Raw genomic sequence first — 57671 nt, 5'->3', positions numbered from 1 at the left:
CAGCTGCTGGGGGCCGAAGACGCCCGTGGCCGTGCCGTACACCACTCCGGCCGTGACGCTGACGCCGGCGAAGATGGGTTGGAAGTAGCGCCCGCCCGTGGTGTCAATCGGGGTTTGGGCGGCGGCGCGTTGGCCCAGGCCCAGCACCATCAGCACCAGCAATAGTAAAGAAGCCTTCATAAGAAACCGGGTTGGAAAGATGAAAAAGATTGAGCCAATGGGCTGACGTAGAATTGGGAGGCAGGGTTGGGTGGCCGGCCGGCCTATCGTTCCCAAGGTACAACCTGCGTTATTTGCAGCCGCGCCGCCCAAACAACGCAGGGGTGGGGCTTGCCCATGTCCATTCTCTTTCCTCCCGCCCTGCAGGCCGGCCAGCGCGTGGCCATTGTCAGCCCCGCCCGCAAAATCTCGGCCGCCGAGCTGGCCCCTGCCATTGCCACCCTCGAAAGCTGGGGGCTGGAAGTGGTGCTGGGCGACAGCATTGCCGCCGACTTCCACCAGTTTGCCGGCCCCGACGACCTGCGCCGTGCCGACTTCCAGCGCCAGCTCGACGACCCCGCCATCCGCGCCATTCTGTGTGCGCGGGGCGGCTACGGCACGGCCCGCATCGTGGACGGGCTGGACTTCACCGCCTTCCGGGCCGCGCCCAAGTGGGTGGCCGGCTTCTCCGACATCACGGTGCTCAACGCCCACCTGCTGGCCCTGGGCTGCGCCAGCATTCACGGCGTGATGCCGGTCCTGTTTCACCAGCCCGGCGGCGAGCTGGCCCTCGAAACCCTGCGCCGGGCCTTGTTCGGCGAGGCGTTTCAGCCCATCGCGGCCCCGGCCCACGCCCTCAACCGGCCGGGCACGGCCACCGGGGCGCTGGTGGGCGGCAACCTGAGCCTGCTCCAGACCATTACGGGCACGGCCTCGCAGGCCGGCTTCGCGGGCCGCATCCTGTTCCTGGAAGACCTCGACGAGTACCTCTACCACATCGATAGAATGATGCTGCACCTGCACCGCAGCGGGCAGCTGGCCGGCCTGGCCGGGCTGGTGGTGGGCCACTTCTCGCAGCTGCGCGACAACGCCATTCCCTTCGGCGTCACGGCCTACGAAATCATTGACCGCTACGCGCGGCTGTATGGCTTCCCGGTGGGCTACGGCTTCCCGGTGGGGCACGAGGCCGACAACCTGGCCCTGGTGGTGGGCCAGCCCGTGACGCTGGCCGTGGACGCGGCCGGCAGCCGGCTCACGGCCTTATAGCCCCGGCAACGGCTACCCTACACGGCTTCTGCCGCCCGGCTCCGGCAGGCGCGGCGGCGGCGGAATCATGCCCCGCCATGCCGGCCACATCAGCTGCTTCAGGTTGCAGCGGGCTTGCTCCTTGCCGGGTACGCCGGCCGGGCGTAGCTTTAAAAGCTTTTTTACCCTGTCTGTGCCCACTGTCCCGCTTTCGCCCATTTTCGCCACAGCTGCCGGCGAGCTTTTCACTCATCCCGACGCCTACGCCGTGCTGCGCTACCGGGCAGGCAAGTGGGGCGTGCCCGACCTGGAGCCGCTGGTGGCCCGCCTCAGTGCGCTGCTACTGGCCAATGGCTGGCACCGTGCACTGGTGGATGCGCGCCTGCTGCCGCTGTTCTCGCCCGAAACCAAGGCCTGGATAGCGACTCACTGGATGGGCGGCGGCCTGCCGCGGCCCAGCTACCTCTACCTGGCCCTGCTACAGCCGCCCGAGGTGTTTGCCCGGCTGGCGGTGGCCGAGCTGCAGTACATGGCCCCAAACAACACTACCTATACCTACTTCGACTACGAAGCCGCTGCCCACGCCTACCTCAAGACGCTGGCCCGGTAGCCTGGCATGAGACTGCCGCCCAAACAGTAGCCGGCGAGCGTCGGGCTACCGGAAAAGGCTGCTGGGCAAGGAGCGCCGGCGCTACCCCGCACCGGGGGTACCCGGGGCAGGTCCCAGCTCGTGAACGGGCCTGCGCCCGGCACCGTGTGCGCCAGATTCAAGCGCCTGCCTCGTGCCGTGGCCCTGCCGCATTACGAAATGCTCCCCTTTAAATAGCCGGACCTGGAGTAAGCAACCCGTACGGGTGGCGGTGGGTGCGCGACAGCGACGCGCTACTCACGGCCTGCAGGACCAGCAGCCGCGTGTATTGCAGAGCCGCCGCCGTGAGCGGCGACGCCGACCACCCACGCTACCCCAACGTGTTGGGCCTTATTGTGCAGTAGCCGACAGGCCCGTTGCGCCCGAGCCCAGTAGTGGGGGCCGGCACAATCATTGATAGCGAAAAGCTATTCATTAAATAGTGCAAAAAAATAGCACTTGCTCGAAGTATTTTTTGGGAATAGCCAGCTAGTATTCGGCTGGTTTTTGGTCGATTCTGTCGAGCGTCAGAGCATATTCACCAAGTTTACCGCTATGTTAGCAAGTTATTTTTTAGCAGAAATAACCTCTATTAATTATTATAAAACCCTGAGTGCGCGGTACCTTTGCGGTGCTATGCTGTGATACCCTATTTCATTTATGATGCCCCTTTATGCCGGGCTACCCCGGTGGGCAAAGCCCGGCCCAAGCGTGCGCTGCTGCCGGCCCTGATGCCTGGGCCGGAGCTGGCGGGCAGGCCTTCCTTTCCACGTTACGTTTTACCAATCCTTCATTTTTTTTCATGCAAATACCCTTACCCAAGTGGCTGCGTACCGCAGCTGCCGGTGGCGCTGCAGCCCTGCTGCTGGCCACCACCGCCATGGCCCAGACTACCGCCGGCCCCCAACTCATCGACCCGGCTGCGACCGACCCCACCTACGCCACCCGCAAGGCGGCCCGGGTGATGGCCGCAGCTCAGCGCCAGGTAGTGCTGGCCCCGGCGACCGGAGCACCCACCGAGCTGGTGGCCCTGCCCGGCTGCTTCGAGCCCGCCGACACCGTGAGCAGCCCCGCCAGCGGCGGCTTCACCATGATGGCGGCCGGCGACGACACCTCGGTGGGCCCGGTGGCCCTGGGGTTCAACTTCTCGCTGTTTGGCACGACGTATAACTCGTGCTACATCAACATGAACGGCAACATTACCTTCGGGCAGGCCGTGAGCGTGTACAGCCCCACGGGCTTTCCCTACGCCACGCCCATGATTGCGCCCTTCTGGGCCGACGTGGACACGCGCGCCACCAACAGCGGCCACGTGTGGTACAAGGTGTACCCCGACCGCCTGGTGGTGCTGTGGAACAAGGTGGGCTTCTATAACACGAGCCCCACCCCGCGCAAGAATACGTTTGAGCTCATCATCCGGTCCAACACGGGCTCGCCCACGGTATCGCCCGACGTGACCTTTGCCTATGGCGACATGCAGTGGACCACGGGCACGGCTTCGAGCGGCACCAATGGCTTCGGCGGTACTCCTGCCACGGTGGGCGTGAGCCTGAGTGCCAACGGCAACTCCTTTGTGCAGACCGGCCGCTTCAACGTGGACGCCAACACGGCCCCCACCGCCACCTACCCCGCCAACGCCACCACCTACAGCGGCGTGGACTGGCTGGACGGCCAGTGCCTGAACTACACCGTGGCTCCGCCCGATAACCTGCCCCCCACGGCCTCGAACTTCCCGGCCAACAATACGCTGACCCTGTATGTGGGCCAGACGGCCACCGTCACGCCCCAGTTTATGGCCCCCGAGGGCGGTCAGACTACCACCGTGACCACCAACCTCAACGGCCTGTGCAACGCCACGGCCAGCAACAACGGCGCTACCAGCCCCATTGTGACGCTCACCGTGACCGGCGCGGCCTGCAACCTGGGCACCCACACCGTGACCTTCACGGCCACCGACAACGGCACGCCCGTGGCCAGCAGCACCTTTACCATGAACGTGGAAGTGGTGCCCTCGCCCGTGAATGCCCTGGCCTTTGACGGCACGGACGACTACGTGACCATTCCGCACAACAACGCCTTCAACCTCACCACGGCCATCAGCCTGGAGGCCTGGGTGCGCACCACCTCCACCGCCGAGCAGTACATCACCACCAAGACCGAAAACTCCTGGTACCTGGCCGTGAACGGCGCGGGCACGCAGGCCGGCAAGGCGTCGTTCTACCTCAACGGCCCCTCCAGCGTGGGCGGCTGGCTGTACGGCACCACCAACATTGCCGACGGGCACTGGCACCACGTGGCCGGCACCTACGACGGCACTACGCTGAAGATTTTTGTGGACGGCGTGCTGCAGAACAGCCGCACCGCCGCCGGCCTGGTGCAAACCGGCACCAGCCCCGTGCTGATTGGCGCCCGCCCCGCGAGCAAGTGGAACGGCACCATCGACGAGGTACGCATTTGGAGCACCGACCGCAGCGCCCAGATTGCGGCCGACATGCGCGCCCAGGCCACCGTGCCCACCACCGGCCTGGTGGCCTACTACGCCTTCGACCAGGGCACGGCCAAAGGCGCCAACACCGCCGTGACCAGCCTGACCGATGCCGTGGCCGGCCGCAATGGCACGCTCACCAACTTCAACCTCACCAACGGCAACGCTACCTCCAACTGGATTGAGAGCTACGCCATGGTAGTGCCCACGGCCACGGCCGCCACCAACGCCGGCGCGTCGGGCTTCACGGCCAACTGGACGGCCCCCGCCGTGGGCGTGGTGGAGAACTACCTGCTCGACCTGGCCACCAACGCGACCTTCTCGCCGGTGCTCAACGGCTCGCCCATCTCGGTGGCCGGCACGTCGTATGATGTGACCAGCCTCACCCCCGGCCTCACCTACTACTACCGTGTGCGGGCCGCCAAAGCCAGCGTGGGCGACGTGGGCGCGTACTCGGCCACCATCACGGTGCCTACCTGCCCGGCCCCGGCGGCCATTGCCAAAAACGTGACCGTGGCCCTCGGGGCCAACGGCACCGTGACCGTGCCCGGCGCTACCGTGAACAACAACAGCACGCCCACCGCCTGCGGTACCCTGAGCTACAGCCTGCAGCGCACGGGCACCGTGAGCGGCATGGTGACCGAAAACGGCACCCTGACCCTGACCGCCCCGGCCGGGGCCGTGTTTACGGCGGTGAACTTTGCCAGCTACGGCAACCCCACCAGCAACGGCAACGGCACCTACACGCTGGGCAGCTGCAACGCCACCAACAGCACTGCCATTGTGACCAGCGCCTTGGTGGGCTATAATTCGGCCAGCATCGTGGCCAGCAACGGCGTGTTTGGCGACCCCTGCGGCGGCACCACCAAGTCGCTGGCCGTGCAGGCCACCTACACTGCCTCGCTCATCACGCCGGCCGTGTTCACCTGCGCCGACCTGGGCACGGCCCAGCCCGTGCGCCTCACCGTGACCGATGCCTCCGGCAACACCAGCTCCGCTACCGCCACGGTGACGGTGATTGACAACCTGGCCCCCGTGGGCGTGACGCAGAACGCCACCGTGCCCCTCACGGCCGCCGGCACCGCGACGCCAGCGGTTGCCGACATCGACAACGGCAGCACCGACAACTGCACGCTGCAAACCCGGGAGCTGCTGGGCGCCGAGGAATTTACCAACGGCACCTTCGACACCGACGCCACCGGCTGGACGGCCAACAACCGCGTGGACGCCAACGGCGGCTACCGCAGCACCGGCGGCAACCCCGGCGGCATGTTCATCATCAACGGCAACGGGGCCAACAACAGCGACCCCACCCTGACCCAGACCCTGAGCGGCCTGGTGGTGGGCGCCACCTATGTGCTGCGCGGCAGCTACGAGAACTTCTACAGCTCGGGCACGGTGGGCACGCAGGCCTTTGCCGTGGATGTGGCCGGCACGCAGGTCGCCACTTTCCCCAACCCCGGCGTGGTCTGGACGCCGTTTACCCTGCGCTTCACGGCCACCACCGCCAACCCCGCGCTGGCCTTCCGGGCCGAGATTAACGGCACCGACATCGACATCGCCGTCGACAACCTGAGCCTGCGCCGGCTGAACCCCTCCTACACCTGCACCGACCTGGGCGCTCAGTCGGTGGCCCTGCTCCTGACCGACGCCCTGGGCAACCAGAGCACCGCCGAAGCCACCGTGACCGTGACCGTGCCCGCCACCCCCACCACCACCTGGACCGGCACTACCACCAACCCGCTGGACTGCAGCAACTGGAGCTACGGCAAAGTGCCCGACGCTACCACCAACGTGGTGATTCCGGCCGGCCTGTCCACCTATCCCACCGTGGCCTCGGGCACGCTCAGCGTGGCCAGCATCAGCATTGCCGGCACCAACGGCCTCACCGTGAGCGCCGGCGCCACGCTGCAGGTAAACGGTAATTTCTCGAATACGGGCACCGTGTCGCTGCCCGGCACCGTGGCCTTCGTGGGCGGCGCCACCCAAACCGTGACCAACGGCGTGGCCACCACCTTCGCTACCGTCACCGTGAACAAGACGGGCGGCACCGTGCAGCTCGCCAACGACCTGGCCGTAAGCGGGGCGCTTACCCTCACGGCCGGCACCCTCACCACCGGCAGCAGCAATAAGGTAGCGCTGGGCGCCACGGCCACCATTGCCGAGTCGAACACGAGCTACGTCATCGGGGCCGTGGAAGCCACCCGCACCCTGAGCACTCCGGCCGCTAACAACTTCGGCGGGCTGGGCCTCACCCTCACGCCCACGGGTGCCACGCGCCCCGGCGTCACCCTGGTGCGCCGCGTAACCGGCAGCCCCGTGACCGGCGCGGCCGGCCGCCAGGGCATCGAGCGCTACTTCACCATCACGCCTGCCACCAACGCGGGCCTGAACATGGCCATGGCCTTCAGCTACTTCGACCACGAGCTCAACGGCATCGCGGCTACCAACCTCACCATGTACCGCGGGGCCAGCGCCGCCACCACTACCTGGGCCCGCCAGACCACCAGCACCCGCGCCGGCAACGTCATGAACCTGACGGGCCTCACCACGCTGGCCGGCACCTTCACGCTGGGCAGCCTCACGGCCCCGCTGCCCGTCGAGCTCACGGCCTTCACCGCCAAAGCCCAGGATGCCCACACCGTAGCCCTGGCCTGGACCACCGCCTCGGAGAAGAACAGCGACCGGTTTGAAGTAGAGCGCAGCCTGACCGGCAGCGAGTTTGCCCGCATTGCCACGGTGGCTGCCCAGGGCACCACTACTGCCGCCACCAGCTACGCCCTGCTCGACGCGAAGCTGCCCGCCGGCGCGGCCACCCTCTACTACCGCCTGCGCCAGGTCGATGCTGACGGCACGGCTGCCTACTCGGCCATCCAGGCCGTAACGCTGCCCGCCGCCACCGCCACGCTGGCCCTCTACCCCAACCCGGCCCACACCGCCGCCACCCTGCTGGGCGCCACGCCCGGCACCAAAGTGCAGGTGTTCGACGCGCTGGGCCGCGTCATCACCGCTGCCACTGCCGATGCCTCCGGCACGGCTACCCTCACCCTGCCGGCCGGCTTGGCCGGCGGCGTGTACGTGGTGCGCTCCGGCACCGCCTCCCTGCGCCTCACGGTGGAATAAGTCACGGCCAGGACAACAACGCAAAAGGGCGAGCCAATTGGCTCGCCCTTTTTGTTTGGTAGTTAGCCAGCTGCCTACGGCGACGGCAAAAACGCCAGCCCCGCCGCGCTGAACACGGCCGGGTTTTCCTGCGGCAGGCGGCGGCCAAGGAGCCGCCTGTGGACGTCCTGAATCAGGTCGTGCCAGCCGGCCAGCGTGGGGGCGGCCATGCCCGTGGGGGCCTGCACATCGACGCGCTGCCGGAAGCCAGCCGCACGAGCAGGACGAAGAAACGCTTGACAGCCAGCGGAAGAAAGTGGAGTAGATTTTATGGATACCAAAAACGGCCAGCAGGCTGCCCCGCTGGCCGTTTTCACTTGCTCACTTTGGGTAAGCCCCTGGTTTAGTCCACGTACAGCGCCTGCGTCATGGTCTGGCCCACGGCCTTGAGCGTCTTGCGGTCGATGATGCTCATGTTGTCGGTGGTGGCGTGGTGGTAGGCCGGGAAGTAGTCCTGGCCGTACATGGGGTGGTCGTAGATGTCGAGGGTCGGAATGCCGGCCTTGTTGGTGTACACGTGGTCGTCGGTGATGCCGCCCGTGTCCTGGAAGCGGAAGAAATCGGAGTAGCCCAGCTGGGCGGCCACGTTCCAGATTTTGTCGAGCGGGCCGCGGGCGTAGGTGCGCGAGGTTTCTTCGCGGGTGAAGGTGCCGCCCTTGGCGCCCACCATGTCGAGCAGCACGCCGTACTCGGCCTTGTAGTTGGCGGGCAGCAGGTTCTTGGTCCAGTACTGCGAGCCCAGGCACCAGGAATCGGTTTCGCTGCCCTCAAGCTGGTTTTTGAGGTCCTGCTGGGTGGTGTCGTCGTGGCCCCAGTCCTCGGCATCGAAGAAGATGAAATCGACGCCCACGTTGGGGGCCAGCGAGTCGGGCTGCTGCGAGAGCACGCGGGCCATTTCGAGGGCCACGGCCACGGCGCTGGCGCCATCGGAAGCGCCGTCCATGGGGGCGTTTTTCTTCGCCTTGTCGTTGTCGGCAAAGGGCCGGGTGTCCCAGTGGCCGAAGATGGCCACGCGCCGCGCCGCCGTGGGCTGGTACTGGGCAATGATGTTGCGGGCGTGGATGTTGGTGCCGTCAAACGTCATGGCCTCGAAGGGCTGCTGCATCACCTTCAGGCCGTAGCCCTTGAGCTTGGCCACCAGCCAGTCGCCGCAGGCCACGTGCGCCTTGGAATTAGGCACGCGCGGCCCAAACGCCACCTGCTTCGCCGTGAAGGCGTAGGCCGAGTCGGCGTTGAAGACCGGGGCTTTCGGCAGCTTGGGCGCGGCGTCGGGCGTACTGGTATCGACGGTTTCGGCAGTCTTGGGCTTGTCCGGGCAGCCGGTGAGGACGAGCAGGCCGGCCAGCGCGGCGAGGGGAAGACGAAGAGAACGAATAGTCATGCTGTAGGGGCGGGGCTTGCCCCCGCCCGGACGTTTAAACGATGAAGTCGAACGAACCTGGGCCGTCGTTCTGCTAGCCGGGCGGGGACAAGCCCCGCCCCTACTGCTTCAAAAAACCAATTACTCCTCGCTGTAGGCCCACTCCACGCCGGCCTTGGTGTCTTTTATCACGATGCCCTGGGTTTTGAGGGCCGCCCGGATGGTGTCCACCTTGTCGTAAGCTTTCTCGGCCTTGGCTTCGGTGTAGAACTCCAGCGTGAGCTTGAGCAGTTCCTCGGCATTGGCCCGGGGCTCGTCCTGCAGGCCCAGAATGTCGCTCACCACGGCGCGGTAAGCGTCCACGGCTTCGGTGAGGGCCGTCGAGGAAACGGTGGCCATGGCAGCCGTGGTGGCGGCCAGCGTATTGAACTTGCGCAGCAGGTTGAACAGGCTGGCAATGGCGCGGGCCGTGTTCAAATCGTCGTTCAGGCCCACGAAGACGTCGGCCACCAGCTTGCGCAGCTCCGCGTCGCCGGCGGCGGTGTCGGGCTGCTTGCCCTCGGCCAGCGGGGCCACCGTGCGGTCGCGGATGACGTCCGACGAAAGGCTGTCGGCCGTGAGGCGGTCGAGCAGGCGCAGGCCGTTCATCAGCTTGCGGTAGCCCTTGCGGGCGGCCTGCAGGGCGTCGTCGCTCACGTCCACGGGCGAGCGGTAGTGGGCTTGCAGCAGGAAGAAGCGCACCACCATGGGCGAGTAGCCGAAGGCCAGCGGCCCGGTCGGCCCCTTGAACATATCGCCCAGCAGCACGAAGTTGCCCAGGCTCTTGCTCATCTTGGTGCCGTTCACGGTTATCATGTTGTTGTGCACCCAGAAGCGTGCCTCGTCGGTGTGCGAGTGGCTGCCCTGGCTCTGCGCAATCTCGCACTCGTGGTGCGGAAACATCAGGTCGAGCCCGCCGCCGTGGATGTCGCTCAGCTCGCCCAGGTACTTGCGGCTCATGGCCGAGCACTCCAGGTGCCAGCCGGGGAAGCCTTCGCCCCAGGGCGAGGGCCAGCGCATGATGTGCTCGGGCGACGCCTTTTTCCAGAGAGCAAAGTCGAGCGGGCTGCGCTTTTCGTTCTGGCCCTCCAGGCCGACGCGGGTACCGGCCAGCTGGTCCTCGATGCTGCGGTTGGAGAGCTTGCCGTAGCGCTTGCCTTCCTCGTTGTATTTGGGCACGTCGAAATAGACGGAGCCGTTGACCTCATAGGCCAGGCCGTTGCTGATGATTTCCTCAATCACCCGAATCTGCTCGATGATGTGGCCGCTGGCCTGGGGCTCGATGTCGGGCGGCAGGCAGCCGAGGCTCAGCATGTGCTGGCGGTAGCGGTTGGTGAAGTGCTGGGCCACCTGCATGGGCTCGATGCGGGCGGCGCGGGCGGCCTTTTCCATCTTGTCCTCGCCGGTGTCGGCGTCGCTTTCGAGGTGGCCCACGTCGGTGATGTTGCGCACGTAGCGCACCTGGTACTGCAGGTGGCGCAGGTAGCGCGTGAGCACATCAAACACCACCGGACCGCGCGCGTTGCCGAGGTGGGCTTCGCTATACACCGTGGGGCCGCATAGGTACACGCCCACCTGGGGCGCGTGCACGGGCTGGAATTCTTCTTTCTTGCGGGTAAGCGTGTTGTACAGAGTAAGCGACATGGTGCAAAGGTAGCGGGCCGAACGGCGTGCGGCGGCGTGGAAGCCACTAACAAATCATCGGGTCCTTTTGCTCAATTCGGCGGGACCTTTTGTGCAACCCGACCCGTCGGGTTGGGCAGCTCCCCGGCGGGCGCTGCGTGAAACCTGCCGGGGATTCGGGCCAACCCCCTGCGGGATTCAAATCGATGAATGCAGGGGCGGGGGCAGGCCCCGCCCCTACTTCAGCCGGTACAGCCCTTCCACCGGGAAATGGTCGCTCCATTTAATCTCCTTGTGCACCTTACACGCCACCACCTGCCACTGCTTGCCGGCAAACTGCTGGTCGATGCGCATGAACGGCAGGCGGCCGTTGTAGGTAGCGCCGATGCCCAGCCCGGCGGTGGCCCAGGCGTTCTGGAGGTGGTCGGCCAGCTGGTCGTAGGTGTAGGAGTAGGGCAGGTCGTTGAGGTCGCCGGCCAGCAGCACGGGGTAGGGCGAGCGGGCCACGCGGGCCGCCACGGTGTCCATCTGGTTGCCACGGGCCTCGGCCCCGTAGCGGAAGCGGCGGAGCAGGTTGGGGGCTTTGGCCCGCAGGCCGGCGCGGCTGCCGGTGGCGGCGGCAATGTCGCTTTCGGCCATGGCCATGCTTTGCAGGTGCACGTTGAAGACGCGAATGGTATCGGGCCGGCCGCCGGTGTGGGCAGCCGGGCGGGCAAGGTCGGCCCACATGGCGTGGTTTTGCGAGAGGTGGCCGAAGACAATGGTGCCGCGCCGCACCATGGGAAAGCGCGAGAAAATGGCCATCCCGAACTCGGCCCCGATGGCGTTGGTGAGGCTGGTGGACACGAAGGCGTGGCGCCCGCTCTCTTTGCCTAACTGCTGCTCCGATTGGAATACGCCGCCGGTTTCCTTCGAGCGCCGGGGCTCGTTGTAGAACTCCTGGAGGCAGAGCACATCGGCCGGGCTCACGGCCAGCCACCTGATGAAGCCTTTGGAAGAGGCAAAGTCCGGGTCGCGAAACTGGGCGTACACGTTGAAAATGCGCACGTTGGCCGAGAGCAGACTCACTTCGTTCGAATGCGGAATGCGGAATGAGGAATGAGGAATTTTCTTTTCCCAGCCCTCGGCTCTCCTTCCCGGTTCCGCTCCCAATTCCTCATTCTTCATTCCTGAGTACTCATTAAGCGAAGCCGCAGGCATAACGTGCAGGGCCAGGCCGCGCTCTACGTGCGGCCACGTCAGGGCCAGGGCCACGATGGGCAGCACGGCCACGCGCCAGTTGCGCCGCAGCCAGTAGAGCGCCGCCAGGGCCGTGCACACCAGCGCCACCGGCGTGGTGAGCGAGCCGAAAATAACGGGCCAGAATACGCGGGGCGGCACCTGCTGGCAGCCAATGGCCAGCACGAGCCAGGCCAGAACCAGCAGGGTAATTTTGAAGGCGAAAGAGCGGCGCACGATACAGGAAACAGGGCCCGCAAAGGTAGCGCCCCCGGGTTGGCGGGCCGGGCCGGGGCCCGGGTAAAAGTTTGCGCCGGAAGCTCGCACGAAATTTGTGCCAGCGCCGTTCCCGCAAAAGCGCCGCTTAGTACGGCGGCGTTGCTTCTTTTGTTGCTTCACTTTCCACTTTTCTGCCTTCCGGCACCTCTATGCCCCAACTTTTCCGCTTGCTTCGCCGCGCTTTGCTGGCGGGGCCGCTGCTGCTGTCGCTGAGCAGTGCTTACGCTGCGTCTCCGGCCGAGCCATCCCATCAGTCGCTGGAGTTCATCCAGAACAAAGGGCAGTGGGACGGCCGCGTGCGCTACGAAGCCGCCCTGCCCGCCGGCCGGCTGTTCGTGCTGCCCACCGGCCTCACCTATAACTTCCTCGACCCCGCCGCGCTCACCCACCACCACGGCGGCCCGGCCCGGCCCGCGGCCCAGGACGACATTGCCGGCCACGCCTACACCGTGCATTTCGAGAAGGCCAGCGCCCGGGCCACGCTCACGGCCGGCACGCCCACGGCCGGCGAGCGCAACTACTTCATCGGCAACGATGAGCGGCGCTGGGCCAGCCACGTCGGGGCCTTCCGCCAGCTGCGCTACGGCAGCCTCTGGCCCGGCATCGACCTGACCCTCTACGAAAACGCCGGCCAGCGCCTGGAATACGACGTGCTGCTGGCCCCCGGGGCCAACCCCGCCCGCGTGGCCCTGCGCTACGAGGGCGCTTCGGCCCTGCGCCTGGACGAGGCCGGCAACCTGGTCATCAAAACCACGGTGGGCACCACCACGGAGCTGGCCCCGCAGGCCTTCCAGACCACGGCCACGGGCCAGCGCCAGCCCGTGGCCTGCCGCTACGTGCTCGCGGGCACCACCCTGACCTTTGCGCTGGGCCCGTACGACAAAGCCCGGGCCCTGACCATCGACCCGACCTTGCAGTTTTCGACCCTGACCGGCTCGACGGCCGACAACTGGGGCTTTACGGCCACTTACGACGACCTGGGCAACCTCTACTCCGGCGGCATTGTGTGCGACAACCTGGGCGGCAGCTACCCGGCCACGCCCGGGGCCTACCGCACCACCTTCGCCAGCACCGAGGACATGGCCATTATGAAGTTCAACACCAGCGCGAGCGGCAACGCGGCGCGGGTGTGGGCTACCTACCTGGGCGGCGGCAGCTCCGAGTTTCCGCACAGCCTGGTGGTGAATGCCAACCGGGAGCTGGTGCTGCTGGGCAGCACGTCGAGCAGCAACTACCCCACCACCACGGGGGCGGCGCAGCGCACGTTTGCGGGCGGCTCGCGGCTCGACCCCTTCGGCGATGGCCCGCCCTACGACATGCCCAACGGCTCCGATTTGGTCGTAACCCGCTTCAACGCCAGCGGCAGTGCCCTGCTGGCCAGCACCTACCTGGGCGGCACCAGCAACGACGGCGTGGTGCCGCCCTCGGGCATCACGGCCAACTACGGCGATGCCTTTCGCAGCGACGTGCAGCTCGACGGCTCGGGCAACGTGTACATTGCTTCGGCCACCAGCTCCAGCAACTTTCCGGGGCTGAGCCGGGGCTTCCGGAGCAGCTACGGCGGCGGCTCTTCCGATGCCGTGGTGTGCCGGCTCCCCGCCGACCTGAGCGCCGTGAGCTGGGCCGGCCTGCTGGGCGGCTTCAGCGCCGACATGGCCTACTGCCTGCAGCGCGACGCGCAGGGCCGGATATTCGTGTGCGGCAGCTCGGTGCAAACCAGCAGCCTTTCCAACAACTTCCCCACCACGGCCGGAGCCTACCACACCAGCTTTCAGGGCGGCGGCATCGATGGCTTCGCGGCCCGCATCAGCGCCGACGGCCAGACGCTGGAACGCAGCACCTTCATCGGCACCTCCGGCTACGACCAGGCCCAGCTGCTGCAGCTCGATGCCCTGGGCAATGCGTACCTGTTCGGGCAAACCCTGGGCGCGTTTCCCGTCACCACCGGCAAGTACACCACCGCCAACGGCTCGCTCTTCATTCAGAAGCTGAACCCCGACCTGACCACCAGCTTCTACAGCACCGTGTTTGGCAACGGGGCCAGCACCGGCGCGGGCCCCAACCTGGTGCCCACCGCGTTTCTGGTCGATGACTGCGAGCGCATCTACATCAGCGGCTGGGGCGGCTCGGTGAACAGCCGGGGCACGGGCTGGCTGGGCGGCAGCACCGTCGGCCTGCCCATCACTTCGGGGGCGCTGAAAACCACCACCGACGGCTCCGACTTCTACCTGGCCGAGTTTGCGCCCGGCATGACGGCCCTGGACTACGCCACCTTTTTCGGCCAGACGGGCGTGCCCGAGCACGTGGACGGCGGCACCTCCCGCTTCGACAAGCGCGGCATTGTGTACCAGGCGGTGTGCGCCAGCTGCGGCGGGTCGCAGGGCTTTCCGGAGCCTACCAGCGGCGGCACCTACACCATTCGCAACGGCAGCTCCAACTGCAACAACGGCGCGTTTAAAATGACCTTCGACGTGGTGACGGCCGACCCCGGCCCGCGCCGCTTCGTGTGCGCCGACGGCAGCCCGGTGCCGCTGGGCGGCACGCCGGCGGGCGGCGTGTGGTCCGGGCCGGGCGTGCAGGCCCTGGCCGGTGGCGGCTACCGCTTTATGCCCACCGCCGTGGGGCCGGGCCAGTACATCATTACCTACACGGTGGCCACCACCGGCGTGTGCCAGAGCACCCGCTCGGTGCGCTACGTGGTGGCCCCGCCGGTGGTGCCCACCATGGCCGCCCTGCCGCCGCAGTGCGTGACGATGCCGGGCGTGGCCATGACGGCCACGCCGGCGGGCGGCACGTTCAGCGGGCCGGGGGTGTCGGGCGGCAGCTTCAACCCGGCCACGGCGGGCGCGGGCACCCACACGCTCACCTACACGCTGGTCGATTCGCTGGGCTGCGGCGTGACGACCCAGCAGGTGACGGTGGTGAACCCCAGCACCATCAATGCCGGCCCGGACTCCACCTTGTGCGCCGACCTGCGGCAGCCGTTTCAGCTGCGGGGCTTCTCGCCGGCCGGCGGCACCTGGAGCGGCACGGGCGTCACGCCCGCCGGCTTCTTCACCCCGCCCAACACCAACAACCGCGGCGGCATCTTCCCCCTCACCTACACCCTGCGCCAGGGGCCCTGCGAGGCCGTGGCCACCCGCACCATCGTGCTGGCCCCCACCTCCAGCCAGAACGTGGACCTGAACCTGCCCGTGTGCGCCGCCACCCCGCGCTACGCCGGCCTGGCCCCCTTCGACTGCCCGCTCACGCCGGTGCTGCTGGCCCCGCGCGCCACCTACAGCTGGGACTTCGGCGACGGCAGCCCGCTCAGCACCGAGGCCACGCCCACCCACCGCTACGCCACGCCCGGCTCCTACCGCGTGAGGCTCACGGCCCGCTACGGCAACTGCGAGGTGCTCACCGGCTTTGCGCCCATGGAAGTGGGCGAGGTGAAGGTACCCAACATCATCACCCCCAACGGCGACCAGCTCAACGACACCTTTCAGCCCATCTTCAGCTGCCTGCCGGCTTCGTTTGAGGTGTACACCCGCTGGGGCCAGCGCGTGTACCGCGCCGACGAGTACCGCTACGACTGGAACGGCGGCGACCTGCCCAGCGGCGTGTACTACTACCTGCTGCGCGACACCGCCGACCGCAAAGCCAAAGGCTGGGTCGAAATCCGACGGTAACCGCTTCTTGATTAGCCGCAATGCCCGGGTCAGCCAGCGTCCCTTCCGCGTGAGGGCCGGGCTGGTTCGGGCATTACCTTTGCGCATTCATCTCCTTTCATTTCCATTATTTTTTTGATGAATCTACCCTTACTTGCCAAGAGCACGCTGCTCTTTCTGGGCCTGGCTGCGCCCGCGCTGGCCCAGCCCGGCACCCACCCGGCCCCGGCGGCGTCGCTGGAGTTTATTGAGAACAAGGGCCAGTGGAACCCGCAGGTGCGCTACGCGGCCCCGCTGCCCGGCGGCCGGCTGTTTGCCCAGGCCGACGGCCTCACCTTTGCGCTGCTTGACGCGCCCTTTCTGGCCCACCACGACCACCCGACCAGCCGCGAAGCCCTCCGGCAAGACGCGGCCGACTCCCTGCTACACGGCCACGCCGTGAAGCTGCGCTTTGTGGGCGCCGCGCCCACGGCCCGGCTCCGGGCCGAAACGGCCACGGCCGAGCAGCGCAACTATTTTGTGGGCAGCGATGCCAGCCACTGGGCCCGCGACGTGCGCGGCTACCGCGAGCTGCGCTACGCCGGCCTGTGGCCCGGCGTGGACGCCCACCTCTACGAAAGCCCCGGCCAGGAGCTGGAATACGACTTTGAGCTGGCCCCCGGTGCCGACCCCACGGCCATTGCCCTGCACCACGACGGGGCCACCCGCGTGAGCCTGAACGCCGCCACCGGCGACCTGCAGCTGCTCACCAGCGTGGGCAGCATCACGGAGCGCGCCCCGCAGGCGTTTCAGACCACGGCCGGCGGCCGGCGCCAGCCCGTGGCCTGCCGCTACCAGCTGGCCGCCGATGGCACCATCCGCTTCGCGCTGGGCGCTTACGACAAGACGCGGGCCCTGACCATCGACCCGGTGGTGGTGTTTGCGACGTACTCCGGCGCTTTTTCCGACAACTGGGGCTTCACCTCGACCTACGATGCGCAGGGCAACCTGTACTCGGGCGGCATTTCCTTCGGCGTGGGGTTTCCCACCACCACGGGGGCCTTTCTCACCTCGGCCTCGGGCATCATCGACATTGCCATCATCAAGTACAACACGGCGGTGAACGGCTCGGGGGCCCGCGTGTGGGCCTCGTACTTGGGCGGAAGCGACATTGAGTTTCCGTCGAGCATGGTGGTGAACAGCCAGGGCGAGCTGCTGGTGCTGGGCGTGACGGCCAGCGCCAACTACCCCACCACCAGCGGCGCGGTGCAGCGCACCTTCGGGGGCGGCACCTACGCCGACCCGTACAGCTACCAGCCCCTGGCCCTGGCCGGCGGCTCCGACCTGGTGATTACGCGCTTCAATGCGGGCGGCACCGCGCTGGTGGGCTCTACCTACCTGGGCGGCAGCGCCAACGATGGCCTGCTGCCCGTGAACACCGCCACCACCAACCAGCTGACGCACAACTACGGCGACGTGTTTCGGGGGGATATTCTGGTGGATGGGACCGACAACGTGTACGTGGCCTCGCACACCGCCTCGGCCAACTTTCCGGTGGGCCAGGGGCTGGGCGGCTCCTACCACGGCGGCGCAACCGATGCCCTGGTGCTCAAGCTGAACCCCGGCCTGACGGCCCTCACCTGGGGCAGCTTTCTGGGCGGGGCGGCGTCGGACGGGGCCTACTCCATTCAGGTGGCCCCGGCCAGCGGCGACGTGTACGTGGCCGGCGGCACGCTCAGCGCCGACTTTCCGGCCACCGCCGGGGCCTACCGCACCACGCGGGCCGGCGACGTGGACGGCTTCGTGGCCCGGATTTCGGCCAACGGCCAGACGCTGAGCCGGGCCACCTACCTGGGCACCAGCGCCTACGACCAGGCGTATTTTCTGCAGCTGGGCAGCGACGGCGGGGTGTATGCCATGGGCCAGACGGCCGGGGCCTACCCCACCACGGCGGGCCTCTACGGCACGGTGGGCGGCCGGCAGTTCATTCATAAGCTGAACCCGGATTTGACCACCACGCAGCTGGCCACCGTGTTTGGCAGCGGCCGCACCAGCATCGACCTCTGCCCCACGGCGTTTCTGGTGGACCGCTGCGACCGGGTGTACGTGTGCGGCTGGGGCGGCACGACCAATGCCAACGGCCCCACCTACCTGAGCCTGAACGGCACCACCACCGGCCTGCCCGTGACGGCCAATGCCGTGCAGGCCACCACCGACGGCGGCGACTTCTACCTGGCCCAGTTCACGGCCGGCCTCACCAGCCTGGAGTACGGCACGTTTTATGGCCAGAACGGCAACGGCGACCACGTGGACGGCGGCACGGCCCGCTTTGACCCGCGCGGCGTGGTGTACCAGGCGGTGTGCGCCTGCAGCCGGCTCAGCACGGGCTTCCCCATTCCGGCCGGTGTCAATACCTATTCGACCACCAACAACAGCGGCAACTGCAACAACGCGGCCTTTGTGCTCAACTTCCAGCCCAACATGGCCAGCGCGGGCTCCAGCCAGACGGTGTGCGCCACGGCGGGGCCCATTGCGCTGGTGGGCACGCCGGCCGGCGGCGTGTGGACCGGCACGGGCGTGAGCGGCAGCGTGGCCTCGGGCTTCGTGTTCACGCCCTCGCTGGCGCTGGTGGGCGTGCAAACCCTGACCTACACCGTGGCCAGCACGGGCCTGTGCTCCAGCACCGATACCCGCCGCATGACGGTGGGCGTGCCGCCCACGGCCACGTTTGCGCCGGTGGGCACGGGCGTATTTTGCCGGGCGGCCACGGGGCCGGCGCTGCCGGCCGTGGCCATGACGGCCACGCCGGCGGGCGGCACGTTCAGCGGGCCGGGGGTGAGCAACAACACCTTCAACCCCATGCTGGCGGGCGCGGGCACCCACACGCTCACCTACACGTACTTCAACGGCTGCACCGTGACGGCCACCCAGCAGGTGCGCGTGGTGTATGTAGCGGCCGGCAACCCGGTGACGCTGTGCACCCCGGCCCCGCCGCTGACGCTGGGCGGCAGCCCGGCCGGCGGCACCTGGAGCGGGCCCGGCGTGAGCGGCAGCCCGGCCACGGGCTTCGTGTTTACGCCCACGGCGGGCATGGCCCGCGTCAACACCCTCACGTATTCCGTCACGACCTCCGACCCGGCTTCGGGCGCGCAGTGCACGGCCACGGCCACGGTGCCCTTCACCGTGGTGCCCGACCCCGGCATCCGCCTTACGCCCATTGCGCCGCTGTGCGTGAGCAGCCTCGTGCGCCAGCCGCTGGCGGCCACCCCCACCGGCGGCGTGTGGAGCGGGCCGGGCGTGAGTGGGAGCGGCCAGGCCTACAGCTTCCTGCCCACGGGCGGGGTGGGCACCTACCAGCTCACCTACACCATTACCGATGGCCCCTGCGCCTATTCGGCCAGCCTGCCCGTGGTGGTTTCCAACACCGCTACCGCCCTTGTGCCGGCCGATACGGTGCTGTGCCCCGGCACCACGCAGGCTTTCCGGCTGCGGGGCACGCCGGCCGGCGGCACCTGGGCCGGGCCGGGCGTGACGGGCAGCGTGGCCACGGGCTACCAGTTTGCGCCGGCCGGGCTCACGGGCAGCGCCAGCCTCACCTACTCGGTGGTGAATGGCGGCTGCGCGGCCACGGCCACGCGGCGGGTTTCCATTGCGCCGGTGCCCGATGGCGCACCGGCCTGGCTGCCCGTCCTTTGCCCCGAAACCCGGCTGACTCCGCTGACCGTGCGCTTCCAGGTGCCGCTGAACCCGGCGGCCCCCTACACGTCGCTGGAATGGGATTTCGGCGACGGCACGACCTCTGCCGAAGCCAGCCCGGTGCATACCTACGCCACGGTGGGCACCTTCCAGCCGCGCCTGCGGCAGCGCTACAACCAGGGCCGCTGCGAGGTGCAGACGGCCCTGCCGCCGGTGGTGACGAAGGAGCGCAAGGTGCCCAACATCATCACCCCCAACGGCGACGACCAGAACGAAACCTTCCGGCTGGGCCCCGACTGCGTGCCGCGCTTCCAGGTGTTTTCGCGCTGGGGCCAGCAGGTGTTTGAGTCTGCCGCCTACCACGACGAATGGAACGCCGCCGGCCTGCCCGATGGCGTGTACTACTACCTCCTCACCTACCCCGACGGCCACCGCGTGAAGGGCTGGGTGGAAGTGCTGCGATAGCCGCCGCTTCGGTGGGCAGTGAAGCCCCGCCAGGCAGAACCTAAACGAACGGAATTCCGTCCGCATAGGGTCTGCCTGTCGGGGCTTTATCTTTAGGAGCCCCCACCGCCCTTTTCATTACCACGGATGAAGCCACTGCTACTGCTCGGAGCCGGTTTATTGCTGAATTTCAATGCGACGGCGCAGGCCGGCCCGCCCGGCATTCAGGCCGAACGCTCGCTCGAATTCATTGAGAACAAGGGCCAGTGGGATGCCCGCGCCCGCTACGCCGCCCCGCTGCCCGGCGGCCGGCTGTTTGCCGAAGCCACCGGCCTCACCTTCGCCCTGCTGGCCGACGGCGGCCCGGCCCAGCTCGGCCACCAGGGCCGCCCGAAAGCAGCTGCGCCCGCGCCCGAAAAAGCCCTTCGCGGCCACGCCTTCACGCTGCGCTTCGCGGGGGCCGCGCCGGCCGCCATCACCGCCGAAATGCCCACGGCCGAGCACCGCAGCTACTTCCTCGGCAACGACCCGAAGCACTGGGCCCGCGACGTGCGCGGCTACCGCGAGCTGCGCTACGCCGGCCTGTGGCCCGGCGTGAGCGCCCACGTGTACGAGAGCGCCGACCAGCACCTGGAGTACGATTTCGAGCTGGCCCCCGGGGCCGACCCCACGGCCATTGCCCTGCGCCACGACGGCGCCGAGGGCGTGGCCCTGGACGCCGCCACCGGCAGCCTGCTGGTGAAAACCAGCGTGGGCACCGTGACGGAGCGCGCCCCGCAGGCCTGGCAAACCGATGCCGCCGGCCGCCGCCGCGCCGTGCCCTGCCGATACGTGCTGGCCGGCCCGGTGGTGCGCTTCGCGCTGGGCGCTTACGATGCGGCGCGCCCGCTGACCATCGACCCGGTGGTGGTGTTTTCGAGCTACTCGGGCTCGACGGCCGACAACTGGGGCTTCACCGCCACCTACGACAATTCGGGCAACCTGTACTCGGGCGGCATTGCCTTCGGGCCGGGCTACCCCACCAGTCCGGGCGCGTTCCAGACCACTTTCGCGGCCCTCGTCGACATTGCCATCATCAAGTACAACACCAGCCTGAACGGGCCGGCGGCGCGGGCCTGGGCCACCTACATCGGCGGCAGCAATGCCGAGTTTCCGCACAGCCTGGTGGTGAACAGCCTGGGCGAGCTGCTGGTGCTGGGGTCTTCGGGCTCCGCCAATTACCCCACCACCGCGGGCGCTCTGCAGCGCACATACGGCGGCGGCACTACCACGTCGCCGCTGGGCTACGGTGCGCCCTACGACTCGCCCAACGGCTCCGACTTGGTGATTACCCGGCTCAACGCGACGGGCACGGGGCTGGTGGGCTCCACGTTTCTGGGCGGCTCGGGCAACGACGGCCTGCTGCCGCTGAACGTGAACGTGTCGCCCTTCAACGCCTCGCCCCAGCTGCCGCACAACTACGGCGACCCGTTTCGGGGCGACATCATCACCGACGCGGCCAACAACGTGTACATCGCCTCGCACACCACGTCGAGCAATTTCCCGGCAGCGCGGGGCTTCGGCAGCACCTACCGGGGCGGCACTTCCGACGGCGTGGTGTGCAAGCTCAGCCCCGACCTCACGGCCCTGACGTGGAGCAGCTTCCTGGGCGGCTCCGGGGCCGATGCGGCCTATTCCATTCAGCTGGAGCCGACCAGCGGCGACGTGTACGTGGCCGGCGGCACGCTCAGCCCCAATTTCCCCACCACCACCGGCGCGTACCTCGCCGCCCGGCCCGGCAACGTGGACGGCTTCGTGGCGCGCATTTCGGCCAGCGGCACGGGGCTGCTGCGGGCCACCTACGTGGGCACGCCGCTCTACGACCAGGCCTATTTCCTGCAGCTGGGCACCGATGGCGGGGTGTACCTGCTGGGCCAGACGCTGGGCCCGTTTCCGGTTTCATCGGGCGTGTTTCGTACCAGCAACGGCACGCAGTTTATTCAGAAGCTCGACGCCAACCTGGGCCAGAGCCTGCTCTCGACCTCGTTCGGCAGCTCCGACCCCGATAACTTCGACCTCATCAGCCTCGACCCCACGGCCTTTCTGGTGGACCGCTGCGACCGGGTGTACGTGTGCGGCTGGGGCGGCATGGTGAACGGCCGCGTGCTGCCCAACTTCCCCACCACCTACCTCTACCAGTCGGCCAACGGCACCACCACCGGCCTGCCCACCACGCCCGACGCCGTGCAGGCGGCCACCGACGGCAACGACTTCTACCTGGCCCAGTTTTCGGCCGGCCTCACCAGCTTGGCCTACGCCACCTACTACGGCAATGTGGATGCCACCGCCGAGGGCGAGCACGTGGACGGCGGCACCTCGCGCTTCGACCCGCGCGGCATTGTGTACCAGGCGGTTTGCTCGTGCTTTTCGCCCACGGGCTTTCCCATTCCGGCCGGGGCCCACACGTATTCAACCACCAACAACAGCAGCACCGCTTTCGGCACCAGCTGCAACAACGCGGCCTTCGTGCTCAACTTCCAGCCCGGCGTGGCCAACGCCGGCCCGCCCCAGACGCTGTGCGCCACGGCCACGCCGGTGGCCCTGGTGGGCACGCCGTCCGGCGGCATCTGGACCGGGCCGGGCGTGACCGGCAGCCAGGCCACGGGCTACGTGTTCACGCCTTCGGCGGCGCTGGTAGGCACGCAGGCGCTGACGTACACGCTGCCCGGCACGGGCCTGTGCACTACCTCCGACACCCGCCTGGTGACCGTGCTCCCCCCCATCAACGCCGGCCCCGACACGGTGCTGTGCCCCGGCAGCACGCAGGCATTCCGGCTGCGGGGCACGCCGGCGGGCGGTACTTTCACCGGGCCGGGCGTGACGGGCAGCGTGGCCACGGGCTTCTTTTTCACGCCGCCAGCGGGCTTTTCGGGCAGCACCACCCTCAGCTACACCATTACGTCGGCCACGCTTTGCTCGGGCACGGCGCAGCGGCAGATATCGGTAGCGCCGGCCCCCGGCGTTTCGGCCTTCCGCGACCCGATTGCCTGCCCGGAATCGAGGATGGCCCCGCTTAGCTTTCAATTCCGAATTGCTACCACCCTCAATACCAGCGCCCTGAATCTGGTCTGGGACTTTGGAGATGGCAGCCAGTCAACGGAAGTCAGCCCGGTACACACCTACACCAAGGCCGGCACCTACCAGCCCAACGTGCGCCTGCGCTTCAGTGCCAACCGCTGCGAAGTGTTGGCCACCGTCCCCGCCGTGGAAGTGGTGGAACGCCGGATACCAAACATCATCACGCCCAACGGCGACGACCAGAACCAGACCTTCCGGCTGGGCCCCGACTGCTACCCGCGGCTGCAAATCTTCTCGCGCTGGGGCCGACAGGTGTTCGAATCGGTCGCCTACCACGACGACTGGGCTGCCGATGGCCTGCCCAACGGCGTGTACTACTACCTGGCCGTGTATCCCGACGGCCACCGCCTGAAAGGCACGGTGGAAGTGGTGCGGTAAGGGCCCGGTCATTGGCGATGCTGTCGTTGCGAGCGCAGCGAAGCCCTGAAACGTGAAAAGCCGCATGACACCTGAGATGGCTGGCCGTTGGCCGCCGAGAACAGGACGGATTGCTTCGGCTGCGCCTCGCAATGACCATTCCTCATTCCTCATTCCTCATTCCTCATTCCTCATTCTTCATTCTTCATTCCTACTTCCCCATCAAGCGCAGCGCCACCCCGCGCACGTCCTCCCAGCCGGGCAGCAAATCTTTCCACTCCGCGTCAATGGCGCGGCGGTAGCGCCCCACCAAATACAGCACCCCCGCCGTGTAGGAAGCCGACATGCTGAGCGCCGCCCCCGCAATGCCCAGGCGCGGCACCAGCAGCAGGCACAGCGGCACGGTGGTGGCCAGCCCCAGCAGCGTGGCGCGGTTGTTCACGCCATATTGCCCGGTACCAGCGAAATAAGTGCTAGCCTGCATCCCGGCCCCATTGATGAGAATGCCCGGCGCGAGCGCCAGAATAACGCCGTGCGCCGCCCCAAACTCCGGCCCGAAAATGGCGGCCAGCCACCCGGCCGGCACGGCCGCCAGTACCAGCACCGCGCCGGCCGTAGCCAGCAGCGTGAGCCGGCTGCCGCGTAGCGCGTTATAGGTTTGCTGACGCTTGTCGGGCGCATTCACCAGCGCCACGTACTGAATGAGCGAGGTGCTGCGCGGAATCAGCCAGATGGCCTCGGCCAGCGCCACGCCCACCGAGAGCACGCCCAGCGCCCGCGTATCGGCCAGGTAGGCCACGGCGTAGTAGCTGAAGCGGTAGTTGGCAAAGGCCAGCAGGTTGCTCAGGTGCGCGCCCCGGCTGTGGCGGGCCAGCTCGCGGGCCGTGGCGCGGCGGCGCTGGCGGCGGTGGTGCCAGGCATCGGGCAGGCGCAGCAGCAGCCCCGTGCTGACGAGCCACGGCAGGCCATACGCCAGGTAGTTGGCGTAGTAATAGGCTTCTACCGAGCGCCAGCGCAGCGGCCCGAATGCCAGCGCCAGCGCCGCCGCCAGCAGCGCCGCCTGGGTGGTGGTGAGCACGTTGTAGCTCCGCTCGCGCTGCCGCCCCAGCAGCAGCAGCACGTTGATGGACAACAGAATCTGTACGAGGGCCACCGCGCCCAGGTGCAGCACGTAGGCCAGCCCCACCGGCCGCAGCAGGCCCACCACGGCCGCCCCGGCCACGCTCACCAGCGCACCCCAGCCGTAGGCGGGCCGCAGCAGCAGCCACACGTTGCGGCGCGGCACCAGGTATATCAACGACGAGCCGCCCACCAGCCCGGCCAGCAGCGCCAGCCCCGACACATCGGTGAAAAACAAGCTCACCTGCCCGCGCCCCGCCGCGCCCAGGTACCGCGCCGTGAGCCACACCACCGCAAAGCTCAGCCCCGCCGTGAGGACCCGCGCCGCGAAATGCTGGAGGATGCGCTTTATCATGAGAGAAGGGAAGGAGGCAGCAGGCGGCAAAGCCGCTCAGCCGGCACACGAAACAATGCTTTTGTACCGAGTCCGGACTTTTATTACTTGTTTAATACTTTTCGATACAATTGCCCGAACGCCTCGCCCACCGCCGCTGGCGCGCACCGCTCCCTGGCATTGGCCGCCAACGACGCCGGGCTGAAGGCTGCCGCACCCGCTAGCACAGCTGCCAGGGCTTCCTGCAGGCCCGTTTCGTCATCGGGATTAACCAGCAGGCCGAAGGTGTTTTCCGGAATGAAAAGCTCCGGCACGCCGCCGGTGCGCGTGGCCACCACCGGGCAGCCGCAGGCCCGCGCCTCCAGCAGCACGCAGCCAAACGTCTCGGCCCGGCTGAACGATACCAGCGCCGTGGCCCGGGCCATCTCGGCGGCCACGGCCGCGTGCGGCAGCTTGCCCAGAAAGGTCACGGTGCCGTCGGCCAGCAGGCCCAGCCCGGCGGCGTAGGCGCGTAGCTGCTGCTCATCGGGGCCGTAGCCGGCAATGCGCAGGCGCAGGCCCGGCCAGGTGGCCCGCAGCCGCGCCACCACGCGCAGCACGCCGGAGATGTTTTTCACGTCGTCGTGAAAAGCCGAAACGTGCAGCAGGGTCAGTGGCTGAATGGGCGAATGGGTGGATGGGTGAATGGGGTGGAAAAGCTCGGTGTCCACCACGTTGGCGATGACCACCGAACGCGGGTTCACAAAGCCCAGCGCGGCCATGGCCCGCCGCAGCCCATCCGACACGGTGTGCAGCGCCGCCGCCCGCCGCACCACGGCCCGTGTGAGCACCCGCCGCAGCCCGGAAATACCGCCCGCCCGCTCGGGCAGGTACAGCGTCCAGTGCTCGGTGACGATGAACGGAATGCCGCGCACCGTCTTCAGCGCCCAGGCAAACAGGCCCGTGCGCAGCAGCACGTGCACGTGCACGAGGGCGGGCCGCTCGCCGCCCCAGTGCCGCCGCAGCCGCCGGTAGCCGCGCAGCAGGCACCAGAAATACAGCAGCAGCTTCAGCGGCTTGTCGAGCAGCGCGAGGCCGGTGGGCGCGGCGCGGTAGTAATAGCGCAGCGTGGGCACGGGGCCGCCGAAATCCTCTTCCGCCTCAATCAGCGCCGGCAGCGGGCCGCGCGCCACGGTGGCAAACAGCACCGCGCCCGCTGCCCCGCTGTGCGCCGCAATGGCCGCCACGTGCCGCGCCACGAAGTCGCCGTCCTGGTCGTCGTAGCGGTGCGGGTACCACTTGGGAAGATGTAAAACGCGCGGCGTTTTCAATGATTAATGGGCAGTGATTAATGATTAATCCTCTTACAAAGCTAGGCCGTCGGCCTCAAGGCCATCCAAAAACAAAGCCGGCCCTGAAAATCAGGGCCGGCTTATCATCATCCTCAGTCAGCAACAATTAGTCACTAACCGTTAGCCATTAATCGTTAAAAAGAGTAGCGCAGGCCGAGCTGGCCCTGCCAGCGCGAGGCCAGCTGGTCGATGGAGTAGGTGGCCGGCGTGCCGTAGGTGAAGGCGGGCTTGTTGAAGGTAGCGGCGCTGTAGCTGGTCTGCACGTTGCCGGCGGCATCGGCGAAGCCCACTTGCGTGAGGCCCGTGCCCACGGTCGAGTTGAAGGTGTTCGGCACGAAGTACTGGCGGCCCCAGTCCTTGTTCAGCAGGTTGCCGAAGTTGATGATATCGAGCGAAATCTGGATGGTGTGGCCTTTGGGCGCGATGCCGGCCTCGTTGGGCTCCAGGTTGCCGAGCTTGGCTTCCACCATCAGGCGAATGTCGGCTTGGTTGTTCCAGGGCGTGCGGCCGGCGTTGCGCTCGGCGTACTGGCCGCGGCGCGTTTTCAGGTAGCTGTCGCCGTCGATGAAGCTGCTCAGCGAAGCGTATTGCGCGCCGCTGGCGTCGAGGCCGTAGCCGTTGGGGTTGGCCGTCGTCACGGGGGCCACGCCTTTGCTCACGAGGGTGATGTCGTTGGGGCCGCTGGGGATGTAGGCCAGCTGCACGTTCTGCTGGCCGTTGCCGAGGAAGTTGTTGTTGTACACCCAGGTGTAGGGCGAGCCGCTGGCGTAGGTCAGCACCGAGGTGAAGTAGCCGGTGAAGCGCTGGGCGAAGGTTTTGTGCAGGTTCAGCGAGGCCACCACGCGGTGGCGCAGGTCGAAGTTGGAGTAGGCCAGGGCCGGGTCGTTCACGTTCAGGGCCGGGTTCAGCTCCCAGTTGCTCTGGGGCGAGTTGCGGATGCCGTTGCTGATGTCGTAGCTCTTGCCGTAGGTGTAGGCCACGCTCACGTCGAGCAGCTGGTTCAGCGTCTGGCCCACCGAGCCGGTGAGCTGGTAGCGGTAGCCCTTCTGGGTGTTGGTCAGGAAGAAGGCGTTCGAGAAGTTCGAGTTCACCTTCGAGCCGAAGCCGGCCGCCGCGTAGCGCGGGCTCTGCGTGGGGCCCTGGGTGAGGTAGGTCACGTTGTCGGCCAGGTTGATGTTCTCAAACTTCACGTCCTGCAAGGTCTTGGTGTAGAGGCCTTCTACCGAGAAGCGGGTGCCGGTTTTCAGCTTGAAGTCCAGGGCCAGCGACGAGCGCCACACCTGCGGCATCTTGAAGTTGTTGTCCACCAGGTTCACCTCCGTCGTGTTCTGGGCCGAGGCCGGCAGCTGGGCGTAAATCAGGTTGGGGTTCGCGTTCAGCATGTACTTCGGGCCGGTGGTCGAGGTGGTGCTGGGCTGAATGTTGTTCAAATCCACCGAGTTGAAGTTCACGCCGTTGTTGTAGTAGGCGTAGCCAAACCAGGCAAACGGCACGCGGCCCGTGAACACGCCCGACCCACCGCGAATCACGAACGACTGGTCGCCGTTCACGTCGTAGTTGAAGCCCAGGCGGGGCGACACCTGCACCTGGCCGAGGTAGCCGTTGTTCAGGTCCTTCCAGGCCGTGTGCGAGTAGGTCTGGTTCAGGGTGTTGGCGTCGTTCTGCGGGTTGTTTACCAGGGCCGTGTTCAGGTCGGGCTTGGTGGGCAGCGAGGAGAGGTCGAAGCGCAGGCCGGGCGTGATTTTCAGCTTGTCGTTCACGTTCCACTCGTCCTGCACGTAGGCGCTGTAGAAGTTGATGTTGAACGCGGCCGAGGGGTTGTTGTAGTTGTAGGCGTAGGAGTTGTCGGTCTTGTTGTAGGTACCGCGGATGCGGCTGGGCTGGTCGTTCAGAAACTGGGCCACGTTGTTGTACTCGATGCGGCCGTTCCAGGAGTTGATGAAGCCGTAGTCGATGTGGTAGAACTCGTTGTGCGTGCCCACCGTGAGGGCGTGCGAGCCGGTGTAGAACGTGAAGTTGTCGGTCAGCTCAAACGTCTTCTGGCGGGTGTTGAAGATGCTCGCCTCGCGGTCCGAGCCCAGCAGAATCTGGTTCGAGCCGCCGCCGTAGCCGGCCGCCGCGTTGGTGCTCACCGAGTTAATCTGCACGGCCGGAAACAGGCTGGCCTGGCCGCCGATGAGGTCGCGGTAATCGTGAATGTTGGTGTAGCCCAGAATCAGGTTGTTGGCCAGCTTGCTGCTGAAGTTGCTTTTCACTTCCAGCACCGTCGAGTTCTGCACGTTGTGCTGCGTGTAGTCCTGCGAGCCAAACTTGAACAGGCTGCCCGAGCGCTCCAGGTTGGTGGCTTCGGAGGTGATGAAGTTGTGGCGCAGGGCAATGCTGGTTTTCTCGTCGAGGTTGAAGTCGAGACGGCCGAAAATCTTGTTGCTGTTCGCGTGAATGTTGTAGTTGCCGTAGTCGCCCACGTTGTAGCCATAGGTGTTCTGCAGCTTGTTGGTAATCTGCTGGGCCAGCTCGGCCGTCACCGGCGAGTTGGCCTGGCCCACGCCGTAGAACTGCGGCTCCTGGCGGCGGGCAATTTCAGCGTTGGTGAAGAAGAACAGCTTGTTTTTCACAATGGGGCCGCCGATGCGGAAGCCCGTCTGGTAGTCGTGGTAATCCGACCCGATTTTGCTGCGGGCATCGTCGATGCTCTTGCCCGTCACCGACTGGTTGCGGCCGTAGGCATACACCGAGCCCGTGTACTCGTTGGTGCCGGAGCGCGTCACAGCATTCACCGAGCCGCCCGTGAAGTTGCCCAGCTTCACGTCATACGGCGCTACCTGCGCCTGAATTTCCTGAATGGCATCCAGCGAAATGGGGTTGGAGCGGGCCGAGCCGCCGGGCAGGCCGCTGGTGCCGCTCTGGCCGCCCAGCGAGGGCGAGAAGCCGATGGCGTCGTTGTTCACGGCCCCGTCCAGGGTCACGTTGTTGTAGCGGAACGAGCTGCCGGCGAAGGAGCCGTTCGAGTTGCGCGGGTCGAGGCGGGTGAAGTCCGAGATGCTGCGCGAGATGGTGGGCAGCTGCTGGATGGCGGCCCCGCTCACGTTGGTGCCGGCGCCGGTTTTGGTGGCCTGGGTGTTGCCCACCACCACTACTTCGTTCAGGGCCTGGGCCTCGGCGGCCAGCACAAAGTTGAGGCGGGTGGTGTTGCCCAGGGTCAGAAATACGTTGGTTACCGTCTGCTCTTTGTAGCCCACGTAGGTCACCGTCACGGAGTAAGGGCCGCCGGGGGCCAGGTTCGGGATGGTGAAGCGGCCGTCGGGCTCGGTGCCGGTGCCGCGCTTGGTGCCGGTGGGCAGGTTGGTGGCCACCACCGTCACGCCAATCAGCTCTTCGCCCTTGTCGGACGTCACTTTTCCGCTTAGGGCTGAGGTGGTTACCTGGGCCACGGCCAGGTGTTGAATTGCCAGAAATAACAAGCTCAGAAACGTGGCTCGCACTCCAAAAACATGCTTCATGATGAAGGGGTAATGTTTGAGCCACAAAGTTCCCCCACTATCCAAGGGCGTAACATGAAGATTGATTCACTAAATTGTTATGCCTCAGGCCCCGTTCGTCATAATTAGATAACATTGCGCCGGCCCGGCGTCTCGGCGCAGGGTGTATAAAAAAAGCCTGCCCCAGCGCTGGGACAGGCTTTGCTGTTGGCTCAGCAGCGGCCCAAATAAGCCGGCCGCCGCAGCCTAATCAACTCATTACTTGCTCACCACGAAGCGCACCGACTGCACGGTCTCGCCGGTAGCCACGGTGGCTACGTACATGCCGGGGGCCAGCGAGGCGGGCAGCAGCAGGCGCTGCGGACCGGCGCTCAGCTTGCCGCCGTTCAGCACCACGGCCACTTCGCGGCCCAGCATGTCCAGCACGCGCACGGTGGCGGTGGTGGCGGTTTTCACGTCGAAGCCCAGGGTAGCCACCGCCCCTTCGGTCGGGTTCGGCGACACGGTGAGGGCCTGCAGCGGGGCGTTGACCACCTCGCGGTTGGCGAGCACCTGGCCAGCCACGTTGTAGCAGGTAATCTGGGGGTTGAAGTTGGTCCAGCCGGTAGCCCAGTTGGTGGCCCCGAAAGCCCCGCGGTAGGTCACCACGTCAAACGTGCCGTTCACGCCGATGCCGGCGCTGGTGAGCTTGGCGCTGGTGAAGGCGGCCCCCGTGTTCAGGAGCGAAGCCGCGGGCAGCGCGAAGTTGGGCGCGCACTGGCGGTTGTTGCCGCAGGCGCCGTTGAAGAAGAAGTTGTCGGCGTTCAGGCCCAGGGCGGCCACCGTGCGGGTGGTGTCGTTGCCGTTGGCGCTCACGAAGCTATTGATGCTGAAGCCCGCCGTGGTGCCGCTGTTGCTGGTGATGCGGCCCGAGCGGCCGGGCGCGGTGAAACCGGCCAGCACGTTGTTCTGGAACTGCAGGGCCCCGCCGTTGGCGTTGGCCGTGGTCAGGTTGGCCGAGTTGCTGTTCAGAATCAGGCCGTAGGGGCGGCTGGCAAACACCGTGTTGAAGATGCTCTCGGCCGAGTTGCGGCGAATGAGCGCGCCGGCGGCGGCCGTGAACGGCGTGGCGTAGGTAGTCTGGGCCGGCATTATCATGGTCATGTTCGAGAACACGGCCGAGGTCTGGGGCGTGTTGGCCGTGCCGGTGGCGTCGTTGTCGCTCTCAAAGCCGTTCGACACGCCGCCCGAGGCGAAGTCGCCGCGCTGGGGGTCGCGCACGGCCACGCCGTACTGCACCCGGCCCGAGAAGCCGTTGTCGGTGTCGAAGTCGTCGTCGGTGCCGGCGTAGGCAATGAGGTACTTGGCATTCACCGTGCCGCCAAACCACTCAAACGAGTCGTCGCCCGAGCCCGTCACCTGAATGTGGTCGATGGTGGTGCCGGCGCCCACGCCGCCCAGCGTCAGGCCGTTGATTTCGTTGTCAGGCAGGAAGGCCACGCCGGGGTACTCAATGCGTACATACTGCATCACGCCGGAGTTGTCGAGCGGGTCGGTGCCGCCAAACGTGCCCACCACGCCACCTTCGATGGTGGGCGTGCCGGGGAGGTTCTGGGGCGCGCGGCCCAGCAGAATCACGCCGCCCCAGTCGCCGGGAGCGCGCGAGCCCGCCGGCTGGTTCGAGGTAAACACGATGGGCTGGGTGGGCGTGCCCACGGCGTTGATGCGGGCGCCCTGACGGATGATGAGCGTGCCTTTGTTGCCGAGGTCGCCCTTGATGATGGTGCCCGACTCGATGGTCAGCGTGGCACCGTTGTCCACGTACACGAAGCCGTTGAGCAGGTAGATGTTGTTGCGCGTCCAGGTGGTGTTCGTGGTGATGGTCTGGGCCGCTACCGTCACAACGTTCGAAGCCGTGGCGGGGCAGGGCGTCTGGGCCTGCGCCGTCAGCGAGCCCGTGAGGGAAGCCAGGGCGAGCAGGGCCGGGAGTACAATTTTTTTCATAAAAGGAAGAGGATTTTAGCGCTTGTAAAACGGTGCAACAAAGGTCCCGGCTTTCGCTATTCGCCGGTCGTTTTTCGCATTACCATTTGGGCAACAATAAATTACCAAACCATTAACTCCAGCTTATCAGAAGTGATAAGTCACGCCCAGGGTCGAGTACACGCCGCGCTTATACTCGGCGAAGGCCTTCCCATTCTCGGTGCCGTTGATGGCGCCGTTGCGGTCGAAATCGTAGTATTGCCGCACGGCCTGGTTGAGCAGGTTCTGCACGCCGGCCCGCACTTCCACGTGCTGGCCCAGGCCCTTGGTCACGGCCAGGTCCACGATGTGGCGCGGCAGCTCGATGATGGACGGGTTCTGGAACAGGTCGCCCACGAAGGTGATGCGCGGCCCGATGACGTTGTACTGCGCCGACACCTGCCATTTCGCATCGGTGTCCTGGTAGAACACGCCCAGGTTCACCACGTAGGGCGACTGGCCTTGCAGCGGCCGGGCGGGCAGGGCAAACTTCTTGTTCTGGGCCAGCGTGGTATCCAGCTCTACCCGGCTGCGGATGAGCGAGGCATTGGCTACCAGCGAAATACGCTGCAGGAACTTGCTTTCCGTGAGGCCCACGAAGGACTTGCGCACTTCCAGTTCTGCCCCTACATCGTAGGCTTTCTTGGCATTCTGGTAGCTCAGGTACAGGCCCGTGCCCGACACCGAGGACGTCGTCTGCTCAATGGCATTGTCGAAGTGCTTGTAGAACACGCCCACCGAAATCAGCTCCGAGCGGGTGGGGTAGAACTCGTAGCGCAGGTCGGCGTTGTAGATTTTGGCCGTCACCAGGTTCCGGTTGCCGGTCACGAACAGGTTGTTGTTCACGTCATAGTACGTGTACTCGGCCACTTCCCGGAACTCGGGCCGGTTCACCGACACGCTGCCGCCGGCCCGCAGCAGGCTGCGGTCGTTGAAGTTGTACGTGGCGTTGAACGAGGGCAGCACGAAGGTGCGCTCTTCCAGGTATGGCTCCACCGTCGCATCGCCCGATTCCAGACGCTTGCGGTTGTACTCCACGCGCACGCCGCCCGAGAGGTTAAACTTGTCGGAGAATGGAATTACGGTGCCCACGTAGCCGGCCGCCAGGCGGTTGGTGCCGGTGTAGCGGTCCAGCGGGCTGGTGGCTTCGCGCAGGGTCAGGCCGGTGGTGGGGTCCAGGTTGGCCGGGCTGAAGATGGTGCTCAGCGGCTGCTGCCGGATGCTGTTGTCGAACGTGGCATTGCGGGCGGGCACGTAGTTGAAGAAGCGGCTGTCGTAGTCGCGGCTCTTCTCTTCGGCATAAAAGCCGGCGCGCAGCTTGATTTGGTTGGCGCTCAGCGTGTCGCGGTGGTTGCTGAGGCGGCGCTCCACCTGGCCGCTGGCCATGTAGGTGTTTTCCTTCAGGTTGGAGAAGAAGCGCGAGTCGGCATTCACCACCCCCGAGTTGAGCACCACCTGGTAGGGGGCCGGGTTGGCATCGCCCAGCTGGTTGCGCACCAGCGTGCGCTGCTGCTGGTTGAGGCGGTAGTCGGGCTCGTTGCGGCTCACGTAGTTGTAGCCGGTGGCCCAGGTCACGGCCGTGCGGCCGTCCTTGCCCAGCTCGTGCGAGCCGCCCAGCTGCCCCGAGTAGATGCTGCGGCTCTGGTAGTGCAGCACGTAGTCGTTGCGCTCCAGCTCGTTGTCGATGTCCACCAGGTGGCGATTCACCACTTCATCGGTGCCGTACTGGTTGAAGAAGTTGCGGAACTCGATGCGGTGGCGGTCGTTGAGGCGCACCTGGTAGTTGTGAATCACGCCCAGCCGCACCGCCGACAGGCTGCGCGTGTCGGTGTAGTCCTGCACCAGCGAGGGCTCCGAGCGCAGCTCGGGCGCTTTCTTGTCCTCGCTCTTGTAGTCGTAGTTGTAGCGCTGGCGCTTCGAGTCGTACTGCTCCTGGGTGTTGGAATAGGAGATGGACGTGACGTTGCTCACGTAAACTTTGCCAATCTCAAACTTGCGGTTCAGGCCCAGCGACAGGCGCAGGTCGGGCCGCGACGTCACCACGCGCGGCAAGAATTCGTTGCGGTACTCGCTGCTCTGGCGCAGGTTGGTCAGGTTCTGGCCGGTCAGCGACTCGTTGCGGCTCAGGCCGGCCAGCTGGCCCGGCAGGGCGCGCTGGCCGTTGTCGAAGCCCAGGAAATCCGTCGAGCTGTGGTCCGACTGCAGAAACCCGCCCTGAAAGGTATTGGTCGAGCGGTTCCAGCCCGAAATGGTGAAGCTCGTGCTGTTTTCCAGCACCGAGTTCTTGGTGTACACCTTCACCACGCCGCCGCCAAACTCGCCCGGCAGCTCCGGCGCGCCGCTCTTGAAAATCAGCACCCGGTCAATCACCGAGCTCGGCAGAATATCGAACGAAAACGAGCGGGTATCCACCTCGGCGCTCGGCGTGAGGGCGTCGTTCAGCAGCACCGTGTTGTAGCGCTCGGCCAGCCCGCGAATCACAATAAAGTTGTTGTTCTGCACCGTCACGCCCGGAATACGCTTCACCACTTCGGCCGCGTCGCGGTCCAAGGTCTTCACAATCTGGTCGTTGCTCATGCCGCTCACCACCACCTCGCTCCGCTTCAGGTCCTGAATCAGGGCTACTTCGGTGCCGGTCTGCTTCACGCCGGTCACGGTCACTTCGGTCAGGCTGGTGGCGCTTTCCTCCATCACGCCGTTCAGCGTGGTGGTCTGGCCACTTTTGATGATGATGCCGGGAAAAGTGAGCGGCTTGTAGCCCACGTAGGTCACCGTGATGTTGTAGGTGCCGGCATCCAGCGGCAATTCGTAGCTGCCGTCCACATTCACCGGGGCCGCCTGGGTGGTACCGGTCACCAGCACCGTGGCACCGATTACGCCCTCACTGGTCTTTTTATCGGTCACCTTCCCGGCCAGCTTTCCCTGCTGCCCGAAGGCCAACCCATTCATCCAGAGACATAAAAATCCTAGTAGCCAGTACCGCATATATTCCATGTTGGTTTGATGAAGCAAAGCTACCGGGGGCCTGTTACGACAACATAGCCAGCGCATTACTCAATTGTTACGCTGCTGTTTTTTGCTTTTTTGCGTGGAATAAGCGGCTACTTTTGCGGCCTTTTTGCCGTTTGCACCCATTCCGAAACGAGCCCGCCCGTGGCCCCGCGCGCGTCCGTCTGCCCGCGTACCCTTATGCTTCCGGCGGCATGACGACCTTTACAGTTCAGCAACCAGCCCCGCTCCTCCCCTATGCTCATTTCCATGACCGGCTACGGCCAAGCCCACCGCGAAACCGACACCTACACCGCCACCGTCGAGCTGCGCTCCGTCAACTCCAAAACCCTGGACCTGACCCTGCGCCTGCCGCGCTTCCTCATGCCCCACGAGCTGGAAATCCGCAACGCCGTGGCCAAAGCCCTGCTGCGCGGCAAAGTCAACCTCAACCTCGATTTCACGCGCCCAGCCGCCACCCGCACCGCCGCCACGCTCAACAAAGACGCCCTCATCGCGGCCTTTCACGAGCTGCAGGCCGTGGCCCAAACCCTGGGCCTGCCCACCGGCGAAGACACCCTGCTGGCGGCCCTGCGCCTGCCCGGCGTCATCCCCACCGCCTCCGAAGTGCGCGATGCCGAGCCCGCCGCCGAGGAAATTGCCTGGCCCGAGCTTCAGCCCCTGCTCACCGAGGCCTTGGCCGCCATCCAGCAGTTCCGGCAGGACGAAGGCAGCACGCTGAGCACCGAGATTCTGGGCTACGTGGCCACCATCCGCCAGCAGCTGGCGGCCGTGGAGGAGCGCGACCCCGCCCGCATCGAGCACGTGCGCCAGCGCCTGGCTGGCCACCTGGCCGAGCTTACCAGCCACGAGCACTTCAACGAAACCCGCTTCGAGCAGGAAGTGCTCTACTACATCGAGAAGCTCGACATTGCCGAGGAGAAAGTGCGCCTGGCCGCCCACCTGGCCTACTTTGAGCAGGCCGTGCACCAGCCCGACGAGGCCGTGGGCAAGAAGCTGGGCTTCCTGGCCCAGGAAATCGGCCGCGAAATCAACACCATCGGCTCCAAAGCCAACGATGCTGCCGTACAACATTTGGTGGTAGGCATGAAAGAAGAGCTGGAAAAGATAAAAGAGCAGTTAAATAATATTTTGTAGGCTCTATCTTATTCCCCCCTTGCGGCAGGCTGCGTAGCCTGTCCCGTCGTTCGCCCAGAAAAACCCTCAGTTGACCGACACAATCACGCAAAAATTGGACTTTTATAATATATTTTTCAATTCAAAAATGTTGCAAACGCTATTTGGCCGCAGATTTGACAATGAAATAACCGGAGCGCCAAAAGCCCATCAATTGCCCGAAAGTGAAGCATTTATTGGCTAACCGGCCGTCTGTTTTTCATCGATTTCAAAAATTATGGCCATATTTGTGGCAGCAAAGTTGGATATTTGATTATTGTATCTAACTTGGGTTCCCAAATAGCGTTTAAGTTACCTCACCTCTTATCCTCATTAGCATGAAATCTACATTTTTACTCTGTATTCTGGGGCTGTTGCTAATGGCTGCGCGCCCTGCATCCGAAATTGAGCTGGTAAAGAAGCGTGTGTTGAGCGAGCGGGTTGAAATCCTGATTCCCAAAGGTTTCGAGGTGATGACCGAGCAGCAGATGGACTTTGCCTACGCCAAGGCCCAGAGCCGCCCGAGCGTAATTTTCACCAACAACAACCTCATCAGTCTCGCCTTCAACTACAGCGACAACGAAGCCGACCAGGACATGGTGGACATCTACGCCGCCTCGTTTGGCAAGACCTACCACAAGCAGTACAAAGACGCCACCTGGTTTGGCGATGGCGTGAAAAACATCAACAACCGCAAAGTGGGCTACCTCGAATTCATGAAGCCCGAGATGGGCCACGAGGTGTACACCCTGGTTTTCTTCACCGACGTGGAAGGCAAACTCATGATTTGCACCTTCAACTGCGCCGACCGGCAGAAGCCCGAATGGGAGCCCATCGCCAAGCAAATCATGCTTTCGCTGAAAGCCAAAGGGTAAGATATCTGCAAACGAGTGCTACCGGGTCGGTGGTTGAACGAAGGTTCGGCCACCGACTATTTTTTTGGGGCCGGGGCCGCGCCTTCCTGGTTCAGAAAATCGCGCACCAGCCCGAATGCCCCGGCAAAGCCGGCCAGCGACAGCGCGGCGGGCTTATCGTTCACATCGTGGTAGGCGGTGCTGCCGCCGCGCGTGTAGAGGAAAAAAGCGGGTACCCCGGCTTCGGAAAAGGGGTAGTGGTCGGAGTTGGCGGCGCGGCCCCGGGCGCCCAGCGCGGGCAGGTAGTGGCGTGCGTCGTTGAGGGCCACGAGGCGCTTGTATGGTGCTTCGAAGACTTTGCCGTTGACCACGGTGGCGCCCTGCTCGCCGGTGCCCAGCAGGTCGAGGTTGACGAGGAACCTGATGCTTTTGAGCGGCACCAGCGGGTGCGCCACGAAGTATTGGGAGCCAACCAGGCCGGCTTCTTCGGCCCCGAAGAGCAGGAACACGACGGAGCAAGCGGGGCGGTTTTCGGGGCGGGCGTAGTGGGCGGCCAGTTCCAGGAGCAGGGCCACGCCGCTGGCGTTGTCGTTGGCACCGGGGAAGTACACGTCCTTGCCCATCATGCCCAGGTGGTCGTAGTGGGCCGATACGACGAGGAAGGAATCGGGCCGGGCGGTGCCGCGAATAACGGCGGCGAGGTTCTGGGTCTGGTAGTTGCGCTGGAAATCCGCATCGATTTTTATTCCGACCGACCAAGCGGCGGCGCTGGGCTTGTTGAGCTCTACCGGTTGCAACAAGGGGTGCGGCAAGGCTTCAACCCGAATAATGGAGCCCGGCGTGGAAGCCAGGGAGGCGGTGAGCTTGGGCACCACGCTGATGATGGCGGCCGCCGAATCGAGCCGGCTGCGGAGCCGGGCGGGCAGGTGCGCGGGTTGCTGCACATAGCGGTCGAGCAACGCCACGCACCACGGCGGTTGGCGGGTAAAGTCCAGAAAGTAGGCCAGCCGGGCAGGCGTAGCTACCGTCGCGCTGTCCAGATAGCACATGATGCTGTAGATAGGCAGGCTCCCTCCGGCCGAATTGGGAGCAGCAATAAAATCCTGGCCCGCCCGCAGCCGGCTACGGTGACCAAACTGTGGCACCCGACTGCTACTAAGGGCCATTTCCATCTGTCCCGGAAACGTATTCACATCCAGCGTAAATGGCTGCGTGTAATTAGGCGCCAGCGGCTCCAGGTTCAATTCCCGCAACCTACCGCGCAGGTATTCGGCCGCTATGTGCTCGCCTTGCTGCACGTAGCCACGCCCGTGCATTTGCGGCGAGGCCAGCGTTTCGATGGTTTGGCGGGCGCGGGGAATATCCTGCGCCTGCGCGGCCCCGGCGGCCAGCAGCAGCCCGGCAGCTACTGCCAGTGGCTGCCGCTTCCGGCCCCACCGTTGTGCCCACACAGCAGCCAGGCCCACCGCCAAACCAGCGCCAATGCTGTCGCTTATCAGGTCCGACCATTCGCCGTGGCGGCCCAGTTTCATCGTCATTTGCAGCACTTCGATGAGGGCCCCGAACAGCACGCTGCCCACCAGCACGGCCGCGCCGGCGTGGCGGGCCAGCCAGGGCCAGCGGTGCTGTCGGTGCAGCGAAAACCAGCTCAGGCCCGCCAGCACGAAAAACACGCCCGCGTGGGCCGCTGTGTCGAACGACAGCAGCTCCCACACGGGCGTGCGCGGCATTTCATCAGATGGGGTGAGCGTGAGCACCAGCACCACCACGGCCCAGCCAATGGGCAGGGCGGCGTAGGAACGGCGGGCAGGCGGCGCGGAGTTGGGCAAGGCAGTCGTCATTACAACGCCCAAACTAAGCCCAAAACCGCGTTTGCTAAGCGCCCACCAGCTCGCCGTAGGTTTCGGCCGACAGCAGGCCTTCCAGCTCTTCGGGCTTGGCGATGGAGATTTTGATTATCCAGCCGTCGCCGTAGGGGTCGGAGTTGACGGTTTCGGGGGCGTCGGCCAGCTTCTCGTTCACTTCGAGCACGGTGCCGGTGATGGGGCTGAACAGGTCCGAAACCGTTTTCACGGCTTCCACGGTGCCAAACACGTCGTGCTGGGCCACGTCTTTGTCGAGGGTGTCGATGTCAACGTACACGATGTCGCCCAGCTCTTTCTGAGCGTGGTCGGTGATGCCGACGTAGGCAACGTCGCCTTCGACGCGAATCCATTCGTGGTCCTTGGTGTAGTGCAGGGTGGCGGGCAGGTTCATCTGGTCAGTGGGTGAATGGGTGAATGGGTGAATGAGCGAATGACTCATTCGGCTACCAAAAGTAGGCAAACCTTGCTCAATGGAGGAATGAGTGAATGGAGGAATGGGCGAATAATTTCGGCATCCATTTACCCATTCATCCGCTCACTACTGCGTCAGGCTGTAGCGCAGCTGAATACCGCCTTCGGTGGTGGAGTTGCGGAAGGCGTTGCTGATGCGCGGCGTGGTGATGGTCTGGCTGTAGTAGAACTGCAGGTTGAGGCGGGTATTGAGCAGGTAATCGATGGTGGGGCGCAGCTGGAAGGTTTTCGAGCCGTTGGTGATGGTGCCCTGGGCGCGGCCCACGGATGCCGGCAGGCCCTGCGGGTTGCCGGGGTCGGCCACATCGATGATGCTGCGCTGAATGGTGATGTTGTCGCGGATGCTCAGGTCGAGGCGGGCGGTGAGGTTGTTCTTAAGCACGCGCTGCTCGCCGCCCACGCGGAAGGGCAGCTTCAGGCTGTTGGTGGCGTAGCCGAAGCCCACGATGATTTCGTTGGTGTAGAGCTCGGTTACCTGGGCGTTGGTGGTGTTCAGGGCGAGGTCGCGGCTGGTGCGGTACTCCAAGCGGCCGGTGGCCCGGCTCACGGTCTGGAAGTTCACGCCGATGAGCGGGGCCAGACGCTCCGAGATGCTTACCTGCCCCACCACGTAGTAGGGCGCAAACTGCCCTACGCTGTTTTTGAGGTTGGCAAAGTCATCATCGGCGTTGAAGTTCGACTGATAATCGGTAGAAGTAGCGTAGCTGCCCACGCTGTAGATGGATGTATAGGCGTGGTTGAGCGTGAACGACGAGAAGTATTTTTTCACCAAGGGCAGGTCGGCCAACCCGTTGTAGTCCACCCGCCAGTTGGGCAGCGGTATCATGGAGAAGGGGTTGAACGGCTTGGCCTCGTAGCCATCGGAAGAGCGGCCGTGGTAGGCATCCACGAAGCTCTGAATCAGGACTTCCTGCGAGTTGTAGCCGTAGCTGCCCGACTTGTCGGGGTTGGCATCGGTCAGCTTTTTGCGCACGATGGGCCGGTTGCGCACAAAGCGCGTGAAGGCTTTCGACGTTTCGCCGTTGGCCCCCAGGTCGCCAAACAGGGTCTGGATGGTGATGGTCGAAACCTGGAACGAGCCCGTGCCGAACAGCGGGTGCGGGGCCAGGGTGGTGAGGCCCGTGATGGGGTCGCGCACCGGCACCAGGGTGGTATCATTCACCAGGTTGCGGTAGTACACCTCGCGGTTGCGGGCCAGCTGCTGGCGGGCATCCACCTGAATGTTGAAGCCGCGGAAGGGCTCCAGCGCGGTGCGCAGCGTGATGGTCTGGGTCAGCAGCGAGCTGAGGGGCGTGTTGAGGTACTGGCTTTCGGGGGTGTACCAGCCGTTGCGGCTGGCGGTGTTGTAGAGGTCGTCGAGGCTGCCGGGCTGCTGGCCGATGATGAAGGGCAGGCCGGGAGCCGTGAAGCCGTGGTCGAAGCCGAACAGGTTGGTTTTGGGCAGGTAGCCGGGCAGCAGCGTGCCGTTGGCCCGCACGTAGGTGAAGTTGATGGAGCGGGCCGTCATCAGCGAGCGCAGCACGGCTTTCACGAAGCGGTATTTCTCCTTCGTGGTGTCGGGCTGGGCGGTGGCGGGGCGGGCCTGCGTGTCGCCGGGCCGCATCAGCTCGGCCGTGCGCGAGGTCCGGGTTTTGGGCGTGGGCGGCGGCGCGTTGTTGATGATGTTCAGGAACTTCACCTTGTTGTAGAGCTTCACCAGGTCAATCTTGCCGTTGGCGCTGAGCTCGGCGTTGTTCTGAATGGTGTTGCCCAGGTTCACGCGGTAGGTGGTGGTATCGGTGGCGCTGGTGGGGTTCACGAGGGCGCGCTGGCCCAGCGAGGCGGCCTGCCAGTTGTAGGTGGCCGAGTAGCGGGTGTCGGCGCTCAGCCAGTCGGTGAGCGGGAACTTGTCGAGCGGCAGCCGGTAGGTGAGGGCCGCCACTTGGTTGAAGTTGACGGTGCGGCCGCCGCGAAGCAGGTTTTTCTGCAGCTGGCTGCGGTTGTCGATGGCGGTCTGGCTCTCGCCGATGGTGCGGCCCGGGCCTTCGTCCACCACGCCCCGGTTGTTGGCGGTGTAGTCGAAAATCAGGCTCTTGGTCAGGTCCCACTTCAGGTCGTAGATGCGGCTCACGTAGAACGACTTCTGAATGATGGCATCGCCGGCCAGCACCGGCAGCGTGCCCGGCTCCAGCACCCGCTGCAGAAACCGCTCGTTGTAACGCCGGTCAATGTCGGTGCGGAACGAGAAGCGCGAGGGCAGCGGCGTGAAGTTGATGGCCTGGAAAATCTTGAGGTAAGGATTGTCGAGGGCCTTTATCGAGGCCAGCGGGGTGTAGTTCTTGGGCGTGGTCTGGTACACGTAGGCCACAGCGGCGGTGTACGACTTGGTGTAGTCGCGGTCGGTCCGGATGTCGGAGTGCAGCCGGTCGGTGATGGAGTAGCTCAGGGCCACGTTCTCGATGTCCCAGGGCTTGGGCTTCACGGCGGGCGCGCCGGGCTTGGGCTGGCCGCGCTCCTTGCGCACGTTCAGCACCGAGATGCTGCGGCTGGTGGTCTGGTCGATGACCAGCTTGCGGTAGGCCGCCTGGGCCGCCGCGTTCTCGCTATCCGTGCCCTTATTGAACTTCAGCAGGCTTTGGTCGAGCTTGGTGTCGGGGTCGAGGGGGTCGTAAAGGGGCGAGCGGCTTTCGCGGCCCACCTGCAGCAGCACCGGCACGCGCAGGTTGAGCTGGGGCGGCAGGAATTTCTCCACCGCTACCGTGGTGTTCAGGTCGCCCCGGAACACGTTGTCAATCGAGCGCTGCTGCACCTTATCCTGCAAGCCGCCGAAGCCCACGCTGGTGAAGCTGCCGGTGGCCGTCACGTTGGCCACGTCGGCCAGCTTCACGTTGAGGCGGGCGGTGGCCGCGTAGCCGGCCTGCTGCTCAAAGTCGAACACCCGGAACTCATCGGCCCACAGGTTCACGGTTTTGGGCGAAGTGGTGGGGTCGAGGCCGCCCACCGGGTTCAGAATGCCCAGCATCACGCCCTGCACGGCCGAGAAGTCGGGGTTGCCCAGCACGGTAATGGTCGCGCCATTGGCCAGCACCACCGAGAAAGGAGCCGTCAGCGAAGCCCCGGCCTGGTTGCGCTTGGCCTTGGCATCGATGAAGTCCTGGAAGGCCACGTCAATCTGGTTGGCCACCGGCCATACCTGCTCCGGGGCCGACTGCCCGTCCCGGGTCAGGGCCAGCGGCAGCGAATACTGGTAGAAGTTCTGGGTGTAGTCGGTGCCGATGCGGATGAAGGCTTCCACCTCGCCGTCGCGCATGTTGGTATCCTCCGTGTCGCCGTGCAGGTACATGCGCAGGCGCTTGTAGCGCAGCATGTTGATGGTAATGTTTTTGTAGGCGGCTTTGGCGTAGCCGTCGCGCAGGTTCACCACGGCCAGGCGCAGGCTTTGCTCGTTTTGCAGGCGCGAGGTGCTGCTGCTGCCATACTCCTTATCGCGCAGAATGCCGGGCGGCGACACGTAGGGGATTTTGTTGCCCGTGCCGCTGGAAGTTGTCACGCCGTTTTCCTCAATGCTCACCGTCGAGATGTTGAACGCATCGGCATCGGTCGGGAGCGGGGGCGGCAGCGTGGCTCCCTGGCGGGCATCCACAATCGGGTACAGGAAGCGGCGCCACTGGTTGGCCACAAACTGCGGCTGCACCATGCGCAGCACCACGGGCTGGCTCCAGCCGGTCATGTACATGCGCAGGAAGCGAATGTTCTTGAAGCCGAAGTCCCGGCCGCCGTTGCCCTCCACCCGCATGTACTCCCGCACCGGAATCCGGAACAGGTACCAGTTCACCGCGTCGCCGTTGATGGGCGGCGTGGTCACCTTGTCGATGATGTAGCGGGAGGCGGAATTGCCAATGTCGAGGTTGCCGGGCCGCAGCGTCATCCGGTACTCGTAGTACTGCTCCACGTCCTGCACCACGTTGTCGCGGTTCAGGTCTTCCTTATCCGGAAAGGCGGTGGAGCTGAGCTGGCTGTTCTCGGGCGAGTTGCCTTCGTAGCCGTTGTAGTCCTTATAGCGGCCCAGCAGCTTGGTGTTGCTCTGGTCGTAGCTGGCGTCGAGGTGGTGGCGGAAGTTATCGGCCGAGGGGTCGGGCAGGGCACTGAACTGCGCTCCGTAACTGGCCGCATTGGCCCGCTCGTTGTCGTCGCTCAAGCCGTCGAGGCCGACGTCTTGAGCCGTGCGGGCACCGGGCGCGGCATTGAAGGCATCGGTCAGGAACTGCTGCTTCGTGACCCGGCCCCATACCGTTGGGTTGCTGTTATCGGCAATGTCCTGCGGGTCGGTGGTAGTGGGCAGGCCGTTTTCGAACTCGTGCTGGTTCTGGTCTTTCAGCGCATCCTCGCTCACGTTGCCGAGGTTGATAATCAGGTCGCCGCCCGTTGTGTTAGAAACCGGGGTGGGGTTGGCCGGGTCCAGCACCACGCCGTTGGGCGAGTTGATGAACGGGTCCATCAGCCAGAACTCCAGATATTCGATGTTGGCGTTGTCGAAGTCGGTATCGAAGGTGATGGCCCGGCTCACGCCACCAAACTTGCCCTGCAGGCCCGCGTTGGTTGCCTCAGAACCAGTAAAGGTCTTCCCGTCCGAACCAATGCTGGGGTTGTAGTTGTATGGCCCGCGCTCCTTCGGATAGTAGGCCATGTCGAACGTGTACTCGTAGCCGTTGCCGGTCGAGCCCAGGTCTTTGTTAGGGAACACCTCGTCGCGCTTCACGCCGCGCACGTAGTGGTTCACCAGGTCGCCGGCCCCAATGTTGGCCGGAATGCTCGACCCGCCGGTGTAGTAGCTCTGGTCGATGGTGTACCAGGCCAGCTTGGCGCGCTGGTAGTTGAAGGGCAGGCCCACCGACGAGCTGCCGCCAATCGGAGCCCGCGACGAAACCGGCGTCGAGGCCAGCCGCCAGGCCGGAATGCTGGCCAGGCCGCCCAGCGTGTAGGGCGTGCGGGCATTCTCGAAGTCATCGACGTACGACACGCCGTTTTCGCCGTTGCCCAGCTGCGAGCGGCCCGGCAGCAGCTTGGCAAACTCCCCGCTGAAGGCAATGGTCGAAATCTCCTTTGTCGAGATGAAGGGCAGCATGTCGAGGTACTTGGTCAGCACGCGGCTGTCTTTCCGGATGCTGCCGTCCAGGCCCACAATGGTGTTGTTGCCCGGCTCGTCGCCAATGTTCACCCGGTTGATGCCGGGGGCCTGGTTTTCGAGCAGGTGCAGCGCCGTGGCCCCCAGGGTCACGTCGTTGTTCATCTTGTAGTCGAGGCGTACGCCCACCAGCTTGCGCGGCTGCACCTGCACCAGGGCGTTTTTCTCAAACTCCACCTTCAGCTCGTTGGCCGAGTTCAGGTAGGCCGGGTTCAGGATTTTTACCTTGGCCTGGTCGTAGAACACCTGGTAGTCCACGCCCTCCGTGAGCAGCGTCGAGCCCGAGCGCACCCGCACCGAGCCCTGCGCAATGCCAATGCCCGGCAGGCTGATTTCATCGGAGCCGGCCCCACCCTGAAAGCGCCCGCGCAGGAAAAACTTATCCTTTTCCTGCCGCTGCTGGGCATCGCTCTGGGTCTGGTTGTAGAGGTCCGAGAAAACGTACTTCTCAATCAGGTCCGTTTCCGTGGGATTAAACTGCGTTTGCAGATAAGAGCCAAACGGCTGCACGTTCGGGAAAATGACCTTGCCCAGCTCCGTATCGATGGTGACGCCGGGGAAAAAGTCGAAGTTGCCGTCCGGCAGCTTGTCGTTGTTGGAGTTCACCTTGTCGAGGTTCATCACCTCAATCAGCGGGCGGTTGGCCAACTGCGCGCCCTCTTTCAGCGAAATCAAGTCCACGCCCGTCGCGTCGTCTTTGTAAATGATTTGCAGCTGAAAGTTGTCGCGGCTGAGCTGCGAAGCATTCAGGGGATAGATGTTTTTCATCATCAAATCCCAGGTCGGCGTGTTGCGCGTCAGCAGGTTGAGGTTGCCGGGGTTTTTGGTCGGGTCGGCCACGCCCACGCCGGGGTTGCTGGCCCGCAGCATCTTCAGAAACACCACCTGGTCGGCGTTCAGCGTGCCGTAGTCGTCCGAGGTTTCGCCCACCTTGTAGGGCTTGCCGTTGAAGAGGTAGGTGTAGCTCACGCCCAGCACCTGGTCGGGCAGCAGGGCGGTGTTCAGGCTCAGATAGCCCAGCTGGGGGTTGAAGGTGTATTCGCGGGGGTCGAGCTTGCGGGCGCGCACCCGCTCATAGTCCACGTTTTTGGTCAGGCCCTGCCCTATTTGCAGGAAGTTGTCCACGCCCAGGTTGTCGCGGGCCGTGCTGCCGCCGCTCAGCAGGGTCTGGTACTCGGTGTTGGCATCGTTGCCGGCCGGCGTGCGAATGCTGGGATTGCCCACGCGGTACTTGGCCTGGTAAAGCCGCGAGGGCTCGGCCAGGTCCATCAGCGTCACCACGTTGCGCAGGTTCTCGGTGGTGCGGTTGTCGTTGGTTACGTATACCTCCAGGCGCGTGATGGTCACGCCGCTCGTGATGGTGGGCAGCGTGCGCAGGGCCTCGTCGTACCGGTCGCGGAAGTATTGGGAGAGGAAGAAGTGCCGGTCCTTCTCGTACTGGCTGGCCTTGATTTCGTATTGCCGGCTCTGCGCGCCGTTCTGCACGCGCACTTCATCGGCGGTGCCGCGCACGGTGGCGGCCACGGCCGTCACGCCCAGCCGGCCAAACTGGGTCTGCACCTTGGCCCCGAACAGGTTTTGCCCGCCCTGCACCAGCGAGTTGGTGAGCGGCAGGCTCACGTTGCCCAGGTCAATCTTCTTGATGATGTCCGTTTCCTCGCCGGCGTAGTCGAACTTCATCTGGTTATCGAAGTCGAACGCCGCCTTGGTATCGTAGTTGAACACCAGCTTCAGCTTGGTGCCGATGGCCCCCGTGAGGTTGACGTTGATGTTCTGCTCAAACAGAAAGTCGCCCACGCTTTGCTGGCGCAGGGTCAGGGCCGGGTTTTCGTTCTTGTTGAAGCGCGCCCCAAACTTGAGCGTGACCGAGCCCGCCGGGCGAATATCGACGTAGCTGCCCCCGAAAATCCGGTTGGCAATCGGACCCATGTAAATCTTCGGAATCAGGCGCTGGGCCGTGGGCGTGCCCGCCGCCGCCGTGGGGCCCGTAATGCCGCCCTTGGCTTTCTGGCGGTAGTAGTCGCCAATGGCCTGCCGGCGCTGGTACTCTTCGTACTCCTTGTAGCTCACCACGCTGGGGTCGCGGTAATCTACTTCGCTGCCTACTTTCTCCTTCACGTCAAAGTTTTTCAGGCTATCGTCAACCTGCACGCCCAGCTTTACGTTCTTAGGCAAAGGCAGCACCAGCGGCGAGTCGCGGTGCAGCTTGCCAAAGGGGCTGCCGGGCCGGTCGTGCGCCCGCACCCGGGGCCGGCGGCTCGGTTTGTAAGGGCCCAGAGTATCGGCCACCGCCCCAACGGGGCGGGGCGTATCGGCGGCCAGGGTCCGGCTGGCGCGTAGCCACAGGCGGGCTGCCCGCGAGCCGACAGCGGGTGCGGCCTGAGCCCACCACGCCAGCAACGACGCAACCACAACAACCGACGCGGGGAGTAATTTCTGTCCGGATTTCAAGCAGGATAGGTGGATAATGACGCGGCCCAACTGGCCCGCGCCCAGCACGGTATGTCAACAGGAATAGCAGGCGATTGAAACAACCCGTGCAGCAGCGCGGGCCTCAAAATTCGCGCCACGACTCAATGCGACTTCAAAGCAAATTTAATCAATTCCTCCACGCTCAGCTCCCCACCGTGCTTCTGCTGAATCTGGTCCAGCAGCTTTTCGGCGGCGGCCCGCGCAAAGCCGAGGGTCACCAGGGCCTGCAACGCTTCGGCGCGCCGCGTATTGTGCTGGCGGGCCAGCGGCACGGTATCCACGCCGGCTTTGGCCAGCAGCTCGTCTTTGCGGAGCTTGTCTTTTAGCTCCAGAATCACGCGCTGGGCCGTTTTCGGGCCCACGCCCTTGATGCTCTGGATGGCCCGCACATTCTCATTCACAATGGCGTCGCGGATTTCGCCCACGCTCATGCTGCTCACCATCACGATGCCCGTGCCCGGCCCGATGCCCGACACCGAAATCAGCTGCAGAAACAAGGCTTTCTCGCTGGGGTCGAGAAAGCCGTAGAGCGTCTGCCCGTCTTCCTTGATGTGCTGGTAGGTGTAGATTTTGGTGGCCGCGCCCTCGGCGGGCAGCTTGGAATACGTGGCCAGCGAAATCCGGACTTCGTAGCCCACGCCGAGTATATCGACAATGGCCAGCGTGGCATCTTTATAGGCAAGTTTACCGTCGAGGTAGGCAATCATAAACCGGGGAAAGGGAATCGAAAGAAGGGCTGCGGTGGCAGCATAACACCAGCGCCGGGCATTTATCTCCCAAATCTACTGGCTTTTTGGCCAAAAATGTTGGGCGAAATGAGGAAGCCGTGAAGGAATAAAAAAAGAACGTCCAACGGAGCAGCGCTCCGCCGGACGTTCTCCAATGCTGCTGTTTTTCTATCTACAGCGCCCGGCTGCCCGTCTGGGCATCCACCACCGCAATGGCGGCCATGTTCACGATGTCGCGCACGCTGGCACCCAGCTGCAGGATGTGCACCGGCTTGCGCATGCCCATCAGCACGGGCCCGATAACCTCCGTGCCGCTGATTTCCTGCAGCACCTTGTAGGCAATGTTGCCCGACTCCACGTTGGGGAAAATCAGGGTGTTGGCGCCTTTCTCGGCCAGCGGCGAAAAGTCGTAGTGCTCCTGCAGCAGCTGCGGGCTCAGGGCTACGTTGGCCTGCATCTCGCCGTCAATCAGCAGGTTGGGGAAGCGGGCTTTGGCCAGCTCGGTGGCGCGGCGGGTTTTTTCGGGCAGCGCCCCCGAGTTCGAGCCAAAGTTGGAGTAGCTGATGACGGCAATGCGCGGCTCGGCGTCGAAGAAGCGCACGGCGCGGGCCGTGAGGCCGATAATCTCGACCATTTCCTCGGCCGTGGGGTTGATGTTCACCGTGGTATCGGCAAAGAAGTACGGGCCCTTCTTGTGCTGAATGATGTACATCGACGACACGCGCTTCACCCCGTCCTCGGTGCCAATGACCTGCAGCGAGGGGATGATGCTCTTGCCGTAGTCTTTGGTAAGGCCCGTGATGCAGGCATCGGCCTCGCCGGTTTCCACCATCATGGCGGCGTAGTAGTTGCGCTCGCGCATCAGGCGGCGGCCTTCGTAGAGCGTCATGCCCCGGCGCTGGCGCTTCTGGTACAGCAGGCTGGCAAAGTGCTCACGCTTGGCGTCTTCGTTCAGGATATTAATGATTTCGCAGCCTTCCAGGTCGAGGCTGTTCTCGCGCACGATGGCCTGAATTTTCTCTTCGCGCCCCAGCAGAATGGGCACGCAAACGCCCTCGTCCTGCAGAATCTGCGCCGCCTTGAGAATCTTGTAGTTGTCGGCTTCGGCAAACACCACGCGCTTGGGGTTCGATTTGGCGGCCGACGTCATGCGGTTCATCAGCTTCTGGTTCACGCCGAGGCGGGCGCGGAGCTGGTCTTCGTAAGCCGCCCAGTCGTCGATGGGCAGGCGGGCGACGCCGCTGTCCATGGCGGCCCGGGCCACGGCCGGGCTAATGCTGGTAATCAGGCGCGGGTCGAGCGGCTTGGGAATGAGGTAGGTACGGCCAAAGGCGAGCGTGTTGTCGCCGTAGGCCTTGTTCACCATCTCGGGCACGGGCTCCTTGCTGAGCTCGGCCAGCGCGTGCACGGCGGCCAGCTTCATGGCTTCGTTGATTTCGGTGGCGCGCACGTCCAAAGCGCCCCGGAAAATGTAGGGGAAGCCCAGCACGTTGTTCACCTGGTTGGGGTGGTCGGAGCGGCCGGTGGCCATAATCAGGTCGTCGCGGGTGGCCATGGCCAGCTGGTAGCTCACCTCGGGGTCGGGGTTGGCCAGGGCGAAGACAATGGGATTGTCGGCCATGAGCAGCAGGAAGCCGGCCGGCAGCACATTGGCCGCCGAGAGGCCCAGGAATACGTCGGCCCCTTTCATGGCCTCTTCCAGCGAAGCTACTTCGCGGTCGGTGGCAAATTGCATCTGAATGGGGGCCAGGTCGGTCCGGCTGCGGTTGATGACGCCATCCTTGTCGAACACCACCACGTTTTCCTTCTTCAGCCCCAGCGCCAGGTACAGGCGCAGGCACGACACGGCCGCCGCGCCCGCGCCGCTCACCACCAGCTTCACTTCGTCAATCTTCTTGCCCACGATTTCGAGCGCGTTCAGCAGCGCGGCCGAGGTGATGATGGCCGTGCCGTGCTGGTCGTCGTGCATCAGCGGGATGTTCATCTTCTCGCGCAGCTCGGTTTCGATGCGGAAGCACTCCGGCGCCTTGATGTCCTCCAGGTTGATGCCGCCGAAGGTGGGCTCCAGCGACTTCACAATCCTGATGAACTCGTCGGGGTCGGTGGCATCAATCTCAATATCGAAGCAATCAATCCCCGCGAACTTCTTGAACAGCACGCCCTTGCCTTCCATCACCGGCTTGCTGGCCGCCGGGCCGATGTTGCCGAGGCCCAGCACCGCCGTGCCATTCGAGATAACGGCCACCAGGTTGCCCTTGGCGGTGTATTTGTACACGTCGTCGGGGTTGGCGGCAATTTCCTTGCAGGGCTCGGCCACGCCGGGCGAGTAGGCCAGGGCCAGGTCGAGCTGGGTGCTCACGGGCTTGGTGGGCACTACTTCAATCTTGCCGGCGGGCTCCAGCGAGTGGTAGTTGAGGGCGTCTTGCTTGTTTATTTTCAGCATCGGGAATTCTTCAAAATGGAAACGGCCGCGCAGGGCAGCGCGGCCGTGTAAGGCGAAATTAGCGCGAAATGCGCGGCACGCCGGATTATTATTGGCTCAGCTTCGCTTTTAGCTCTGCGGCACCAGCAGTTTCTGGCCCAGCTTCACCTCGTCGGACGTGAGGTGGTTGACTTCGCGCAGCTTCTGCACGCTCACCCCAAACCGCCGCGAGATGTTGAACAGCGTATCGCCCGGCTGCACCAGGTGCACCTGCGACGACAGTTCCCGCTTGCCTGGCACAGGGCGCGCGGTGGCGGCTGCCGCTGGGGCGGCGGCCGGCTGTTTGGCCACCGCCACCGGCGCTTGCCGCCGGGGTGCTTCCGCTTTGCCCTCGCCCGCGGCCGGCGCCCGGAACACCAGCCGCTGCCCCAGCACCACCGTTTCCGATTCCAGGTCGTTCCAGGCCACCAGCTGGGCTACCGTGAGGTTGTGTTCGCGGGCCAGCTTGGTGAGGTTGTCGCCTTTGCGCACCGTGTAAGGCCCGTTATCGGTGGGGTTGGCAGCGGCAATTGACGTTTCTTCGGCCTCTTCCGGCTCAGGCGCGGGTGCAGCCACCGGCTTCGGCTCATTGCGTTTCGCTTCGGCAAGCTGGGCCTGGGCCTGGCGGCGGGCGGCTATGCGCGCCTGGGCTTCGGCGGCGGCCTGCTGCACGGCCTGCCGCTGGCGGATGGCAATCAGGCGCGCTTCCTGCATTTTTTCCTGGCGCGCCAGCTCCTGCAGGCGGGCTACTTCGCGGGCGTTGGCGTCGGCCTGCTCCTTGCGGGCCGCAGCTTCCTCGGCCGAAACCGTGGGCCGCACCGGGCGCGGCGCGGCGGCTACCATCGGCAGGATTTCGGTGGCCGGCGCAGCTACGGGCGCACGGCGCGGCGCGGCAGCGGGCAGCGGCACGAAAATCACCAGCTGCTTGCCGGGCTTCAGGGCCCGGCCTTTGGGCAATTCGTTCCAGCGGCGCAGCTGGGCCTGGCTCACGTCGAACTGCTCGGCCAGGCTGGCCAGGGTTTCGCCGCGCTTCACCTTGTGCGGCACCCGCCGGAAGCGCGGCGCCTCCTCCTCGTTGGTGGCACGCGGGCCGGCGGTAGCGGCCAGCTGCTGCCGGTTTATCCAGGGCTCCACGCCATCGAGGCGGGGCGGCAGAAACGCCAGCGGCTGCGGCAGGGCGGCCGTGGGCTGGCAGTAGGCAAGCAGCGTGTTGCGGTCCACATCGCCCAGGTGCCCGGCGGCCGATGCCGGGTAGCGCACCACGTAGGAGCGGTAGCCGGCCGGCAGCGCGGCCCGCCGCAGCTCGGGATTATAGCGCGTGAGAAAAAGCGAGTCATCGTAGCCGCAGGCCCGGCTCAGGCGGCGCAGGTCGAAGGCGTAGCCGCGCAGGCTGAGCGTATCCAGCTGCTCGGCGTACTGGTAGCGCAGCGTGGGGGTGCGCAGGCCGTGCGCCTCGGCGTACTTCATGCTGTACATCACGGCCGTGAAGGTGGGCACGTAGTTGCGCGTTTCGGCGGGCATGTTGGGGTACATGTCCCAGAAATTCTTCTTGCCGGTGCGGCGCATCACGCGCTGCACGTTGCCCGCGCCCCAGTTGTAGGCGGCCAGCACCAGCTCCCAGTCGTGAAACACGCCGTAGAGGTAGCGCAGGTGCTTGCAGGCCGCTTCGGTGGCTTTTTCGGGGGCCATGCGCTCGTCAATCCATTCATCGCGCACCAGGTGCAGGTCGCCGGCCGTGGGGCCCATGAACTGCCAGAGGCCGGTGGCACCCACCGGCGACTTCGCCGTCGGAATCAGCGACGATTCCACCACGGCCAGGTATTTCAGGTCCGTGGGCAGGTTATACTTGGCCAGGTATTTCTCGAAAATGGGGAAGTAAAACTGCTCGCGCTCCAGCACCCGCTGCATGTAGGCCCGGTTGCGGGCCGTGAAGAGCGTCACGTAAGCCATCACCGAGTTGTTGAACTGGTGCGGCACGTCGGTTTCGATGCAGCCCACCCGGTCGCACACCAAATCGCGCAGCGTGGGCGGCGTGCGCAGCCACTCCAGCCGGGCCGAGTCGATGACGGTGGGGCCCGCCGGCACGGCCACCAGCGAGTCGGGCTGCAGCTCCAGCCGCACCCGCACGGTATCGCCCAGCAGCGCGGGCATGGTAGCCGCCGAATCCGTCGGCGATACTTGTTGGGCCTTGGTTTCAGCCGTCTGCAGCAGCAGCCAAGGCAGCGCCAGGCCCAGCCACAGGCGGCTGGTCCGGGTAGTTTTCACTTGCTTAATCCCTTGCTTCATAGCACTAAGGTAAGGCAGAGGTAAAGAAGTTGTAGAGATAAATAATTTTGCTTCTACGGAAAGTTTCGTTTACCGGCCATGCCCTGCCGGCCGGGCTTATTTTTCAGGCCCTTCCGAAACATCGGGCCAGCTCGACGCCCTTCGTAATTGAATAGGAAGGCCGTAGCCGATTACCCGGCCAGCCCAGCCGGGCCATTCTGGCCCCAGGCTTTACCTTGCGGCATGCAGCTTCTCTATCTGGTCTTCGGCAACAACATCCAAAACCACTTCCAGGCCAATTTCTCCATCCTGTCCTTCCTGCGCCAGGGCCAGGGCATTATTGTCAGCATCACAGTCATCACCGACGCGCCGGATTTCTACCGGAACCTGGCGCATCAGGTCACGGTCCAGACCATCGATGCGGCCACTTTGAAGGAATGGCAGGGCGAGTTCAACTTTTTCTGGCGGGCCAAAATCAAGGCCATGGAGCACGTAGCCCGGCAACAGCCCAACGTGCCCCTGCTCTACCTCGACACCGATACTTTTCTGCACGGCTCGCTCCCGGCATTCAGCCGCCAGCTGACGGCCGGCACCGCTTTCATGCACGAAGCCGAGGGCGCGCTGGCCCGCCTGCCCAGCAAAACCGAGCGCCGCATGTGGGAGCAGGTGCAGGGCCGCGCCTTCGGCGGCATCACCATCAGCGCGCAACACCAGATGTGGAACGCGGGCGCCATCGCCGTGCCCGCCCCGCGCAACCTTGACGCCCTTGCGCTGGCCCTGCGCATCTGCGACGATATGTGCGCCCGGCACGTTACCGACCGCCTGATTGAGCAGTTTGCCCTGTCGGTAGCCCTGGCCGAAACCTACCCCATGCAGGAGGCGAAGCCCTTCATCGGCCATTATTGGAGCACCAAAGAGGAATGGAGCGCCAGCATCGGGGCTTTTTTGCTGGAATCGCACCTCAGGCAGCGCACCGTGGCAGACGATTTGGCGGCTCTGGACAGCTTCGACTACCAGCATCTGCCCGTCAAAAAGAAGGCCCGCAACACCCGGCACCGGCTCAACAAGATGGTGGGCAGGCTCCTGCCACCCCGCCACGTGGAATTCATCGCGCCAGCCGCCAAAAAATAACCGCCGTGCCGCGAGCAAACGCTCACGGCACGGCGGCAGCAATCAATTCAGAAAAAAGAGGCTAGGCCAGCACTTCTTCGGTGAGCAGGCTGGCGAAGGCCAGCAAATCGGCCTCGCGGAAGGCCCCGGCCATCACCTGCAGGCCGATGGGCAGGCCGTTGGCATCCTCCCCTACCGGCACCGAGATGGCGGGCACGCCGGCCAACGACGCCTGTACCGTAAAAATATCGGCCAGGTACATCGAAACCGGGTCCTGCTTCTCGCCAATCTTGAAGGCCGTGGTGGGCGTAGTCGGCAGCACCAGGAAGTCGTACTGGCGCAGCAACTCGTCGGTTTTTTCCTTAATCAGGCGCCGCACGCGCTGGGCTTTCGTGTAGTACGCATCGTAGTAGCTGGCGCTGAGCACGAAGGTGCCAAGCAAAATCCGACGCTGCACTTCGGGACCGAAGCCCTGGGTCCGGCTCTTTTTGTAGAGCGACTCCAGGTCGGTGACATCGGGGGCGCGGTAGCCGTATTTCACGCCATCGAAGCGGCCCAGGTTGGAGCTGGCTTCGGCGGTGGTGAGGATGTAATAGGTCGGAATCATCACGTCGAGGTAATGAAAATCGACGGGCTCTACTACGTGGCCCTGGCCGCGCAGCAGGTCGAGCTGGGCTTCCATGGCCGCTTTGATTTCGGGATTCAGCCCCTCGCTTTCCACGGCATCGGCAATGTAGCCGATGCGGTAGTGCGGCGCGGGCGCAAGCTGCTGGCTGTAGGCGGGCACTTCGCGCTGGCTGGCGGTGCTGTCCATGCCATCGGGGCCGGCCATTACCTCCAGCAGCAAAGCAGCATCGGCCACGGAGCGGGTGATGGGCCCAATCTGGTCGAACGACGAGGCAAAGGCCACCAGCCCGTAGCGCGAGATGCGCGAATACGTCGGCTTAAAGCCAATGACGCCGCAAAAGGCGGCCGGCTGGCGCACCGAGCCGCCCGTGTCGGACCCTATCGAAGCTAGGCACATATCGGCCTGCACCGCCACCGCCGAGCCGCCCGACGACCCGCCGGGCACCCGGCTGGCATCGGCCGCATTGCGGGCCGGGCCGAAGTACGAAGACTCGTTCGAGCCGCCCATGGCAAACTCGTCGCAATTTTGCCGGCCAATGATAATGGCATCGGCATCGAGCAGGCGCTGCACGGCCGTGCCGGTGTAGAGCGACTTGAACCCGTCCAGCATCAGGCTGCTGCTTTGCAGCGAGTGCCCGGCATAAGCCAGCACGTCCTTGATGCCGATGACCATGCCAGCCAGCGGCCCGGCGGTGCCGGCGGCCAGCTTAACATCCACGGCATCGGCCTGGGCGCGGGCCTCGTCGGGCCACACTTCCAGGAAAGCGTTGAGGGTGGGGTTCTGGCGCTCGATGTTGCCCAGGTAATACTCAACGAGCTGGCGGCAGGACGTGGTGCCCGCCGTCAGCTCGCTACGAACTTCGGATAAAGACTGAAAACGCTTCAAACTATTTGCAGATTTAGGTGACCTAATCAGGGGGTTACGCGTCGGGCGAGGCCGGAATGTAGGGCTGGCGCGGCTGGGTGCCTTCGGGGGCCAGGTTCGGCGGCAGCGCGGGCGCTACAAACGGGGCATCGGCCGTGGGCGGGTGCGGCTCGGTATGCGTGGTGGTCACGGCCGCAGCGGCCGGCGTGGCCCAGGGGTCGAAGCCGGAACCGGGCTCGGTGACCGGCGCGATGGGCTGCGGCGCGGGGTAGTGGTTTTGCGGCCCGTAGTTGGGGTTGGGCTGCGAGGGGTAGTTCTGCGGGGCATTGTAGCCCGGCTGGCTGGGCTGGCCGGCCTGCTCAAACTCGCGGCGAATCTCGGTGCTGGCATCCTTGAACTCGCGGATGCCCTTGCCCAGGCCCCGGGCCAGCTCCGGAATTTTGTTAGCTCCAAAGAAAATGAGGATAACTACCATGATGAGCATAATCTCACCACCACCAAGGTCGCCCAGAAAAAGGATGAAAGGAGTTTGCATGACTTCTAAACGAATGCGTTGAAATTAAGAATAAACCGCTTAGCCCAGATTCTGATTGGGGTTGTTCGGGTTATGAGCGGCCGGGGCCGGCTGCTGGTAGCCCGGCTGGCCCGGCTGCGGGTACTGCGGTGCATAGCCCCCCTGCTGCGGGTAGCCCTGCGTCGGCTGCTGCGGATACCCTTGCTGGGGGTAGCCCTGCTGCGGGTACTGCTGGTAGGGCGGGGCGGGCTGGTCGCGGTACTCGGGCTGGCGGTCTTCGGGCTTGGTGCTGGCATCCTTGAACTCGCGCACGCCCTGGCCCATGCCCCGGAACAATTCCGGAATGCGCTTGGCTCCGAACAACAAAATGACAACAAAGAGGATGAGGAGCATTTCGGTGGTACCGAAGCTACCAATCAGGAACAGGGAATGCAGCATGAGATGAAGGGCGGTGGGCCCCAATGAGGGATGAGAAAAAAGGATATACGCAGCCAGGTGCCTTTTGGAGCATCAAAGATACCCAACAGCGCTGTTTAAGCCGGTGCAACTGGCCGCGGCCCATCGGCATTTAGCAGTTGGCGGGCAGATTGCAGGGGTTGAACGTGTGACAATTGCAGTTGAGCGGAATCCATTACATCAGATAAGGGAAGGGAATTAGCTTTGTTGACCTTTTTTCTGACCTTCCACACGTTGCGCACACTTCAGAAGCTTAGTAGCTTTTACGCATAAGCTTGTTTGCAACGCCCTGGTTCCTTTTCACTAGCAAGCCGTGAAACAATCCAAGTCCTCCACCGATGCGCCCCTGCGCCCGGTAAACGAAGCCGAGCGTTTAGAAGCGTTGTCCAGCTACCGGATACTTGATACCGACCCGGAACAGGTATTCAACGACCTGACGCAGCTTTCCGCTTTCATTTGCGGCACCCCGATGGCGTTGGTTTCTTTGATTGACGACGAGCGGCAATGGTTTAAGGCCAAAGTGGGCATGGAACCCAACGAAACCCCACGGGAGCACTCTTTTTGCCAGCACGCCATGCTCTCGACGGATGTGTATGAAGTGCCCGATGCCGCCGCCGACCCGCGCTTCGCCCACAACCCCATGGTGACCGGCGCGCCCAACATCCGCTTCTACGCCGGGGCCCCGCTGCTCTCGCCCGAGGGCCAGCCCCTGGGCACCCTCTGCACCCTCGACACCGTGCCCCGGCAGCTCAGCACCGACCAGCGCGAAGCCCTGCGGATGCTGGCCCGCCAGGTGATGGCCCACATGGAGCTGCGCCGCACCCGCCTGCAGCTGGAAGACGAGCGACAGAAGCTCGACGGCGTGCTGCGCATGGCCAACAACACCGGCGAGGCGCTATACGCCAACAGCCGCAACGAGATTTTTGTGAAGCAGGAGCAGCGCTTGGTGCGCGTGTCCACCGCCGACCTGCAATACGTGGAAGCCCTGGGCGACTACGTGAACCTGCACACCACCCGCGAGCGCCTCACGGTGTATGGCACCATGAAAGACCTGGAAACCAAGCTTCCCGGCCGCGACTTTGCCCGCATTCACCGCAAGTACATTGTGCGCCTCGACCGCATTGTGGCCATCGAGGCCGATGCGGCCCTGCTCGACGGCAACGCCGCGGTGGGCCAGTCGCGCACGCCCGTGCGGGTGCCCATCGGCAGCTCCTACAAAGCCGGCCTGCTGAGCCGCCTGACCCTGGTGTAAGGCCGCGCCGCAGCGGGCGGCGGCCGACGTTGCGCCCGACAAAGCCGACGTTCGCCGGGCCCTCGGCTCACTTCACCGAGTTGCACGGCGCAGACCCTCCCGAAAGATGCAATTTTGTTACGGTTATCGGTTGCAGCACCCCATTTTAATGGCAGTTGTTGCCGACAGCTAAGTTTGTTTTCATAGCTCAGAAAGACCCGCCCCCTTGGAGCGGGTTTTTTTTATTGCTGAAGCGGGTCAGCCATTCCGCGCTGAACGGGGAGCAGCCGCCCGGCTATTTGTGCCCCAGCCAGGACTCCGGGTTCAGGTTGGCCGAGTTGTGCCACACCTGGAACTGCACTTCCGACGTGCCCTCCGAATCGGTTGCCACCGTACCGATTACCTCGCGGGCACTCACCCGCTGGCCTTCGTGCACGTTCACGGAGCGGAGCTTGGCATACACCGTGAAGAAGTCGCCGTGCTGAATCATCACAATGGTGTTCATGCCCGCGATGTTGGTCACGGTCAGCACCTTGCCATCGAAGCAGGCCCGCACGGGCTCGCCGGCCCCGGTCTGAATGTCCACGCCCCGGTTCTCGACGGTGACGTGCTTAAGCACCGGGTGCGGGTGCCGCCCAAAGTGCTGGCTGATAAAGCCCCGCGCCACCGGCCAGGGCAGCCGCCCCCGGTTGCCGGAGAAAGACGACGAAAGCTGCGCCGTTTCGGGCGTGAGGGCAATGCGCACGGCCCGGCGGTCGGCGGCGGCTTCGGCGGCGGTTTCGGGCGCATCCATTTCGGGGTTGGCCGTGGCGTTGCCGGCGTCGGCTGCTTCTTCGGCGGCGCTGGGCTCGGGGTCGCGGCGCGGGCGGGTGGGGCCGGCTCCGCCGCCGGCGTTGCGG

Annotated in this window: 30 protein-coding genes (1 of these 30 running past the window's edge); 10 read left to right on the top strand and 20 right to left on the bottom strand. The window is 65.0% G+C overall.

Annotated features, from left to right (window positions below; all coding sequences use genetic code 11):
• Positions 1-180 carry the beginning of an alpha/beta hydrolase fold domain-containing protein gene (locus ACYVHT_RS18530; RefSeq protein WP_460555413.1) on the bottom strand. 2781 nt of this gene lie to the left of the window's left edge, so 180 of the gene's 2961 nt are visible here — the first part of the coding sequence; its start codon is at positions 178-180; the stop codon falls past the left edge of the window.
• Between the two features lie 156 nt (positions 181-336).
• Between ACYVHT_RS18530 and ACYVHT_RS18525 the strand changes: the two genes are divergently transcribed.
• From ACYVHT_RS18525 to ACYVHT_RS18515, 3 genes are all read left to right on the top strand, one after another.
• On the top strand, positions 337-1245 hold the full coding sequence (locus tag ACYVHT_RS18525) for a S66 peptidase family protein (protein WP_460555410.1): 909 nt from the start codon (positions 337-339) through the stop codon (positions 1243-1245).
• A gap of 172 nt (positions 1246-1417) precedes the next feature.
• Positions 1418-1834, top strand: coding sequence for a hypothetical protein (locus tag ACYVHT_RS18520; protein WP_460555407.1), 417 nt, complete (start codon positions 1418-1420; stop codon positions 1832-1834).
• Positions 1835-2654: 820 nt separating this feature from the next.
• A complete protein-coding gene (locus tag ACYVHT_RS18515) occupies positions 2655-7460 on the top strand; it encodes a LamG-like jellyroll fold domain-containing protein (RefSeq protein ID WP_460555404.1) in 4806 nt (1601 codons plus the stop codon).
• A 74-nt stretch (positions 7461-7534) separates the two neighbouring features.
• On the opposite strand, the gene ACYVHT_RS18510 is transcribed toward ACYVHT_RS18515, so the two are convergent.
• From ACYVHT_RS18510 to ACYVHT_RS18495, 4 genes are all read right to left on the bottom strand, one after another.
• The gene (locus ACYVHT_RS18510; protein ID WP_460555401.1) at positions 7535-7687 is read right to left on the bottom strand and encodes a hypothetical protein; all 153 of its coding nucleotides are present in this window, start codon (positions 7685-7687) and stop codon (positions 7535-7537) included.
• Between the two features lie 155 nt (positions 7688-7842).
• Positions 7843-8880, bottom strand: coding sequence for a zinc-binding metallopeptidase family protein (locus ACYVHT_RS18505; protein ID WP_460555398.1), 1038 nt, complete (start codon positions 8878-8880; stop codon positions 7843-7845).
• Between the two features lie 120 nt (positions 8881-9000).
• Complete coding sequence (gene cysS / locus ACYVHT_RS18500) at positions 9001-10542, bottom strand: cysteine--tRNA ligase (protein WP_460555395.1); 1542 nt, start codon at positions 10540-10542, stop codon at positions 9001-9003.
• A gap of 216 nt (positions 10543-10758) precedes the next feature.
• A complete protein-coding gene (locus ACYVHT_RS18495) occupies positions 10759-11976 on the bottom strand; it encodes an endonuclease/exonuclease/phosphatase family protein (RefSeq protein WP_460555392.1) in 1218 nt (405 codons plus the stop codon).
• Positions 11977-12167: 191 nt separating this feature from the next.
• On the opposite strand from ACYVHT_RS18495, the gene ACYVHT_RS18490 reads away from it, so the two are divergent.
• From ACYVHT_RS18490 to ACYVHT_RS18480, 3 genes are all read left to right on the top strand, one after another.
• Complete coding sequence (locus ACYVHT_RS18490) at positions 12168-15689, top strand: DUF7948 domain-containing protein (RefSeq protein WP_460555389.1); 3522 nt, start codon at positions 12168-12170, stop codon at positions 15687-15689.
• Between the two features lie 117 nt (positions 15690-15806).
• On the top strand, positions 15807-19808 hold the full coding sequence (locus ACYVHT_RS18485; RefSeq protein WP_460555386.1) for a DUF7948 domain-containing protein: 4002 nt from the start codon (positions 15807-15809) through the stop codon (positions 19806-19808).
• Between the two features lie 126 nt (positions 19809-19934).
• Entirely contained in the window at positions 19935-23282 is a 3348-nt protein-coding gene (locus tag ACYVHT_RS18480) for a DUF7948 domain-containing protein (RefSeq protein ID WP_460555383.1), read from the top strand.
• 190 nt (positions 23283-23472) lie between these two features.
• On the opposite strand, the gene ACYVHT_RS18475 is transcribed toward ACYVHT_RS18480, so the two are convergent.
• From ACYVHT_RS18475 to ACYVHT_RS18455, 5 genes are all read right to left on the bottom strand, one after another.
• Positions 23473-24735 carry a lipopolysaccharide biosynthesis protein gene (locus ACYVHT_RS18475; protein ID WP_460555380.1) on the bottom strand — a complete coding sequence of 421 codons (1263 nt, stop codon included), beginning with the start codon at positions 24733-24735 and terminating at the stop codon, positions 23473-23475.
• Positions 24736-24818: 83 nt separating this feature from the next.
• Entirely contained in the window at positions 24819-26024 is a 1206-nt protein-coding gene (locus ACYVHT_RS18470; RefSeq protein ID WP_460555377.1) for a glycosyltransferase family protein, read from the bottom strand.
• A gap of 155 nt (positions 26025-26179) precedes the next feature.
• The gene (locus tag ACYVHT_RS18465) at positions 26180-29545 is read right to left on the bottom strand and encodes a TonB-dependent receptor (protein ID WP_460555374.1); all 3366 of its coding nucleotides are present in this window, start codon (positions 29543-29545) and stop codon (positions 26180-26182) included.
• 237 nt (positions 29546-29782) lie between these two features.
• Positions 29783-31507 carry a T9SS type A sorting domain-containing protein gene (locus ACYVHT_RS18460; RefSeq protein ID WP_460555371.1) on the bottom strand — a complete coding sequence of 575 codons (1725 nt, stop codon included), beginning with the start codon at positions 31505-31507 and terminating at the stop codon, positions 29783-29785.
• Positions 31508-31633: 126 nt separating this feature from the next.
• Positions 31634-34474: a TonB-dependent receptor gene (locus ACYVHT_RS18455; RefSeq protein WP_460555368.1), complete on the bottom strand. Its 2841-nt coding sequence runs from the start codon at positions 34472-34474 to the stop codon at positions 31634-31636.
• A 297-nt stretch (positions 34475-34771) separates the two neighbouring features.
• Here ACYVHT_RS18455 and ACYVHT_RS18450 point away from each other — a divergent pair, with 297 nt between their 5' ends.
• Together ACYVHT_RS18450 and ACYVHT_RS18445 are read left to right on the top strand one after the other, a co-directional pair.
• Positions 34772-35671 carry a YicC family protein gene (locus tag ACYVHT_RS18450; RefSeq protein WP_460555365.1) on the top strand — a complete coding sequence of 300 codons (900 nt, stop codon included), beginning with the start codon at positions 34772-34774 and terminating at the stop codon, positions 35669-35671.
• 398 nt (positions 35672-36069) lie between these two features.
• Positions 36070-36564 (top strand): hypothetical protein, encoded by a 495-nt coding sequence (locus ACYVHT_RS18445; protein ID WP_460555362.1) that lies wholly within the window; start codon positions 36070-36072, stop codon positions 36562-36564.
• Positions 36565-36620: 56 nt separating this feature from the next.
• Here ACYVHT_RS18445 and ACYVHT_RS18440 read toward each other — a convergent pair whose 3' ends face one another.
• From ACYVHT_RS18440 to ACYVHT_RS18415, 6 genes are all read right to left on the bottom strand, one after another.
• Positions 36621-38384, bottom strand: coding sequence for a VanZ family protein (locus ACYVHT_RS18440; RefSeq protein ID WP_460555359.1), 1764 nt, complete (start codon positions 38382-38384; stop codon positions 36621-36623).
• A gap of 34 nt (positions 38385-38418) precedes the next feature.
• Positions 38419-38799 (bottom strand): glycine cleavage system protein GcvH, encoded by a 381-nt coding sequence (gene gcvH / locus ACYVHT_RS18435; RefSeq protein WP_460555438.1) that lies wholly within the window; start codon positions 38797-38799, stop codon positions 38419-38421.
• A 147-nt stretch (positions 38800-38946) separates the two neighbouring features.
• A complete protein-coding gene (sov, locus tag ACYVHT_RS18430; RefSeq protein ID WP_460555357.1) occupies positions 38947-46494 on the bottom strand; it encodes a T9SS outer membrane translocon Sov/SprA in 7548 nt (2515 codons plus the stop codon).
• A gap of 122 nt (positions 46495-46616) precedes the next feature.
• Entirely contained in the window at positions 46617-47222 is a 606-nt protein-coding gene (ruvA, locus tag ACYVHT_RS18425) for a Holliday junction branch migration protein RuvA (RefSeq protein ID WP_460555354.1), read from the bottom strand.
• Between the two features lie 193 nt (positions 47223-47415).
• Complete coding sequence (locus tag ACYVHT_RS18420) at positions 47416-49686, bottom strand: NADP-dependent malic enzyme (RefSeq protein ID WP_460555351.1); 2271 nt, start codon at positions 49684-49686, stop codon at positions 47416-47418.
• Positions 49687-49794: 108 nt separating this feature from the next.
• The gene (locus tag ACYVHT_RS18415; protein WP_460555348.1) at positions 49795-51990 is read right to left on the bottom strand and encodes a LysM peptidoglycan-binding domain-containing protein; all 2196 of its coding nucleotides are present in this window, start codon (positions 51988-51990) and stop codon (positions 49795-49797) included.
• A gap of 222 nt (positions 51991-52212) precedes the next feature.
• On the opposite strand from ACYVHT_RS18415, the gene ACYVHT_RS18410 reads away from it, so the two are divergent.
• Positions 52213-53100, top strand: coding sequence for a hypothetical protein (locus ACYVHT_RS18410; protein WP_460555345.1), 888 nt, complete (start codon positions 52213-52215; stop codon positions 53098-53100).
• 61 nt (positions 53101-53161) lie between these two features.
• On the opposite strand, the gene gatA is transcribed toward ACYVHT_RS18410, so the two are convergent.
• Genes gatA through ACYVHT_RS18395 form a run of 3 tightly spaced genes read right to left on the bottom strand, consistent with a single transcriptional unit; the run spans position 53162 to position 55523 of the window.
• Positions 53162-54592: an amidase gene (gatA, locus tag ACYVHT_RS18405; RefSeq protein WP_460555342.1), complete on the bottom strand. Its 1431-nt coding sequence runs from the start codon at positions 54590-54592 to the stop codon at positions 53162-53164.
• A gap of 34 nt (positions 54593-54626) precedes the next feature.
• Positions 54627-55106, bottom strand: coding sequence for a Sec-independent protein translocase subunit TatA/TatB (locus ACYVHT_RS18400; protein WP_460555339.1), 480 nt, complete (start codon positions 55104-55106; stop codon positions 54627-54629).
• A 39-nt stretch (positions 55107-55145) separates the two neighbouring features.
• A complete protein-coding gene (locus ACYVHT_RS18395) occupies positions 55146-55523 on the bottom strand; it encodes a Sec-independent protein translocase subunit TatA/TatB (protein ID WP_460555336.1) in 378 nt (125 codons plus the stop codon).
• A 331-nt stretch (positions 55524-55854) separates the two neighbouring features.
• Between ACYVHT_RS18395 and ACYVHT_RS18390 the strand changes: the two genes are divergently transcribed.
• Positions 55855-56793, top strand: a complete 939-nt coding sequence (locus ACYVHT_RS18390) for a GAF domain-containing DNA-binding protein (protein ID WP_460555333.1) — start codon at positions 55855-55857, stop codon at positions 56791-56793.
• 274 nt (positions 56794-57067) lie between these two features.
• Here the strand turns inward: ACYVHT_RS18390 and ACYVHT_RS18385 are convergent.
• On the bottom strand, positions 57068-57671 hold a 604-nt coding region (locus ACYVHT_RS18385), incomplete at its 5' end, for a murein hydrolase activator EnvC family protein (RefSeq protein ID WP_460555330.1).

The organism is Hymenobacter daeguensis, from assembly GCF_054780555.1.
Note: the sequence above shows the minus strand (reverse complement) of the source record. Positions and strands in the feature narration are given on the sequence as shown.

What these genes read in the sequence shown, in the direction of transcription:
- gcvH (WP_460555438.1), bottom strand. Translation starts at nt 38,799, where the DNA reads ATGAACCTGCCCGCCACCCTGCACTACACCAAGGACCACGAATGGATT.
- cysS (WP_460555395.1), bottom strand. Translation starts at nt 10,542, where the DNA reads ATGTCGCTTACTCTGTACAACACGCTTACCCGCAAGAAAGAAGAATTC.
- ACYVHT_RS18475 (WP_460555380.1), bottom strand. Translation starts at nt 24,735, where the DNA reads ATGATAAAGCGCATCCTCCAGCATTTCGCGGCGCGGGTCCTCACGGCG.
- ACYVHT_RS18445 (WP_460555362.1), top strand. Translation starts at nt 36,070, where the DNA reads ATGGCTGCGCGCCCTGCATCCGAAATTGAGCTGGTAAAGAAGCGTGTG.
- ruvA (WP_460555354.1), bottom strand. Translation starts at nt 47,222, where the DNA reads ATGATTGCCTACCTCGACGGTAAACTTGCCTATAAAGATGCCACGCTG.
- ACYVHT_RS18420 (WP_460555351.1), bottom strand. Translation starts at nt 49,686, where the DNA reads ATGCTGAAAATAAACAAGCAAGACGCCCTCAACTACCACTCGCTGGAG.
- ACYVHT_RS18440 (WP_460555359.1), bottom strand. Translation starts at nt 38,384, where the DNA reads ATGACGACTGCCTTGCCCAACTCCGCGCCGCCTGCCCGCCGTTCCTAC.
- ACYVHT_RS18525 (WP_460555410.1), top strand. Translation starts at nt 337, where the DNA reads ATGTCCATTCTCTTTCCTCCCGCCCTGCAGGCCGGCCAGCGCGTGGCC.
- ACYVHT_RS18480 (WP_460555383.1), top strand. Translation starts at nt 19,935, where the DNA reads ATGAAGCCACTGCTACTGCTCGGAGCCGGTTTATTGCTGAATTTCAAT.
- ACYVHT_RS18505 (WP_460555398.1), bottom strand. Translation starts at nt 8,880, where the DNA reads ATGACTATTCGTTCTCTTCGTCTTCCCCTCGCCGCGCTGGCCGGCCTG.
- ACYVHT_RS18400 (WP_460555339.1), bottom strand. Translation starts at nt 55,106, where the DNA reads ATGCAAACTCCTTTCATCCTTTTTCTGGGCGACCTTGGTGGTGGTGAG.
- ACYVHT_RS18455 (WP_460555368.1), bottom strand. Translation starts at nt 34,474, where the DNA reads ATGAATGGGTTGGCCTTCGGGCAGCAGGGAAAGCTGGCCGGGAAGGTG.
- ACYVHT_RS18410 (WP_460555345.1), top strand. Translation starts at nt 52,213, where the DNA reads ATGCAGCTTCTCTATCTGGTCTTCGGCAACAACATCCAAAACCACTTC.
- ACYVHT_RS18460 (WP_460555371.1), bottom strand. Translation starts at nt 31,507, where the DNA reads ATGAAAAAAATTGTACTCCCGGCCCTGCTCGCCCTGGCTTCCCTCACG.
- ACYVHT_RS18415 (WP_460555348.1), bottom strand. Translation starts at nt 51,990, where the DNA reads ATGAAGCAAGGGATTAAGCAAGTGAAAACTACCCGGACCAGCCGCCTG.
- ACYVHT_RS18465 (WP_460555374.1), bottom strand. Translation starts at nt 29,545, where the DNA reads ATGAAGCATGTTTTTGGAGTGCGAGCCACGTTTCTGAGCTTGTTATTT.
- ACYVHT_RS18515 (WP_460555404.1), top strand. Translation starts at nt 2,655, where the DNA reads ATGCAAATACCCTTACCCAAGTGGCTGCGTACCGCAGCTGCCGGTGGC.
- ACYVHT_RS18485 (WP_460555386.1), top strand. Translation starts at nt 15,807, where the DNA reads ATGAATCTACCCTTACTTGCCAAGAGCACGCTGCTCTTTCTGGGCCTG.
- ACYVHT_RS18395 (WP_460555336.1), bottom strand. Translation starts at nt 55,523, where the DNA reads ATGCTGCATTCCCTGTTCCTGATTGGTAGCTTCGGTACCACCGAAATG.
- ACYVHT_RS18490 (WP_460555389.1), top strand. Translation starts at nt 12,168, where the DNA reads ATGCCCCAACTTTTCCGCTTGCTTCGCCGCGCTTTGCTGGCGGGGCCG.
- ACYVHT_RS18450 (WP_460555365.1), top strand. Translation starts at nt 34,772, where the DNA reads ATGCTCATTTCCATGACCGGCTACGGCCAAGCCCACCGCGAAACCGAC.